The organism is Chromobacterium amazonense, assembly GCF_001855565.1.
Lineage (GTDB): Bacteria > Pseudomonadota > Gammaproteobacteria > Burkholderiales > Chromobacteriaceae > Chromobacterium > Chromobacterium amazonense.
Window position 1 is genome coordinate 1 of record NZ_MKCR01000028.1, and the last position, 57,671, is coordinate 57,671.

Sequence of the window (57,671 nt, forward strand, 5' to 3'; positions counted from 1 at the left end):
TCCGACATCGGCTACGAGGCGATGGTGGATGCGAGACAAGTGGCGGACAAGCTGCGCGGGCGCAACCCCTTGCTCAGCGATGAACGCGCGCAATGGCTGGCGGCGGAACTGACCGACCGACGAGAACGGCGTCATCTATCGCGCCGATCCGCGCCAAAAGATGGTCAATCCGGTTTTGTACCGGCTGGAGGAAGCGATGGCCTGCTGGCGCCGCATCACCGCGCCTGTGCTGTGGGTCATGGGCGAACATCCGTTTGAGCATCCCGCGGTCAAAGGCGTCATGTCCACGCTGGACGAGCGCCGCGCCTGTTTCGCCCGGCTGAGCGAAACGACCATACCGGGCGCCGGCCATATGATCCAATGGGAAAAGCCGGAAGAGCTGGCGCAGGCGGTGGAAAGCTTCATGCTGGCTACCCTATGAGCGCGGCGCGCGATGGGCCAGGCGAGAGGCCCTTAGTTCGGCGGATTTGAAGCCGTTTGTTCTGCGTCAGCCCTTTCTCAGTCACATGCCTAAAGCAGCTGCTACACTGCTTGAGTAGCCTCTACTCTCCCGCTTTCGATCATGCCCCATGAACTGAACGAAGAGCAGCGCGAGAAGCTGTGATCTGCTCCCCTCAGCTCCTACCAATCAAAAGTAGAGAGAAGTCTGTCACTTGAAGGAAAATGACGGATATGAAGAAGAGCAGATACACCGAAGAGCAGATCATCGGCTTTCTCAAGCAGGCCGAACTCGGCATGGCCATCAAGGAGGTCTGCCGCCAGGGAGGCTTCTCTGAAGCCACCTTCTACAAATGGCGAAGCAAATACGGCGGCATGAACGTCGCGGAATTGCAGCGCGCTCGCGATCTGGAAGCCGAGAATGCCCGGCTCAAGAAGCTGCTGGCCGAAGCCCACCTCGATATCGAAGCTCTCAAGGTCGCCTTCGGGATAAAGCGCTAGCCCCGCAAGCCAAGCGGCAGGCCATCCGCATCATGCTAAGCAGCGGACTGGCATTGTCGGAACGCCGCGCTTGCCGGCTTGTGGGGCTTTCTCGAGACGCCTGGCGACATCCGCCGCAAACCGATGCATTCACGCATCGGCTGACCGCCCGCATCATCGATATCGCCCACACGCGCCGCCGCTTTGGCTATCGGCGAGTGTATGACCTGTTGCGCGCAGAGTTTCCGGGCATCAACCACAAGCGGGTGTACCGCTTGTATCGCGAACAAGGTCTGGCGGTTAGACGACGTAACCGTCGGCGTAAGCTGACCGGCGTGCGCACGCCGCTGCAAGCCGCTACACAGTGGAATGAGGTGTGGAGCATGGATTTTGTCAGCGACCAGTTAGCCAGTGGTCGGCGCTTGAAATGCCTGACGGTCGCCGATGACTTCAGCCACGAAGCGGTGCAGATTGCGGTGGATTTCTCGATGTCCGGTCAATACGTCACGCGGATGTTGGATCAGGCGGCGCAATTTCGCGGCTATCCGTCAGCGATCCGGACGGACAATGGCCGGAGTTCACCAGTCGGGCATTCATGGGCTGGGCGCAAAGCCGCGGCATCCGCCACATCCTGATTCAACCAGGCCGGCCGATGCAGAATGGTTACATCGAAAGCTTCAATGCCAGACTCCGCGACGAATGCCTGAACGAGCATGTCTTTGATTCGCTGGCGGAGGCCAGGCAGATCATCTCCGCGTGGCGGGACGATTACAATCAAGTCCGTCCCCATGGATCGATTGGCCGGATACCGCCAGCGGAATTTGCGGCACGCCATCGCCAGGCACAATTAGCAAGCCAAAGATCAGCAGGTTCCACCACCATGCAAACCTAGGACTTCTCTCCTGATTGCTGGTATGGCTAGCGGGGGCAGATCACTTCTCCGGCACACGCCCCAGACAGCCAAATCGGCTGATGAGGGCATGTTCGAGCGCAGATTCAGCCGTCTTCGACTTGCCGCTGCGCGACAGGTGCCAGCCCAGCAACTCCCGGGTGCAGCAGTCAATCACCAAGGCCAGATGGCTCCAGCCATCCTTTCCCGTCCAGATACGGCACAGATCGGTGGCCCAGCGTTCATTCGGTCGCTGTGCCACCGAAGGCAATGCCTGGACACGTGGGCGGAAGCCAACCGGGCGTTTCTTCACCTGCCAGTCCTTGAGCTGGAAGATGCGTTGCACGGTATTCTTGTTAAAGCCCAGAAGGCTTGCGACTGTGCGATAGCCGAATGAGGGGTTCTCTTCGATCATCGCCTTGATCGGCTCCACCAAGTGCTGCTGGAGTTTGGGCTCCGCCTTCTGCGTGCGGTAATACACCGTGCGCCGGGGGATATCAAACCAGCGGCACAACTTGCTGACCGAGACCCGGATGCCGTCTTCAGCCAGTCCCTGCCGAACGAACTCGATTACTTGTCGTCCTCGCCCAACAGGGACTGTAATTTTTTTCTGGCGCGTAGCTCCAGCATGGCTTCGCCGTAGGCTTCCTGGAGATCCTTGATCTGTTTCTCGTACTGCTCGCGAATCTCCATCGGCTTGGCCCGCAGCGCATTTTCCATGCCGCGCTTGGCCTCATCGACCCACTCCTCGACTTCGGATGGTGACAGATCGAAGGCGCGAGAAGCCTCGGCGACCGTGGTCTTGCCTTGAATGATTTCCATCACCAGAGCGGCTTTGCGCTTGGCGGTCCAACGCTTGATTTCGTCTTCCATGGTCATACTCATCACATGCTCCTGTGTGAATTATGACCTGAGCAGAGAGTCAGTGGGTCATTACAGATGAAAGCTCTCACGACTTGAAGCGGCGGTCGAGCTCCGCCTGCGCGAAAAATGCGCTGGCCAGCCGCAGGATCTCGTTGGCTTTCTTCAGTTCGCGCACTTCGCGCTCGAGTGCTTTGACGCGGGCAGCTTCGGTGCCCGCCGGGCCATCGCCCTGGCCGGCATTGCGCTCTTGCTGGCGTATCCAGCGGCGCAGCGTTTCGGCGGTGCAGCCGATCTTGGCGGCAATAGAAACAATCGCGGCCCACTGCGATTCGTACTGATCCTTGGCGTCAAAGACCATGCGCACAGCGCGCTCGCGGACTTCTGGGGAAAACTTGGTGGATTTGCTCATGGCTCCATTCTCTCAAGTGAGGGAGCCTCCGCGAAACCCGGGGCGCTTCATTGCTTGGTTTGAGGGACACAGAAAGGCCATCTAGGCGCTATGCTGGTATCCGGAAATCGCGCCAAGCTCACTTTTTCAGTTATCTGAAACGACCACTCAACGGTGGTCGTTCCTTTATTAAATACTCAAATACCCCAACACCCCCTCCGCCGCTTGTCGCCCTTCAAACACCGCCCGTACCACCAGGTCCGCTCCCCGCACCATATCTCCGCCAGCGAAGACTTTGGGATTGCTGGTCTGGTATTTGTGCACGCCGTGCGCGGCGGCTAGGGTGCGGCCGTTGGCGGCGGTGGCGATGCCTTGTTTCTCCGCCCATAATGCCGCTTCCGCCTGAAACCCGAACGCCACAATCACATGCTCGCACTCTACGATTTCTTCGCTGCCCGGCACAATCTCCGCATTTCGCCGCCCCCTAGCATCCGGCTCGCCAAGTCGCGTTTCCGCAAGTTTAACCGCCAGCGTTCCGCCAATCATCGGTTCGACTGACACCGGCTGCCGGTTCCATTGGAATTCGACGCCTTCTTCGCGCGCATTGGCGACTTCACGCTTTGAACCGGGCATATTAGCCTCGTCGCGGCGGTAGGCGCAGATCACCCGCTTGGCCCCTTGCCGGATAGCGGTGCGATTGCAGTCCATCGCGGTGTCTCCGCCACCAAGCACAAGCACTCGCTTGCCCTTCATCGAGATCGGAACCTCGCCTTCGGGCAAGGTTCCCATAGACTGACGCACGTTGTTGATCAGATAGGGCAACGCCTGCAGCACGCCCTTGCTGTCTTCGCCCGGGAAGCCTCCCCACATGGCATTGTACGCGCCCATACCCATAAACACGGCATCGTGCTTACTCATAAGCTTGTCAAAGCTGATGTCCTTGCCGACCTCAGTATTCAGCACAAACTCCACACCCATGCCTTCCAGTATTTCTCTGCGACGGCGAACGATGTCTTTCTCCAGCTTGAACTCCGGAATGCCGAAGGTCAGCAGTCCACCGATTTCTTCGTAGCGGTCATACACTACAGCCTTGACCCCATTGCGCACCAGCACGTCCGCACAGGCTAGGCCTGCCGGACCCGCGCCGATGATCCCCACGGTCTTGTCCGTCCAAAGTACCTTTGACATATCCGGCCGCCAGCCGGCCTTGAAGGCCTCGTCGGTGATGTACTTCTCGATGCTGCCGATGGAAACGGCGCCAAAGCCGCCCTGGTTGAGGGTACAGGCGCCTTCGCAGAGCCGGTCTTGCGGACAGACGCGGCCGCAGATTTCCGGCAGGCTATTGGTTTGATGAGAAAGTTCAGCCGCTTCGAACAGACGGCCCTCCTCTACCAGCTTCAGCCAATCGGGGATGTAGTTATGCACCGGGCACTCCCACTCGCAGTACGGATTCCCGCAGGACAGGCAGCGGCCGGCTTGATCGACGGCGTCCACCGCATGCAAGGGCTGGTAGATTTCCTTGAATTCGATTTTGCGAACGCTGGCTTCAACTTTGTCGCCCGGGTTGCGCGACAGCTTCATGAACTGGAATACATCGGACATTGTTTCTCTCCCGCGAGGGAGGGCGACGCCTCGCGCCGCCCTAATAGATGGTTTGCAAGCAGCGCTTAGTCTTTGAGCAGGCTTTCCAGCTTGGCGGCCTTGGGCTTCACCAACCAGAAGTAGTCGACGTAGTCGTCGAAGTTCTGCAGCATGGCGCGGCCGGTTTCGGAGCCGGTCAACTCCACGTGCTTGGCGATTTTTTCCAATAGATAGGCGCGGTACATGCCCATCGCTTCGCCATTGATCAGGTGGATGTCGATCAGCTCGTTGTTATAGCGGTAGGCGAATTTCTCGATCGGGTCATAGACGAAGGCGAAGCCGCCAGTCATGCCCGCGCCGAAGTTATAGCCGGTTTCGCCGAGCACAATGACGGCACCGCCGGTCATGTATTCGCAGCAGTGGTCGCCCGCGCCCTCGATCACCGCCAGCGCGCCGGAGTTGCGCACGCCGAAGCGCTCGCCGGCGATGCCGGCGGCAAACAGCTGGCCGCCGGTCGCGCCGTACAGGCAGGTATTGCCGATGATGATGGACTCGCCCGCCGGGTAGCCGGCATCCTTGGGTGGATAGATGGTGACGCGGCCGCCAGCCATGCCCTTGCCGACGTAGTCGTTGGCGTCGCCTTCCAGTTCCAGATGCAGGCCGGCCGCGTTCCACACGCCGAAGCTCTGGCCGGCGCTGCCGGTGAACTTGACCTTCAGGCAGCCAAACGGCAAACCGGCCGCGCCATGGACGCGGGCGATCTCGCCGGACAGGCGCGCGCCGATGGAGCGATGGGTGTTTTCGATTGGATAAGCCAGCTCCAGCATCTGCTTGTTGTGGATGGCCGGCAGCGCGTCTTGCAGGATCTGCTCGGCCAGCTCGCCCTTGTCGAAAGACGGATTGCTTTCGGCTATGCAGTAACGCGGCTCGCTATCCGGCACCGTGCCCAGCGACAGCAGCGGGGACAGATCGAGACGCCCCTGGCGCTCGCTCTCGCCTTCCAGCACTTGCAGCAGGTCCATGCGGCCGATCAGCTCTTCCATGGAGCGCACGCCCAGCTTGGCCATCCACTCGCGGGTTTCGCGGGCGATGAACAGGAAGTAGTTGACCACCATGTCCGGCAGGCCGGTGAAGTACTTGGAACGCAGCTTGATTTCCTGCGTCGCCACGCCGGTGGCGCAGTTGTTCAAATGGCAGATGCGCAGGTATTTGCAGCCCAGCGCCACCATCGGTCCGGTGCCGAAGCCGAAGCTCTCCGCGCCCAAGATGGCCGCCTTGACTACGTCGAGGCCGGTTTTCAGGCCGCCGTCGGTCTGCACCCGCACCCGGCCGCGCAGGCCGTTGGCGCGCAGCACCTGTTGCGCCTCGGATAGGCCCAGCTCCCACGGCGAGCCGGCGTATTTGACCGAGGTCAGCGGCGAGGCGCCGGTGCCGCCGTCGTAGCCGGAGATGGTGATCAAGTCGGCATAAGCCTTGGCCACGCCGGCGGCGACGGTGCCGACGCCCGGTTCGGCCACCAGCTTCACCGACACCAGCGCCGACGGGTTCACCTGCTTCAAATCGAAGATCAGCTGCGCCAGGTCTTCGATGGAGTAGATGTCATGGTGCGGCGGCGGCGAGATCAGGCTGACGCCTTCCTTGGCGTGGCGCAGCCGCGCGATCAGGCCGGACACCTTGTCGCCTGGCAGTTGGCCGCCCTCGCCCGGCTTGGCGCCCTGGGCCACCTTGATCTGCAGCACTTCGGCGTTGACCAAGTAATGCGGCGTGACGCCGAAGCGGCCGGACGCCACCTGCTTGATCTTGGACATTTTTTCGGTGCCGTAGCGCGCCGGATCCTCGCCGCCCTCGCCGGAATTGGAGCGGCCGCCCAGACGGTTCATGGCGATGGCCAGCGCCTCGTGCGCTTCCGGGCTCAACGCGCCCAACGACATGCCGGCCGAGTCGAAACGCTTGACGATGGCTTCCACCGGCTCCACCTCGTCCAGCGGAATCGGCTCGCCAGCCAGCCTCAGCTGCATCAGGTCGCGCAGCATCGCCACCGGGCGGGTATTCACCGTTTCGGCGTATCGCAGGTAAACCTCGTAATCTCCGTTCTGCACCGCCTTTTGCAACAGCTGCACCACGTCCGGGTTGTAGGCGTGGTACTCCTCGCCGTGCACATACTTGAGCAGGCCGCCATGATTGATCGGCCGCATCGGATTGAAGGCCAGCTTGGCCAGCTGCTTCTGATCGGATTCGAAATCGTCGAAATTGGCGCCGGACACCCGCGACACCGTGCCCTTCAGGCACAGATCCACCACTTCCTCATGGATGCCGACCGCCTCGAACAGCTGCGCGCCGCGATACGAAGCGATCGTGGAGATGCCCATCTTGGACAGCACCTTGAGCAGGCCCTTGTTGATGCCTTTGCGGTAATGCTGCAACGCTTCGTTGGCCTTCAACGGCACGTCGCCGTTGTTCACCAGTTCGATGATGGTCTGGTAGGCCAGGTATGGGTAGACCGCGGTGGCGCCGTAGCCCAGCACGCATGCCATCTGGTGGGCGTCGCGCACCGCGGCGGTCTCCACCACGATATTGGTCTTGCAGCGCAGGCCGGCGTCGATCAGCGCGTGGTGCACCGCGCCGGTGGCGAACAGCGCGTGGATGGGCAGGCGTTGGCCGGTGGCGTGGCGGTCGGACAGCACCACCACCACCGTGCCTTCTTGCACCGCTTCCACCACATGCCGGGTCAGACAGGAAATCGCTTCGCGCAGCGTGGTTTCGGCCGGGTCGTAACACAGGTCGAAATTGGTGGCCTTCAGATACGGCTCCGGCCGAGTGGTGACGCGGGTGAACTTCTCGTGACTCAGCACCGGGCTGCGCACTTCCAGCCGCTTGGCGTGTTCGGCGCTCTCCTCAAACATATTGCGCTCGGGGCCGAACACGGTGTTCAAGGACATCACCACCGCTTCGCGGATCGGGTCGATAGGCGGGTTGGTCACCTGAGCGAACTGCTGGCGCAGGTAATCAAACGGCGAACGCACTTTTTGACTCAGCACCGCCATCGGCGTATCGTCGCCCATCGAGCCGACGGCTTCCTGGCCATCGGCCGCCAGCACGCGCAGGATTTGGTCGCGCTCCTCGCGGCTGAGATTGAACATCTTCTGCAGCCGCGTCAGTTCATCCTTGGACAGCGGCTCCACGCCGGCATCATCCTCGATCGACAGCTCCAGATACTTGGCGCTGTCCTTGATCCACTGCCGATACGGCTTGGCGCTTTTCAACATCGCGTCGATGTCTTCCGGCATCAGCAGCTCGCCGCTCATCAGGTCGGCGCCGAACAGCTGGCCCGGCTTGACACGGCCCTTCTTCACCACGTCCTGCGCGCGGTAGTCCCAGACGCCGACTTCCGACGCGATGGTCAGGATGTTGTCGCGGGTCAGCACCCAGCGCGCCGGGCGCAGGCCGTTGCGGTCCAGCATGCAGGCAGCGTAGCGGCCGTCGGTCAGCACGATGCCGGCCGGGCCATCCCACGGCTCCATGTGCATGGAGTTGAATTCGTAGAAGGCGCGCAGGTCCTTGTCGGTGCTGTCCACGTTCTGCCAGGCCGGCGGCACCAAGAGACGCAGCGCGCGGAACAGCGGAATGCCGCCCATCAGCAGCCCTTCCAGCATATTGTCCAGGCTCATCGAGTCCGAACCGTCGGTCTGGACGATGGGGCGGACCGCGTCCATATCCAGGTGCGGCGAGGCCATGATGCGCTCGCGCGCGCGCGCCCAGTTGCGGTTGCCTTGCACCGTGTTGATCTCACCGTTGTGGGCGAGGAAGCGGAAAGGCTGGGCCAGCTTCCATTGCGGCCAGGTATTGGTGGAGAAGCGCTGGTGGAATACCGCTAGGCTGGACTCGAAGCGCGGATCGGCCAGGTCCAGGAAAAAGCGCGGCAGGTTCTCGGGCGTCACCAGGCCTTTATAGGAGATGGTGTGCGGCGACAGCGTGGGCAGATAGAAACAGGAGTCGTCCTCGCGGTTGGCTTTTTCCGCCAAGCGGCGCCCCATGTAAAGCCGGCGCTGGAAGGCCAGCTCGTCCATGCCGAACGGACAGTTCACGAATACCTGCGAGATGGCAGGCAAGGAAGCCAAGGCGGTTTCGCCGCAAGCCGCCGTATCGACCGGCACGGTGCGGAAACCGGCGACTTCCAGCTGCTGCGCCTCCAGATGTTCGCGCAGGCGCGCGAGGCTGCGCGCGCCTATCGCCCGATCAGAGTGGTGAAACACCAGACCGGCGGCGTACACTGACTTCAGCGCGATGCCGGCCTCCGCCGCCACCTCGCGCAGAAAACCGTCCGGTTTCTTGAACAAAAGGCCGCAGCCGTCGCCTGACTTGCCGTCCGCCGCCACCGCGCCGCGGTGCGTCAGCTTGGCCAGCGAGGAGATGGCGGTGGCTACCAGCCAGTGGCTGGGCTTGTCGTCCAGCTGGGCGATCAGGCCAAAGCCGCAGCTGTCCTGTTCGAATTCCGGTTTATACAATGTGCCCTGCAATCGACGCTGTCGGTCCATTTCTCTGCCCATTTATACTTTGTAGTGATGTGTTCGATTCTACGGGCAAGATCGCGCCTGCCGCAAGCCGGTTTACCGCGCCGCAACAATCATTTGATTTCAATCAGTTGATGCACAATGTCTTGTTTTTGATATGTAATTCCACTACTTGAATCATGCGCATTTTTTGATTTTTTGAGACAAAAATTTTCAAAAAAACGACAGCCTTTCACAGCATGAAGCAGATACAAACTAGCAATTTGCGCAATATTTTGTATTTTGTCAGACAACATTCAAAATAATCATGAATCGAGACGATCAGTCGCAACAAACCCTGCAATTCGTCCGCCAGCTGGCGGAACAGGCATTGTCGCGCTCAGCCGGCGCGCCTCTGACGGCAGGAAATCAGGTGGAATTGCTGTACGACAGCGCGCAAAACTTCCCAGCCTGGGAAAATGCCCTCGCCGCCAGCCAGGATTCAATCTTTATTGAAATGTATATTTTCGCCAATGACCAATTTGGCGTGAAAATCCGCGACATCCTCATCAATAAAGCCAAATCTGGCATCCAGGTTTGTCTGCTATATGATTGGCTCGGCAGTTGGCGGGCCCATCTATTCCGCTTTTTCACACCCTTGATCCTGGCCGGCGCCGAAGTGCGCGCCTATCATCCGCCCAGCCTGGGCGACGGACTCAGCATGCTCGGCCGCAACCATCGCAAGATGATCATCGTCGACCGACGGGAGCTGTTTGTGGCCGGCCTGTGCATCAGCGCCAGCTGGCAAGGCAAGCCGGAGAAGGGTCTGGCGCCGTGGCGCGACACCGGACTCGCGCTGCGCGGCCCCTTGCTGGCGCAGGCCTTGGCCGCCTTTGCCGACAGCTGGGCCAGCTGCGGCTCGCCGCTGGAAGCGCGCTGGCTGCAAGCGGCCCAAACCGAGCCTTGCGGCGAAACGGCGGCGCGGCTGATCGCCACCACGCCCTCAACCGCCAGGATGATGCGGCTGGACCTGCTGGTGGCCAGTTTCGCCCGCCATACGCTATGGCTGACCGACGCCTACTTCATGGCCACCAGCTTGTATCTGTCCGCGCTCAAACAGGCGGCGCTGGATGGCGTGGATGTGCGGCTGCTGGTGCCGCGTTCCAGCGACATCCGCTGGATAGGCACCGTCTCGCGCACTCAGTACCGGCCGTTGCTGGAGGCTGGCGTACGGGTGTTCGAATGGGACGGCCCGATGATCCACGCCAAGACGGCCGTCGCCGACGGACGCTGGGCGCGCATCGGCTCCACCAACCTGAATTTGTCCAGCTGGCTGGTCAACCGTGAGCTGGACATCGCGCTGGAAGACGCCACCCTGGCGGCGCAACTGGCAGAACGTTTCCTGCAGGACCTGGAGCACGCCACCGAAATCGTGCTCAAACCGACGCGCAAGCGCGCGGTGCCTACACCGGTACGACAAGAAAGACGCCACCGCGGCTCGCCCAAGGAGATGGCGCTAAGCAGCGCCAGCGCCGCCGCGCGCCAAGCCGCCCGGCTTGGCGACATGCTGGGCGCCGTGGTGCACGGCAGCCGCAGCGTGGAAAGCAGCGAAGCGCCGGCCTTTCTCAGCATAGGCGTCGCGCTGTGCCTATTGGCCTTGGCCGTGGGCTATTTTCCCTGGCTGGTGGCCGCGCCGCTGGCCTTGCTGTTGGCCAGCGCCGGCCTGTCCATCGTCGCCCGCTCCCTCAGCCTGTACCGAGCCAAACGGAGAAAAAAACAACAGTTGCGCCAGGCATTGCCGGCCCCGCGGCAAGACGAAACGCCGCCGCCCGACATCCAATAAAAACATGCGCTTAGCCGCCTTGGCGCCACACTGCGCCAACCATGCCCAACCTGGGTCTGGCGCGCATGGCGTTTTTTTTGCCGCGCGTGCCGCATCGCAGCACAAGCTGCAAGACAAAAGGTCTACAATGCGCGCTTTCTTGGGATGTTCTCCAGGCCGGCTGACGTGAAGCGACTACGGTCGCCAAGTACGGACCGCGGCGCAAAGCGACCCGTTTTATTCGCGCCTCAAGGCCAGCCTCCAGGGCGGCGGCGAAGACTTTTTCTTCTGCCCGTGCGTACAGATCTGCGCCCCACGCGCACCGAGCGACATTGCGGCGCGGCACTACGGCGATCTGCCGGCCCCGCCGCCATGTCCGAGTTAACAGCAACAAGGACTCAGGTATGCGTTTTCATTTCCCCATCGTGATCATCGACGAGGATTTCCGCTCGGAAAACACCAGCGGTTCCGGCATCCGCGAACTGGCCGCCGCCATGGAGGCGGAAGGCATGAGCGTGATCGGCTACACCAGCTACGGCGATCTGACCTCCTTCGCCCAGCAGCAAAGCCGCGCCGCCGGCTTCATCCTCTCGATAGACGACGAGGAATTCCAGACCGAGGATTCGGCGCAGCAGGCGCTGGGCAATCTATACGGCTTTGTCGCCGAGATCCGCCGCCGCAACCCGGACATCCCGGTCTATCTATACGGCGAAACCCGCACCGCGCGCCACATCCCGAATGACATCCTGCGCGAGCTGCACGGTTTCATCCACATGCACGAGGACACGCCGGAGTTCGTCGCCCGCCACATCATCCGCGAGGCCAAGAGCTATCTGGACAATCTGGCGCCGCCGTTCTTCCGCGCGCTGGTGGACTACGCCTACGACGGCTCCTATTCCTGGCACTGTCCCGGCCACTCCGGCGGCGTGGCCTTCTTGAAAAGCCCGGTGGGCCAGATGTTCCACCAGTTCTTCGGCGAGAACATGCTGCGCGCCGACGTGTGCAATGCGGTGGACGAGCTGGGCCAGCTGCTGGACCACACCGGGCCGGTGGCGGCCTCGGAGCGCAACGCCGCGCGCATCTTCAACGCCGACCACCTGTTCTTCGTCACCAACGGCACCTCCACCTCGAACAAGATCGTCTGGCACAGCTGCGTCGCCGCCGGCGACATCGTTCTGGTGGACCGCAACTGCCACAAGTCCAACCTGCACGCCATCATCATGACCGGCGCCATCCCGGTGTTCCTGATGCCGACGCGCAACCACTACGGCATCATCGGCCCGATTCCGAAGTCCGAATTCCAGCCGGACGCCATCAAGAAGAAGATCCTGGCCAATCCGTTCGCCCGCGAAGCGCTGGAGAAGCACCCGAACCGCAAGCCGCGCATCCTGACGCTGACCCAGTCCACCTACGACGGCATCCTGTACAACGTCGAGGAGATCAAGGGCCTGCTTGACGGCGAAGTGGATACGCTGCACTTCGATGAAGCCTGGCTGCCGCACGCCAGCTTCCACGACTTCTACCGCGATTTCCACGCCATAGGCGAGGGCCGGCCGCGCTGCGAGGACAGCCTGGTGTTCTCCACCCAGTCCACCCACAAGCTCTTGGCCGGCATCAGCCAGGCCTCGCAAATCCTGGTGCAAGACCCTCAGAACCGCCAGCTCGACACCGCCTGGTTCAACGAGGCTTACCTGATGCACACCTCGACCAGCCCGCAATACTCGATCATCGCCAGCTGCGACGTAGCGGCGGCCATGATGGAGCAGCCGGGCGGCCAGTCGCTGGTGGAAGAATCGTTGGTGGAGGCGATGGAATTCCGCCGCGCCATGCGCAAGGTGGACGAGGAGTATGGCCGAGACTGGTGGTTCAGCGTATGGGGCCCGGACGACCTGTCAGACGACGGCATCTGCGACCAGACCGACTGGACGCTTCGCCCGGACGAGCGCTGGCACGGTTTCGCCGGCATCGAAGAAGGCTTCAACATGCTGGACCCGATCAAGGCCACCGTGCTGACGCCGGGCCTGGACGTGGACGGCAGCTTCGAAGAAATGGGCATTCCGGCCGCCATCGTCACCAAGTACCTGACCGAACACGGCGTGGTGGTGGAAAAAACCGGCTTGTACAGCTTCTTCATCATGTTCACCATCGGCATCACCAAGGGCCGCTGGAACACGCTGATCTCGCTGCTGCAGCAGTTCAAGGACGATTTCGACAAGAACCAGCCGATGTGGCGCGTGATGCCGGACTTCGTCGCTAAATACCCGCAGTACGAGCGGGTGGGCCTGCGCGAGCTGTGCCAGCGCATCCATAGCCTGTACAGCAAACACGACGTGGCGCGGCTGACCACCGACATCTACCTGTCCGACATGGAGCCGGCGATGCGTCCGGCCGACGCTTTCGCCAAGATGGCGCACCGCGAGATCGAGCGCGTGCCGGTGGACCAGCTGGAAGGCCGCGTCACCGCGGTGTTGCTGACGCCGTACCCGCCGGGCATCCCGCTGCTGATTCCGGGCGAACGCTTCAACAAGACCATCGTCGACTACCTGCGCTTCGCCCAGGCCTTCAACCGCGAGTTGCCGGGCTTCGAAACCGATGTCCACGGCCTGGTGGCGGTGGAGATGCAGGACCGCAAGGTCTATTGCGTGGACTGCGTCAAGCAGTAAGCGCGGCCATGACAAAGGCGGGAGCGAGCTCCCGCCTTTTCCATTTGCCAAACCTTTGCCCAGTGCAAAACGCTATAGCTTGGTCGCCAGCCGGTTGCGCCCGGCCTCCTTGGCCCGATACAAGGCATCGTCCGCCCGCCCCAGGGCCTGCGCGGTATCATCGCCGGCGCGCAGCAGAGTCAGGCCGGCGGAGCAGGTATAGGCAAAGTCAGCCGGCTCCAATAGCGGCCGCGACTCCGCCACCGAGGCCAGGATCGCCGTCACCATCAGCTCCGCCTCGCGCAATGTCCGATCCGGCATCAACAGCAGGAATTCCTCGCCGCCCAGCCGTCCCAAGCCATCCTTGGGCTCGAGCAGCGGCTGCACCCTCCGCACGAAATCGCGCAGCACCGTGTCGCCCGCCAGGTGGCCGTAACGGTCGTTGATCCGTTTGAAATGGTCCAGGTCCAGTATTCCCACCACGCAAGCGGGAGACTCCGCCGCCCGTGGCTGGCGCAACAGCCGCTCCAGCTGACCCATGATGTGGGCGCGATTGCTGATGCCGGTCAACGGGTCAGTCAACGCCGCCCGTTGCGCCGCATCGCGCGCGATCCGCAGCTCGCGCTCGTCCGCCCGCAAGCTGGAAATATCGGAGCAGACGCACAGCAGCCAGCCGTCTGCCTGCAGCGTTTCCGTCACCCAGATCCAGCGGCCGTCGGTCAAATCGGCCTCGAAAGTGCGGAACGGCTGCTTGCCGCGCCGCGAGCGGGCGGAAGCGATCCAGGCATCGATGTCGTCGGTGCGGATACGGCTGCCATGCCCGCGCTCATAGCCGCGGCGCATCAATTGCTCCCAACTGATCCGCTCGTCCGGCCCCACGCCAAACGTGCCGCAGAAGGCGGCATTGGCGTAACACAGCAGATCGCGCGGATTGAACAGCGCGATCAGCAACTCGCTGTCCTGCTCCAAAGACAGCAAACGACTGGCAATCTCCGTATCGCCACCGACATCGGCCATGGTTTACCGCTCCTGAAAGTTTGCCGGACAGCAAGCCTGCCTCGCCGGAAGCAGTCCCTGCCCTAACCATAGCCGAAACGCCGGCGGGCGCTCATTGCCGCGAAGCCGCCAGCAAACGCACAGCCAAGCCGCCGAACACGGTAGCCAGCAAATACTGCGGCCAACGCCCGGTGCCGCCGCCGGACAAAACCGTGCCCATGCGGCTGCTGGCGACGATCACCAGGGCATTGACGCCGAAAGCCACCCCATTCAGCAGCGTGGCCAGCAACATGATCTGCAACGCCACCGGGCCGGCCTGCGGCTCGATGAACTGCGGAAACAGCGCCAGCACAAACAAGGCCATCTTGGGATTGAGCAGATTGGTGGTCAGCCCCTGCAGCGCGATGCGGCGCAAGGATTGGCTTGCCGCGGCGGCCGACGAAGCGCGCAGCACGCCGTCGCTGCGCAACGTGGTCCAAGCCAGATACAGCAGATAGACGGCCCCGGCGATGCGCACCGCGTCATAAGCCATCGGCACCAGCACGAACAATTGAGCCAGTCCCAGCGCCGCCAGCAGCGCATGGCAGTAAGTCCCAACCTGGATGCCGAACAGCGTGGCGAAGCCGGCGCGCAGCCCCTGGCTCGCGCTGCGGCTGGCGATCAACAGCATGTCCGGGCCAGGCGTGGCGGCCAGCGCGAGGCAGGCCAGGGAGAACAGCAGCAGGGTAGACAAGGCAGGCATCGGTCATCACCGTCAATTAAGCAAGCCTGCATCGTAACACCCTCGCCGCAAACGCCATACCGTCAGCATGAGGGCTACCAGCCATTCTCCAGCACGATATGGCCCGGCGCGTTCTGCCGCGTCATGCGGTAGCCCATCTTCATCAGTTGGCGATGCGTGTCTTCCACCATCTTGGGGTTGCCGCACAGCATGAAACGGCTGTGCTCCGGCGACATCTCGATGCCGGCGCGCGCCGCCAGCTCGCCGCTCTCCAGCAAGACCGGGATGCGCTGATTCAGCATGCCGGCCGGCGCGGCGCGCGTCACCACCGGCAGATACTGCAATTTATGGCCATGTTCCTGCCACAGCGGATGGGATCGCAGCGCGGCGATTTCCTGCTGGAATGACAGCTCCGCCGCCTCGCGCACGCAGTGCGCCAGCACGATGCGCTCGAAACGCCGCCAAACCTCCGGCTGCTGCAAAATGGACAAGTAGGGCGCGATGCCCGTGCCGGTGGCCAACAACCATAGATCTCGCCCATCCGGCAGCCTGTCCGCCTGAAAGAACCCCATCGCCCGCTTGTCCAGCATCACCTGATCGCCCGGCTGCAGCATGGCCAAGCGCGAGCTGAATTGCCCATCCGGCACCACGATGGAGTAAAAATCCAGACACTCGTCGTATTCGGCCGAACACATGGAATAGGCGCGCCACACCTGGCCGCCGCCCTCCAGCGGCAGACCCAGCCGGGCAAACTGGCCGGCGCTGAAACGGAACGACTCAGGACGCGTCAGCCGGAAGCTGATCAGCTTGTCGGTCCAAAGCCGCATTTCAGTGATGGTTTCGGTGGTGTACTTTTGTTGAATCTCGGCTTCCAGGGCGGCATTCATCGCGAAATCCTATTGTTGAGCAATTTACTCAACAATTATGTACCTGAGCCGCCATCCTTGCCAAGCCAGGCATTCTATTGCGGATGCCCTGCACGAAAGGCCAGGCACGCAAGGCTTCCTGCGGCATGAACAACCTCTAGCTCTCTCCGCTAAAAAACCTCATTCTATTCAGCGATCCGTTCATCACGAAAAGGACCGACCCATGACCATCGCCCTGGCCCTGCATGGCGGCGCCGGCACGCTGCGCCGCCAAGACATGAGCGCCGAGCAGGAAAAAGCTTACCGCAAAGGTTTGGAAAAGGCGCTGGATGCCGGCCATGCGGTGCTGCTTGCCGGCGGCAGCGCGCTGGACGCGGTATGCGCCTGCGTCTGCGCGCTGGAAGACGATCCGCTATTCAACGCCGGCTGCGGCTCGGTTTACAACCTGGACGGCAAGCAGGAAATGGAAGCCGCGGTGATGGACGGTAGCCTCCAGGATGCCGGCAGCGTCACCGGACTCTCCCAAGTGCAGAATCCGGTGCTGCTGGCCCGCGCAGTGATGGAACGCACACCGCATGTGACGCTGGGCTTTACGGCGGCCGAGGACTTCGCCCGCCGCATCGGCCAGCCTATGCAGCCGCCAGCCTACTTCCATACCGAGAAGCGCTGGCAGGCTCTGCAGCTGGAAATGGAAAGGCTGGCGCAAGGCGGCGGCGACGAAGACATCCCGGAAGACCGCAAGCACGGCACAGTCGGCGCCGTGGCGTTGGATGAACAAGGACGACTGGCGGCAGCCACCTCCACCGGCGGGCGCACCGCCAAATGGCCGGGCCGCATCGGCGACACGCCGATGATCGGCGCCGGCACCTGGGCCGACAGCCATTGCGCCGTGTCCGGCACCGGCCATGGCGAATACTTTGTCCGCGCGGCGGTGGGCCACGAGATCTCCGCCCGCATCCGCCACCTAGATGAAACGCTGGCAAGCGCCTGCGATGCCGTCGTGCACGGCCAATTACTGAAGATGGGCGGCAGCGGCGGCGTGGTCGCGGTGGACCGTTGGGGCCGGGTGGCCTTGCCCTTCAATTGCGAAGGCATGTACCGCGCGGCGATCGACGGCGAAGGCCGGCGCCTGATCGCCATCTACAGCGACGAAGACTAAAACAAGGTGGCCTGCTAACGGTAAGCCGCCTGCCACTCCACCTGCAGCTGCGCCATCAGTTCGGCTACCGGCAATTCCCGCGCCTCGGCCACGCCCTCCCCGGCCCATAGCGACATCAAGTCGCTGCGGCCAGCCTGGGCCGCGGCGGCGCGCAGGGGGCCGGTCAAGGCATTCATGACGGGATAGGCAGGCAGCTGTTCCTGGCAGCGCGCCATGGCCTCGATGTAACGGTTGGACAGGCCGCGCGCATAGCGGCCGGAAAAGGCGCGGGTCAAGCAGGTGTCGCCGGCCTTGGCCTGCGCCAAGGCCTGCTTCCAGGTGGCCGAGATGCCGGACTCGGGGCAGCGCAGAAAGGCGGTGCCCAGCTGGCAGGCCTGGGCGCCGTGCCGCATCGCCGCGGCGATCTCGCGCCCGTTCATGATGCCGCCGGCGGCGATGACCGGCAGCGGCAGATTCTGCGCCAGCTCGTACACCAAGGACAGCATGGGCCGCAGCGACTGCGTCTGCTCGCCGATGAACGTGCCGCGATGGCCGCCGGCCTCTCGCCCCTGGGCGCACACCGCGTCGGCGCCCGCCTCGGTCCAGGCCAAGCCTTCGGCCAGATTGGTCGCGGTGCCGATCACCAGGATGTTTTCTGCCTTCAGCGCGCGCACCTGCTCCGGCGTCAGGATGCCGAACGTAAAGCTGGCCACAGCCGGGCGCGCCTCCAGCAACGCCAGCCATTGCGCCTCGAACGGCTGGCAGAAGCGCTCAGGCGCCGTCGGCGCGGCCAGGCCCAGTTCGGCATGCCACGGCCGCAACGAGCCAAGCGCCGCCTCCAGCTCCGCCACGCCCGGCTCAGGATCGTTCTGTATGAACAGATTGATGCCGAACGGCTGGCATGTGCGTGCCCGGATGCGCGCCGCCTCCTGTCGGATCTGCTCCGGCGACAGCATTGAGGCGGCCAGAAACCCCAGCCCGCCGGCCTCGCAGACGGCGGACACCAGCTGCGGCGTCGTCGCGCCGCCGGCCATCGGCGCCTGTATCACCGGCAATTTCAGCTGCAATCGTTGCCACAAGACTGGTGGCATGCTGTTCTCCTTAAAGGCAACCGCAGCCAGCGCCGCGCTTACTCGCCCAGCGCCTGCTCCAGATCGGCCAGAATGTCTTCGATGTCTTCGATGCCGATAGACAAGCGCAAGCCGCCTTCTACGATGCCCAATTCCGCCTTGCGCTCGGCCGGCATGCTGCCATGCGACATGGTGTAGCTGTGATTGATCAGCGACTCCACCCCGCCCAGCGACTCCGCCAGCGCGAACAGCCGCAAACGCTGCGCGAAGCGGTTCGCCGCTTCGCGGCTGTCATCGCGCAGCTTGATGCTGATAATCCCGCCGTAACGCTTCATCTGCCGCTGGGCCAGCTCATGGTCCGGATGCGTCGGCAAGCCCGGGTAAAACACCTTGGCCACCGCGGCGTGGCGGCTCAGGAAATCCGCCACCCGCTCGGCGTTGTCGCAATGCCGCTCCATGCGCAAAGCCAGTGTCTTGATGCCGCGCAGCGTCAGAAAGCAATCCTGCGGCCCCGGCACCGCCCCGGCGGCGTTCTGCACGAAACGAATATCCTGATAAAGCTTGTCGTCGCTGACCGCCACCAAGCCCAACAGCACATCGGAGTGGCCGCCCAGATATTTGGTGGCGGAATGGACCACGATATCGGCGCCCAGCGCCAGCGGGCGCTGCAGATACGGCGTGGCAAACGTATTATCCACCGCCACCTTTACACTATGACGATGCGCTATTGCGGACAATGCTGTGATATCGACCAGGCCCAACAGCGGATTGGTAGGCGACTCCAGCCACAGCAGCCGGGTAGCCGGCGTGATGGCGGATTCCAGCTGATGGGGATTGGATAGATCGACGAAGCGCACTTTGATGCCGGCCGGCACCATCACTTGGGTCAGCAAGCGATAAGCGCCGCCATACAGGTCCGCCAGCGCGATCACTTCGTCGCCGGGCTTGAGGCAGGCGCGCAGCACCGCGTCTATCGCCGCCATGCCGCTGGAAAAAGCCAGGCCATAACGGGCCTCCTCCAGGCTGGCCAGGCAATCCTCCAGCGCGCTGCGCGTAGGATTGCCGCTGCGAGCATAGACGTAGGGCATCGCCTCGCCGACATGGTCGTAGGCGAATACGGAAGTCTGGTACAGCGGCGGCATTACCGAACGGTTATGTCCGGCATTGTCGTAACCGACATGGATGGCGCGCGTGGAAAATTTCACAAAAACTCCTCAAAATCATTAACTTGCACGAATCGTCGAACAATCCCACCGAAACCAACGGCAAATCATGCATTTGCCATGCCCATTGCATCGACAGCCGGCAATTTCAACGCAATTGCGAGCAAATATCGGCAACTTGAGCTGATCTACGCCAACTCAGCGCGGATTTTTACTTTACATCGACACGCTTTAGGACTATTTTGCACCGTTTCGCATCAAAACTATCGTTTGCATGAAGCTAGAACGCGTTTTTGACATACTGTCCCACCAGCTCGGAAACTACCCGCGCACCGACTGCCTGGCGGCCAAAGCCGGCAAGACGTGGCGGCAGCTGTCCACCAACGAAGTACGGGACACCGTCAACCGCGTCAGCCTGGGCTTGCTGGAACTGGGCATAGGCCGCGGCGACAAGGTGGCGATCGCAGCCGACAACAGCATCGAATGGGTGCTGACCGATATCGCGCTGCAACAGATCGGCGCCGTCAGCGTCCCGCTGTACCCCACCATCACCCTGGATGATGCACGCTATATCCTGACGCATGCAGAGGTCAAGCTGGCCTTCGCCGGCAGTGCTGCATTGCAACGAAAACTGTACGAGGCGTTGGGCAAGCTGTCCTGCCCGATCTACGGCCTGGCTGACATCGATGGCGTGCCGTCGTGGCGCGAGATCGCCGAATTGGCGCGCCCCGAGCGGATGGCGGAACTGGACGCGCTGCGCGACGCTGTCCGCGCCGACGATGTCTACACCATCATTTATACCTCCGGCACCACCGGCCGTTCCAAAGGCGTCATGCTGACCCACCGCAACGTGCTGAGCACCGTGGTGGCCACCGCCGCCTTCACCGGCCTGCCGCAGGGCCGCTGCCGCGCCTTGAGCTTCCTGCCGCTGTCGCACATCTTCGAGCGCGCCGGCGTGTTCTACTACCTGTACAGCGGCACCGGCGTCTATTTCAGCAGCGTGGAGTGCCTATCGTCAGCGCTGGCCGACATCAAGCCGCATACCTTCAGCGCCGTGCCGCGCGTGCTGGAGAAAGTGCATGAAAAACTGGTGGGCAAGGCCCGCGATCTGACCGGCGCCAAACGCCGCATCTATCAATGGGCGCTGGCGCGCGCCGAAGCCTTCGAGCCGAATCGCCGCGCCTCGCCGCTGCAAGCCCTCCAGCACGCGCTGGCCGACAAACTGGTTTACAGCAAATGGCGCGCCGCAATGGGCGGCGAGCTGTTGTCGATCAATGTCGGCTCCGCCGCGCTGCAGCCGCGCCTGGCGCGGATGTTCTGGGCGGCTGGGATCGCGGTGGCCGAAGGCTACGGCATGACCGAAAGCTCGCCGGTGATTTCCGCCAATCCGTTCACCGCCAAGGGCGTGCGCATTGGCAGCGTCGGTCTCCCTTTGCCCGGCGTGGAAGTGCGCCTGGCCGATGACGGCGAAATCCTCGTCCGCGGCGACAATGTGATGACCGGCTACTACAAGGAACCGGAGCAGACCGCCGAGGCGCTGCGCGACGGCTGGCTGCACACCGGCGACATCGGCGTGCTGGAAAACGGCTACCTGCGCATCACCGACCGCAAGAAGGAAATGTTCAAAACCAGCAACGGCAAGTACATTGCCCCCCAGGCGCTGGAGAACAAACTGAAGGAGTCGGCCTTCATCGACCAGATCATGGTGGTGGGAGACGGACAGAAATACGCCGCCGCGCTGATCGTGCCTTTGTACGAGAAGTTGAAGGAATGGTGCGCCGAGCACGGCATCGCCTACACCAACGACAGCGAGATGAGCCGTCATCCCAAAGTCGTGGAGCTGATAGACCGCGAGATCAAGCGCTTCAACCGCTGCTTTGGCAGTTGGGAGCACATCAAGAAGTTCTCGCTGCTGGACAAGCCCTGGTGCGTGGACGCCGGCGAACTGGCGCCGACCTTGAAGCTGCGGCGCAAGGTCATCGCCGAGCGCTGCCGCGCCATGATAGACGGCATGTACGGCATGCCGGAACCGGCCTAAAGCAAAGCCCCGAATCTCGGGGCTTTTTTCTTGATGCATCACGGCCTCAGCGCTGGTGCGCCAAATTGAGCCGGTTCTCCACGTGGCGCTGCAAGCGCTCGAACAGCGCGCTCAGCGCCCAGTAAAGGGCCGCGGCGGCCAGATAAAGCGGCAGCGGCTGAAAGGTTTGGGCAATGACTTCCTTGGTAGCCAGCATCAGTTCAGTCACGGTGATCACCGACACCAGCGAAGTATCCTTGATCAACGAGATCAGGCTATTGGACAAGCTGGGCACGGACAAGCGCAGCGCCTGCGGCGCGATGATGTGGCGCATGGTCTGCCACCAGGTGAAGCCTAGCGAAAACGCCGCCTCCCACTGGCCCTTGGCCACCCCTGCGATGCCGCCGCGCAGACTTTCCGACAGATAGGCTGCGACGTTCAGCGTCAGCGCCAGCACGCCGGCCGGCACCGGGTCCAGCTCCAGGCCCACGCCGGGCAGGCCATAGTAGATGACGAAAATCTGCACCAGGAGCGGCGTGCCGCGCATCGCGCTGACGTAAAACGCGGCCAGCTGCGACAAGACCGGCAGCCTGGCCACCCGCACCATCGCCACCGCCAAGCCCAACGCCAGGCCCAGTACCATCGCCACCAGCGCGAACAGCAACGTATGCGCCGCCCCCTGCAGCAACACCGGCAGCGCCGCCTCGAACAGAGCCATCCAATCGCTCATGCCATCCCTTCCATAAAAGCGACGCCCCCGCTGCGCAGGGGCGTCTCATCCATCCTGATCCCGCTACGGAACTACTGCTTGGCCACCGTCGGCACCTTAGAAACATCGATGCCGAACCATTTCAGCGAGATTTTCTTGAACGTGCCATCGGCCTTCATGCCGCTCAGCGCCTGATCGATCGCCGCCTTGAATTGCGGATTGCCCTTGGCGAACGGAATCGCCATCGTCGCCACCACCCCCACCGGGGCGCCGGCCTTCAGCGGCAGTCTGGCCTGCTTGATGGCGAACGGAATCAACAGGCTGTCGTTCAACGCAGCGTCCAAACGCCCGGTCGCCAAATCCTGCAGGTATTCCGGCGCGCCCGGGTAAGTCTTGACCTGCACGCCCGCCACAGCCTTGGCCATATCCGCATAGTTGCTGCCCTGGCCGACGCCGAGTCTCTTGCCATTCAGATCGGCCAGGCTCTTGAAAGCGCGTGTCTCGTTCTTGCGCACGATCAGCTGCGCGCTGGAATAGGTGTAAGGCTGACTGAAATCGAACACGGCCTTGCGTTGCGGCGTCAGTCCCACCTGGTTGACCACGATGTCGAATTTTCCGCTCTGCAGGCCCGCCAACAGCCCGCTCCACTCCGCCGTGGCGAATTCCGGCTTGACCTGCATGCGCCGGGCGATCTCGCTGGCGATTTCAACGTCGAAGCCGGTCAACTGCTGCTTGGCGTCCTTGAAATTGAACGGCGGATACGTCCCCTCCAATGCGATTTTCAGTGTGCCGCGTTGTTTGACGGCATCCAGCAGATCGGCCGCCATCGCGGCAGGCATGGCGAGCAGGACAAGTAAAGCAGCAACAGGCAGTCGAATATTCATATAATAGTTTATTATTTAGAATTCAAAAATTATTAGCATGGAGAATATCAGGCTTTGCTGAGATACTGCAAGCTCGCGGCTTTATAAAAAAACCCACTGCATGCAGTGGGTTTTCTAAAATCCAGAGGCTCAGCCCTAAGCAAGCTCAGCTTGCCGCTGACGCCGCCATTGCAGAATCAGGCAAAGGCAGCTAGTTAGAATCAAGCCCGCCAAGGCGCTCAGCACAACCATCAAGCTGCGCTTGGGTCCCGCCTTTTCCAGAGGCGTGACCGCAGGCAAGACCACCTGCACATCCTGCGCCGCCTGCAACTCCGCCACTCGAACCTGTTTTTGCAACTCATCGGCCAAAGCGCGGTTGAAGTAGAAATCGCGCAGCAATTTCAACTGCTCGCCCGGCAGCTTATACAGGCTGGAGTTGCCTTTTTCCAGCTCAGCCCGCAATTGCAGCAGATTGCCCATCAGACCGTCTTTTTCGCCCAGCGCGTATTGCGCATCGAGCGAGGCGAAACCGATCAGGATTTGCTCAGCGTTGCCATCCAGACTGAGCCGATTGCGCAAGCCCATTTTCTCAATGACGACGGCATCATTGTCCAGCTCCTTGCGCGCGATGTCCAGCCTGCCGCGCAACACGAACAAACGCTTGCTTTGCTCGGTGGCATGGCTATCCAGAATCTGCTGCCGCACCATGGCAGCCAACGCGCCGGCAATGCCTGCCGCCAGCTCCGGATCCTGATCCCGCACGCTCAACTCCAATAAACCTTCCTTGGTAGCCGACGCTTTTATCCGATTCAGCAATTCAAGCTTGGCTTCCCTATTGCCCTCAACTCGATAGCGCTTTTGCAGATCGAAACGATCCATGAGGCCATCCAGCGTCGCCCCGCTCTGCGCAATGGCCATGCCGCCTTGCGCGCCGACCGGCGCCGGAATCGACAACAGCGTTTTGCTCTCGTATTGATTCGGCATCCGCAAGGCGATCACAGCCGCAATCAAGGCAAAAACCAACATCCCGCTCAACATCCAGCGATGCCAGACACAGACAAACGCCCAAATCTGGGCCAGATCCAATTCGTCTTCACGATCTTGCAAAATATTTTCCCCAAGCGAATCCGATCGTTTTCAAGCAACTATCCTACTTTAGCTGAACCTTTATATTGCTATCTGATACTACTTTGATAGTAAAACAGACCCACCTCGTTTGGCTGGCAGGATTTGCAAAATAGCCGCATTTCCATGCGGCTATTTCCAATTAAATCTTACAACGATGTTTAGACATTGAACAGGAAGTTCATCACATCGCCATCCTGCACGACGTATTCCTTGCCTTCCGCCCGCATCTTGCCGGCCTCTTTGGCCTTGGCTTCGCCGCCGTATGCGATGAAGTCTGCGTAGGCGATGGTCTGAGCGCGGATGAAGCCGCGTTCGAAGTCGGTGTGGATCACGCCAGCGGCCTGCGGCGCCGTATCGCCGATGTGGATGGTCCAGGCGCGCACTTCTTTGACGCCGGCGGTGAAGTAGGTTTGCAAGCCTAGGAGCTTGTAACCGGCGCGGATCAATCTGTCCAGGCCTGGTTCTTCCAGGCCCAGGGTTTCCAGGAATTCAGCCTTGTCGGCATCTTCGAGTTCCGCGATTTCAGATTCGATCGCCGCACATAGCGCCACCACCGGCGCGCCTTCTTTGGCCGCGTATTCTTCCACTTTGGCCAGCAGCGGGTTATTGCTGAAACCGTCTTCCGCCACGTTGGCCACATACATGGCTGGCTTGATGGTCAGCAGGCACAGCGGCTTGATCAGCGCCTTCTCTTCATCGGACAGGCCCAGTGAACGCGCCGGCTTGCCTTCGTTCAGGTGCGGCACCAGCTTGTCCAGCACCGCGATCAGCGCGCGGGCATCCTTGTCGCCAGACTTGGCTTTCTTGCCCTCGCGCGCGATGGCTTTCTCCACGGCGGACAGGTCGGCCAGCGCCAGCTCGGTCAGAATGGTCTCGATGTCGGCGATCGGGTCCACCTTGCCGGCGACGTGCACGATATTGTCGTCGTCAAAGCAACGCACCACGTTGACGATGGCGTCGGTCTCGCGAATGTTGGCCAGGAACTGGTTGCCCAGGCCTTCGCCCTTGGAGGCCCCCGCCACCAGGCCGGCGATGTCGACGAACTCGACGATGGCCGGCTGGATTTTCTGCGGATTGATGATCTTGGCCAGTTCGGCCAGACGATGATCCGGCACTTCTACGATGCCGACATTAGGCTCGATGGTGCAGAACGGGTAGTTGGCGGCTTCAATGCCGGCCTTGGTCAGCGCGTTGAACAGGGTGGACTTGCCGACATTGGGCAAGCCGACGATACCGCATTTCAGACTCATGGCTGTCTTCCTAGAATTTCTATTTCAATCCATTATGGCGGCGGCCCAACGAACCGCCAGCCCGCAATCACTTCGCTTCGGTGTGCAGCGCCTTCATCGCCTCGGCCATCTTTCCGGCGATGGCGCGCGGCAGCTCGCGCAAGGCGGCCAGGATGGCCTCGTCCAGCGCCTGCTGCTCCTCGGCGCGCGGCTTCTTCAACACGAAGTTGGCCACTTCTTTCTTGTCGCCGGGGTGGCCGATGCCGAGCCGCAAACGCCAAAAAGCCGGCGAGCTCAGCCGCGCCGCGATGTCCTTCAAACCGTTGTGGCCGCCATGGCCGCCGCCCAGTTTGAAGCGGGCGACGCCAGGCGCAAGATCCAGCTCATCGTGGACCACCAGAATCTGGTCCGGCAGTATCTTGTAGAAATGCGCCAGCGCCAGCACGGCTTGGCCGGACAGATTCATATACGTCATCGGCTTCAGCAGCCAGACGTCCTGACCTTCGATCTGCACTCTGGCGACGTCGCCATGGAATTTGCCTTCGTTGCGCCAGTTGCCTTTGAACTGCCAGCACAGCTCGTCCAGCAGCCAGAAGCCGGCGTTGTGGCGCGTCTTTTCGTATTCGGGGCCTGGGTTGCCCAGGCCAACAATAAGGCGGATGCCGGACATGTCGTCATTCCAAATTAAAAAGCCCGCTGCCCGCCACATGGGCGCACAACGGGCTCTTCACCGTTACCGCCAGGCGGCACGGCAGCAGGGATTACACACGAGCGAAGTCGATGTGCAGCACTTGCTGTTTGTACGGGTGCATTTGGAACGCGGCAACCTTAACCTGTTCCTTCTGGCCGTCGATCACCAGATCCAGCACGGAGGTGTGGAAATCTTCGCGCTTGACAGCGTGGTAGATGGTGTTGTGGTCCAGTTCCAGGGAAACGGCTTCCTTGCCAGCGCCGTATACCACGGCGGGCAGTTTGCCAGCGTGACGCAGGCGGCGGCTCGCACCCGTACCCAGATCAGCACGCTTGGCAGCAATCAGTTCGTAAGACATGTCAAAACTCCAGTTTCAGATTAAAAGCACCCGGCCCGCCGCGACCAGCGGGCCCGATGTTTACGGCAGGCAAGCGCCCGTCGCAACCAGTTCCTCATTGAAGAGGTAAGACACCGATTCTTCGTTGTTGATGCGGCGCAGCGTCTCGGCCAGCAGGCCGGCGATGGAAGCCACCCGGATATTCGGGCAGGCCTTGGCCGCAGCGGTCAACGGGATGGTGTCGGTCACCACCACCATATCGATGTCGGAATTCTTGATGCGATCCACCGCCTGACCGGAGAAGATCGGGTGGGTCGCATAGGCCAGCACGCGCTCGGCGCCGCGTTCTTTCAACGCGCTGGCGGCCTTGCAAAGCGTGTTGGCGGTGTCGATCATGTCGTCGACGATCAGACAGGTGCGGCCGGAGACGTCGCCTATGATGTTCATCACTTCGGCCACATTGGCCTTCGGGCGGCGCTTGTCGATGATCGCCAAATCGGTGTTAAGGGCCTTGGCCACCGCGCGGGCGCGGACCACGCCGCCAACGTCCGGGCTGACTACGATCAGGTCGTCGAAGCGCTGGGCGCGGATGTCCTTCAGCAACACCGGGGTGGCGTAAACATTGTCCACCGGGATGTCGAAGAAGCCTTGAATCTGGTCGGCATGCAAGTCGACGGTGAGCACGCGGTCGATGCCGGCGCTGGTCAGCATATTGGCCACCAGCTTGGCCGAGATCGGCACGCGGGCGGAACGCGGACGGCGATCCTGCCGGGCGTAGCCGAAATACGGAATAGCCGCGGTGATCCGGCCGGCGGAAGCGCGCTTGAGCGCGTCGGCCATCGTCAGGATTTCCATCAGATTGTCGTTGGTCGGGGCGCAGGTGGATTGCAGAATGAAAACGTCGCGGCCGCGCACGTTCTCCAGCAATTCCACCGCCACCTCGCCGTCGCTGAACTTGCCGACATCGGCGCGTCCCAACGAGATATCCAAATGTTTGACTACGTTCTGAGCAAGTTCCGGATTAGCCGTACCGGTAAATACCATCAAACTGTCGTATGCCGCCATGATTCGCTTTGCCTTAGCTGGATAAAGAAAAAGCGTGTAAGGCATTCTTACACGCTTTTTTCATGCTCTCTCTTATTTGGAGAAAGTCCTGGCTGGGGAGGTAGGGATCGAACCTACGAATGCCGGAATCAAAATCCGGTGCCTTACCACTTGGCGACTCCCCAGTAACCTTATTCAGCGCTGTCGAACAGGGGATGGACATCAAGTCCTTCAGCAACAAATCCCTGATATTTTTCCGACAACACTCGGTAAACTTTATCGGCTTCGTCTTTCGACTGAAACTCCAAGAACACGCATGATCCGGAGCCGGTCATCAGCGGCGAACCATATTTTTTCAGTTCGCTCAGTACTTCATTCACCGCTGGAAACATCTTCGTCACAACGCTTTGCAGATCATTTCTGCGTTGCTGCGTTGTTTCGAGGCTTCGCATTATGCCGAGGCGACCAAGGCCTGTCAACATGCCCTGCGAAAAATTTCGGAATATCGCGGCGGTGGGCACATGGACCTGTGGGTGAATTACCAAATACCAGGCCGGCTTCAAAGAAACCGGCTCCAGGACCTCTCCGACGCCGGTCGCCAGCGCGCTGCGGCCGAAGATGAAAACCGGCACGTCGGCGCCCAATCGCAAGCCGAGCTGCTGCAGCCGCTCGCGCGGCCAATTCAAGCGCCACAGCCGATTCAGAGCGATCAATACCGTGGCGGCGTCGGAGCTGCCGCCGCCCAGGCCGCCGCCCATGGGCGTGCGTTTTTCCAGCTTGATGCTGGCGCCCAGGGCGCAACCGCTTTCTTGCTGCAGCAATCTGGCCGCGCGCACCGTCAGGTCCTGCTCAGGCGGCACGCCGTCGGTCGGCGTCAACAGCTCGATCTCGCCATCGTCGCGCACCGCCAGATACAAGGTGTCGCCAAAATCGATGAAACGGAACACCGTTTCCAACAGGTGGTAGCCATCGGGCCGCTTGCCCACCACATGCAATAGCAAATTGAGCTTGGCGGGCGCCGGGAAGGAATGAAACGCTTGCTGCATATCGGTCTTGAATCTGTATCTGAATTGGTATCTTGCGGATGGACAACAGGACCGCTCACTGCCAGCTCTGCACCACCACTTTGACGGTCAGGCCATCGCGCTGCATTTCCACCCGCTTGGGGTGCTGGCTGTCGACATCGGCGTCGCGCACGAATTGGATGCGCCAGCCCTGCTGCTCCAGGCTGCCGTCGTCGTCTAGACGGCTGGGCAAGTTCGGCGCCGGCAGGCCGCGTATCCACCATGCCAGATTGGACAGCGGCAGCGGCCAGCCCATCACTTGCCGGGTCAGGCTTTCCACGTCCTCGGCCTGCCAACGCTTGCCGTCCGCCAACAGGACCACGCCATCGCCGTCGCGCAACACCTTGGCCACGGTATTGCCCAGCGGGGAGTTGATCGCCACCTCGTCGCGCGGCGGCTGATGCCGCCAGTCGAAATTGGCGACATGGCCCTTGCCGTCCAGATTGGCCGACAGCCGGCCGCTGACGCTGAACGGCGCATCGATGGCGGCGGATGCTGACGGCGCGGCGCGGAACGGCGCTTCGCGGCTGGCGCAGGCGGTCAGCAGCATGGCCAACAGCGCGCACACCAGCCATTTCATCGCTTGGCTCCCAGCCGCCGCATGGTCTCGGTGATCACTTCATGATCCGGGTGCGCCGCCAGTTCCTTCTCCCACAGCTGCAGCGCCTCGTCGCGCCGGCCCTGGCGCCACAGCACCTCGCCCAAGTGGGCAGCCACTTCGGGATCGGGCATGGACTGGTAAGCTTTTTCCAGATACTTGCGCGCGGCATCCAGCTTGCCCTGCTTGTACAGCACCCAACCCATGCTGTCCTGGATCACGGCATTGTCCGGCTCCGCCTTCAGGGCCTTGTCGATATAGCCATAGGCCTCATGGTAGCGGGTGGTGCGATTGGCCAGCGTGTAACCCAGCGCGTTCAAGGCCTGAGTATCGCTGGGCTTCTCCTTGAGGATCAGACGCAGGTCGCGCTCGGCGTTGCCGGCATTGCCCAGCATGTCCGACACCAGCGAACGCTCGTACAGCAGTTCGATGGAACGCGGTTGGCGGCGCAGCGCCTGGGTCAACAGCTCATACGCGCGTTGCGGCTGCTTGGCCTCGCGGGCCAGTTGCGACTGCAACAGCACCACCGACACTTTTTCCTGATCGGTGCTGCCCAGCAGGCTCAAACGGCCCAAGGCTTCGTCGAGCTGGCCCTCTCCAGCCTCCAGCAGCGCCAGCCGAGACTGCGCCGGCAGATACTGCTGGCCAGGCCCGACCTGGCGATACCAGTTGGCGGCGCGCGCCGCGTCGTGGTCGTCCTCTGCGATCTGGCCCAGGGTGAAGCGGACAAAATCCGGCTCGGGATGGCGCTGAGCCAGCGCGCGCTCCAGGCGATCCGACGCGGTTTTCAGATCGCGCATCTGATAGGCCAGCAACCCCGTGGCGTACAGCAAGTCCGGATTGTCCGGATAATCTTTCAATAGCGCTTCAAACGCGGCTCGCGCCTCGACAAAGCGCTTGGCGCCGACCAGCAGCCGCGGATAAGCCATCCGCAGCTCCAGGGTGGCCTGCGGCCGGCGCGCCAGTTCGCGCTGCAAAAACGCTGCCGCCTGATTCATATCCTGCCGCCGCAAACGGTCCACCTGCCAGGCGACCGGCAAATCCCACTGCGGGGCGATCTGGGCCAGGCGGTCGAACTCCCGGTCCACCGCGGCCTTGTCGCCGTTATCCGCCGCCGCGGCCAGCACGGCGAAGCGCGCTTCCGGCAGATTGGGATACTGGGCGGCCAGCTCGCTGACCATCTGATAGGCGCGGGCCGAGCCGCCGTCCGGCCGCGCGCTCAACCTGGCCAATTGCACGAAGACGGCCGGCGCGCGCGCGGGTTCGCGCCGCAGCAGCTCCTCGGCCAGCGGTTTGCTCTCGGCCAGATCGCCGCTGCGCATCAGCGTGACGAACAACTGCTCGCGGGCCGGCAGAGAATCGGGATCGAGTTCTATCCACAAGCGCAAGGCCGCGGCCGCCTCTTTCAACTGGCCGGACAGCAGGCAGAACTCGGCAGCGCGCTGCGCCAGCCTGGGGTCGCGCGTCTGGCGGGCAAGATCGAGATAAGTCAGGCCGGCCGAACCGGCGGCGCCGCGCTGGGCGGCGATCTCTCCGGCCAATACGCCATAAAAGATTTCCGGCGTCAGCTCCACCTTGGGCAGCGCGGCATCCGCCGACTTGGCGGCGTCATCCAGGCTGGCGTTGTCATCGCCGGCGGCATTCTGCTGCACTGGAGGCACCAACGGCGCGGTTGGCTTGACGCTGGCGCATGCCGCCAGCAGCAGCGCCAGCAGCAATGGAAGGGTTCGTTTCAGCGGTTTCATTCGCATGGAGTCTAAGGTGCCTGCTCAAAGCCTGTTGAACGCGTAGAATAGCATGTCCGGTTTTTATGTTTGCACCATTTACCAATTCGCATTGAAGACCATGCCCGAACTGCCAGAAGTCGAAACCACCCGCCGCGGCGTCGAGCCGCACCTGACCGGCCGCACCTTGCGCGGCGCCGTCGTGCGCAATCCCTCGCTGCGCTGGCCGGTGCCGCCCGACCTTGCCGAGCGCCTCGCCGGCGAGACCGTGCTGGCGGTGCGCAGGCGCGCCAAATACCTGCTGCTGGAATGCCAAAGCGGCACCTTGCTGATTCACCTGGGCATGTCCGGCAGCCTGCGGGTGATGGCGTCCGGCGCGCCGGCGCAAAAGCACGACCACGTGGACCTGTTGCTCGACGGCCAATTGCTGCGCTATCGCGATCCGCGGCGCTTCGGCGCCATGCTGTGGCATGTCGGGCCGATCGAGCTGCATCCTCTATTGAAAGACCTGGGGCCGGAGCCCCTGTCGGACGCCTTCGACGGCGCCGCGCTGTTCGAGGCCATCCGGCGTCGCAGCAGCGCCATCAAGCTGGCCATCATGGACAATCACGTGGTGGTCGGCGTCGGCAATATCTACGCCAATGAGTCACTGTTTTACGCCGGCATCGCCCCGACGCGTCCCGCCAACTCGCTCACGCGCGCCGAATGCGACCTGCTGGCGGCAGAAATCCGCGCCGTGCTGCGGCGGGCAATCGATGCCGGCGGCAGCACCTTGCGCGATTTCGTCGACAGCGAGGGCAAGCCCGGCTACTTCCAGCAAAGCTATATGGTGTACGACCGCCAGGAGGCGCCGTGCCGCCGTTGCGGCGCCCCCATCCGTCATATCCGCCAGGGACAGCGCAGCTCTTACTATTGCCCGCTGTGCCAGCCGTGATAGAGTGGCGGCCTGTCATCATTCAGACTCGAAATCTTAAAAAAACCTTGAAGTCATCCGCTACCACCTCAGTCGCCACTCGCTGCGGCCGCGTTTTGCGCCTGCTTGGCCACCTGGCCGTAGGCGTGTTCATCATCGCGACCCGCTATTCCCGGCTGGCGCAGGCCGAACGCGCGGTCGTCACTCGCCGCTGGGCGCAGCACGCGCTGAAGATACTCGGCGTCAGCATCAAGGTTCAGGGCATCAATCCCGGTTTTTACCCGCCCAATACGCTGCTGGTGGCCAATCATGTGTCCTGGCTGGACATCATCGCGCTGAACAGCTGCACCGTATCGCGCTTTGTCGCCAAACGGGAGATTCGCGATTGGCCGCTGATCGGCTGGCTGGCCTATGCCGCCGGCACGCTGTTCATTGATCGCGGCAACCGCCGCGACGCCAGCCGCGTCAATCAGATTCTGGCCGAGGCGATGCAGAACGGCGGCTGCATGGCCGTATTCCCGGAAGCCACCACCTCGGACGGCAGCGGCCTGCTGCCGTTCAAAGCGTCCTTGTTCGAGGCGGCCCTGTTGGCGGGCGGCACGGTGCAGCCGGTCTCGCTGCGCTACCAGCGCCCGGATGGCAGCCTGCTGCTGGAGGCGGCCTATATCGATGAGATTTCCCTGCTGCAAAGCATGGGAAAGGTATTGTCCGTCCCCGAAATCGAGATCGAAATCTGCTACGGCAAGCCGCTGAAGGCCGGCGATACCGGCCTGGACAACCGCTTTCTGCTGGCCGAGGCCGCCCGCGGCGAGGTGGCGCGCGGCTTGCGCCTGACGCTGGAGAGCCCTGCCGCATCGGCTTGCCAGGCCACCAGCGAAACCGGCGCCTGAGCCAGCCCTATTTACCCGCCGCCAGCGCGACTTCCCGGTACGCCTCGCACGGCAGGGAAAACAGCTGGCGGTCGTCCAGCCGCAGCGCGGACAGGCTGCCTCCCCACAGGCAGCCGGAGTCTATCGCCAGAATATCCTCGTCCAGATGCAGGCCCAGCGCCGACCAGTGGCCGCACACAATCGGCGTGCCGCCATGGCGGCGGCCCGGCGCCTCGAACCACGGCACCAGATTGGCCGGCGCGCCGTCCAACTCGCCCTTGTAGCTCAGATCGATCTCGCCGTCGCGGGTCAGGAAGCGCATGCGGGTCATCACATTGACGATGATGCGCAGCCTGTCCACGCCTTTCAGATCGTCGCTCCAGCGCGTCGGCTTGTTGCCGTACAGACGGCCCAGGAATTCCCGATATCGATTGCTGGCCAGACCGAACTCCACCTCCTCGGCCAAGCGCAGCGCCTTGGAAATGGTCCACTCCGGCAGCAAGCCCGCGTGCACCATGGCGTAGCCATGCCCCTCCAGCATAAGCGGCTGGCAGCGCAGCCAGTCCAGCAATACCTTGCCATCAGCGGCGTTCAGAATATCCTCGATGGTGTCGTCCCGATGCAGCTTGCCGAAACCCTCCGACACCGCCAGCAGATGCAGGTCATGATTGCCCAGCACCATCTCCACATGATCCTGATGGCGGAATACCCAGCGCAGCACGTCCAGCGACTGCGGGCCGCGATTGACCAGATCGCCGGTCAACCACAAGGTGTCTTTGCCAGGATTGAAATCGATCAAGCGCAGCAACTTCTGGAAAGGAGCGAAGCAACCCTGGATATCGCCGATTGCATAGATGGCCATTATTATTTCCTTGTGAAGCGGATCGAGGACGATCCCATCCGCGTTTAAGCCATGATACCCCATGCTACAATGCACGGCCTCGATTACCGAATTGCTACGCCCGCCCGGGCCATACCGCCATGTCCGCACCCCTGCTCAACCCGCCGCAACGCGCGGCCATTCATTACCTAGACGGCCCCTTGCTGGTGCTGGCGGGCGCGGGCTCCGGCAAGACCCGGGTCATCACCTACAAGATCGCGCATCTGGTGCGCGAGGGCGGCATCCCGGCGCGGCACATCGCCGCCATCACCTTCACAAACAAGGCCGCGCGCGAGATGCTGGAGCGCGTGGGCAAGCTGATGACCTCGGCCGAGATCCGCGGCATCACCGTCTCCACCTTCCACTCGCTGGGGATGCACATCCTCAGGCAGGAAGCGCCACATCTCGGTTATAAACCGCAATTCTCCATTCTGGATTCCTACGATGCCGGCAAGATCATCGCCGACATCCTGAACACCACATCCAAGGACGAGATCCGCAAGGTCCAGAGCCAGATCTCGCTATGGAAAAACGACCTGAAAACGCCGGACGACATGCTGCTGGCGGCCCAGGATCAGTGGGAAAGCGTCTGCGCCCAAACCTATCTCGCCTATCAGGACACGCTGACGGCCTATCAGGCGATGGACTTCGACGATCTGATCCGCCTGCCGGTGCAGCTGTTCCGCGAACATCCCGAGGTGCTGCTGAAATGGCAGGGCAAGCTGCGCTACCTGCTGATAGACGAATACCAGGACACCAACACCTGCCAGTACCAGCTGGTGAAGCTGCTGACCGGCGTCCGCGGCCTGTTCACCGCGGTGGGCGACGACGACCAGTCCATCTACGCCTGGCGCGGCGCCAATATGGAAAACCTGCGCCTGCTGCAGCAGGACTTTCCCGCATTGAAGGTGATCAAGCTGGAGCAGAACTACCGCTCCACCGCCCGCATCCTGCGCGCCGCCAACAGCGTGATCTCCAACAACCCCAAGCTGTTCGAGAAGCAGCTGTGGAGCGAGCTGGGCCTGGGCGAGCCGATACACGTGGTGCAATGCAAGGACGAGGAGCACGAGGCCGAAACCGTGGTGCAGCGGCTGCTGGCGCACAAGTTCGAATTCCGGACGGAGTTCAAGGACTACGCGATTCTCTACCGCGGCAACTACCAGGCGCGCATCTTCGAGCAGGCGCTGCGCAATCAGCGCATCCCGTACCAGATGGCCGGCGGCCAGAGCTTCTTCGACAAGCCTGAGATCAAGGATCTGCTGGCTTACATGCGGCTGATCGCCAACCCGGACGACGACCCGGCCTTCATTCGCGCCATCACCACGCCCAAGCGCGGCGTCGGGGCCGGCACGCTGGAAAAACTGGGCGCCTGGTCCGGCCAATACGGCAAGAGCCTGTTCGCCGCCGCCCATGACGCAGGCCTGCGGGTGCAGATTCAAGCCGCACAGCTGGCTCCGCTGGAACAGTTTTGCGACTTCATCAGCCAGCTCCAATACCGCGCCACCCGCGAGGAAGCCGGCAAGCTCGCGCTGGAACTGCTGCAGGCCATCGGTTACGAGGCATGGCTGTACGATGGCGAGGACAGTCCGAAGATTGCCGAGACCAAGTGGAAGAACCTGCTGGAGATGGTGGCCTGGCTGGCGCGCAAGGGCAGCGACGATGGCAAGAACCTGATCGAACTGACCCAGACCATCGCCTTGATCACCATGCTGGAAGGCCGCGACGAAGGCGAGGTGGACGCGGTAAGAATGTCCACCCTGCACGCTTCCAAGGGCCTGGAATACCCTCATGTGTTCCTGGTCGGCTGCGAGGAAGGCATCCTGCCGCATAGCGAGTCGGTAGAGAACGGCATGGTGGAGGAGGAGCGGCGACTGATGTACGTCGGCATCACGCGCGCCCAGCGCAGCCTGACGCTGAGCTATTGCGTGAAGCGCCGCCGCGCAGGCGAATGGCAATTCATCGAGCCGTCGCGCTTCATCAGCGAGATAGACGGCGACGACTTGCGCCATTTCGGCAAACCCGGCGCGGAACCGCTGGTCAGCAAGACGGAAGGCAAGTCGCGGCTGGCCAATTTGACGGCCATGCTGGCCGGCAAGGACAAGTCCGGCGATCCGCCGCAGAATTGAGCGGGCAAGAAAAATGGCGCCGCGAGGCGCCATAAAGAAGAATGAGGAACATCTCTGGGTGAAGCGAGGCTGGGGAACCTCACCTGACTTGCAAGCTTGACTGGCCTACCCGTCAATCAGATGTGCCCATGATGCCTGAAGTGGCATGTGCTGCCACCTGTCCTTTCTATCCGGTCACATCTATTGACTTTTTGACGCAACGCAATAAACATAAAAAACGCCCCAAGCTTGAACCATGGGGCGTTTTTATTACTGCTATCAATTATTTTGAATTATTGACCATATACTCAACTGCGGCGCGGAATTCCGCATCGCTGCCGGTATAGCCGCCTTTAGGCGGCATGGCGTTCAAACCCTTGGTGGCGATCTTCACCACTTCATCCAGGCCCGGTTTCAGGCGCTCGGCCCAAGCTGCCTTATCGCCGAATTTAGGCGCGTTGGCTACGCCGGCCGCATGGCAGGCCACGCATACGCTTTCATAGATCTTCTTGCCCACCACGGCGGGATCGGCCGCAGCCGCCGCGCCGGCTGCGCCGCCCACCGGCGGCTCGGTGAACTTGGCGCCGCCGGCATTGCCCATATAGGCCACCGCGCGCTTCACTTCATCGTCGGTCAAGTCCGGCGAACCACCCTTGGCCGGCATCGCGTTGAAACCGTGCAAAGCATGGTTCACCAGCGTATCCCAACCCTTGGCGATGCGCGGCGCCCACGCGCCAGCGTCGCCGAACTTGGGCGAGCCCGCCAATCCCGTGCCGTGACAGGAAATGCAAAGACCCTTGTAGACTTGCTCGCCGGTGCGCATGCCCGGCGGCGCGTCGCTGGCCTTGGACTCGCCCACCGGCTTCAGGCGGGCCGCGACGGCTTCCTTGGTCATCACCTCGGCATCCACATTGAATCCACTGGTGGCCAGCTTGGCCAGAAGCCAAATCGCCACGACAAGAAAGACAACGACGCTGACCAGAACCTTTACGATCTGACCGGGGGCCATTCCGTTCTCATTACTCATCCCAAGCCTCGCCTGAAAAAAATGACATTTAAAACCCGTCGATTATAAAGTATGCAGGTGCGCAAGGCAAAAAACCATACTCTGGACTCGGATTAGTTTTCTATTGTAGAATGCATTCCTTGAGTGCAATCGCACAAAGCACCCGTAGCTCAGTTGGATAGAGTGTCAGTTTCCGAAGCTGAAGGTCACAGGTTCGATCCCTGTCGGGTGCGCCAAAGAAATCAAGGGCTTGCGGCTTAAGCTGCGAGCCTTTTTTGTTTTTTATCCCGCTATTTTTCTGAATTACCGTAAAGCGAACGGGACTATAAAAAACATGCCATCCGGCAACCGCCGCCTCAATCCCGCAACACCCCACCGCCCAGCCGAGTATTTTTTTACGCGTCAAATTTGATATAGATCATTTCAGCGCCGAATTTCACCGGATGCGATGCCATCGTTCTGCCTCAGCCAAACAAGCCTTGCCGCATGGCCAGCAACAACGGAACCAGTGACAGGCTATCGGGAATCTCATTGCGCGCGATCATTTCCATCACCTCGCCCCCATCAAACCAGTCCGTTTCCAGCACCTCATTGCCGTCGATCTGCTCGCAGCGACGCTCCGTCCGCTCTGCCAGGAAAATCTCGAACAGCTGATTGCTGCTGCCATATGTCGGATAAAAGGCGATCAATGGCCGCAACGCCAGCGCGGCGTGGCCGGTCTCCTCCAGCAACTCGCGCCCCGCGGCCGCGAGCGACGTCTCGCCGACATCGACGCCGCCAGCTGGAATCGCCCAGACTTCGCGATCGATCAATACCCGGTACTGGCGCACCAGCAGCGCTTTGCCGGCATTCAAAGCCAAGACGCCCACTGCGGAGCGGTCATACTGAGCGGAGAAATAGCGAATCAAGTTGCCATCCGGCAAGCGGATCTGGCGCCGCCATACCTGAAACCAGGGATTCGCATGCTCCACGCTGACATCCAGCACCTCCCAAGCCGCATTGGCCATCGCGTCGTCCTTTACGCATGAAAAAAACCCCTGCCCACGGGCAGGGGTTGGCTCGATCATCCCATCAAGGACACGCTGTCGTTTTCGTCGTCATCTTCCTCGCCGAGGAAGCCGCCGCTCTGATGGGCCCACAATCTGGCATACAAGCCGCCATGCGACAGCAATTGCTGGTGGGTGCCCTGCTCCACCACCTGGCCGCGGTCCAGCACGATCAACCGATCCATCGCCGCGATGGTGGACAGGCGGTGCGCGATAGCCACCACGGTCTTGCCCTCCATCAGACGGTACAGACTGCTCTGGATCGCCGCTTCCACCTCGGAGTCCAACGCGCTGGTCGCCTCGTCCAGCAGCAGTATAGGCGCGTCCTTCAGCATCACGCGCGCGATGGCGATGCGCTGGCGCTGGCCGCCGGACAATTTGACGCCGCGCTCGCCGACGTGGGCATCATAGCCGGTGCGGCCCTTCGGGTCGCTCAGGGTGCGGATGAATTCGTCCGCCTCCGCCTTGCGCGCGGCCGCGATCATGTCCTCGTCGCCGGCATCCGGCCGGCCATACAGCAGGTTATCCCGCACCGAGCGGTGCAGCAGCGAGGTATCCTGCGTCACCATGCCTACCTTGGCGCGCAGGCTATCCTGCGTGACGCCGGCGATGTCCTGGCCATCGATCAGGATGCGGCCGCCGTCCAGGTCATAGAAGCGCAGCAGCAGGTTGACGATGGTGGACTTGCCGGCGCCGGAGCGGCCGACCAGGCCGATTTTCTCGCCGGGACGGATGGTCAGGTTCAGATTGGCAATCACCGACTTGGCGCCGCCATAGGAGAAATCCACGTTCTCGAAACGGATCTCCCCGCGCGGCACCTCCAGCTTGGCCGCGTCCGGCTTGTCCAGCACCGTGACGCGGCGCGACAGCGTCGTGATGCCGTCCTGCACCGTGCCGATGTTTTCAAACAGGCTGGACATTTCCCACATGATCCAGTGCGAAATGCCGTTCAGGCGCAGCGCCATCGCAATCGCCGCCGCCACCGCGCCGTAGCTGACTTCGCCGCGGCTCCACAGCCACAGCGCCGATCCAGCGGTCAATCCAACCAGCAGCATGCTGGTGAATTGATTGACGATCTCGAAGCCGCTGACCAAGCGCATCTGGCGATACGCCGTGGCCAGAAACTCCTGCATCGCGCCCTTGGCGAAGCGCGCCTCGCGCTGGCCATGCGAAAACAATTTGACGGTGGCGATATTGGTATAGGCGTCGGTGATGCGGCCGGTCATCAGGCTGCGCGCGTCAGCCTGCTGGGTGGCGGCCTTGCCCAGGCGCGGCACGAAGAACCATAGCGTGGCGACGTACAGCGCGAGCCAAGCCAGGAAGGGCAGCAACAGATAGAGGTCGAAATGCCCCAACACCGCGATCATGGTGACAAAGTAAATCACCACAAACACCATGATGTCGGTGAGGATCAGCACCGTGTCGCGCACCGCCAGGGAGGTTTGCATCACCTTGGCCGAGACCCGGCCGGCGAATTCATCCTGATAAAAGCTCAGGCTCTGGCCCAACAAGTGGCGGTGGAAATTCCAGCGCAAGCGCATCGGAAAATTGGAAAACAGGCCCTGGTATTTGCACATCGCCTGCAAGGCAACCAACGCGACGCTGCCCAGCAGGATGCCGCCGAGCAAGAACAGATGGCCGCGTTCACGCTGCCACAATTGATCCGCCGGCGTCTTGGCCAGCCAATCCACCACCGAGCCCATCATCGAAAACAGCAGCGCTTCGAAGGCGCCGATGCAGGCAGTCAGCAGCGTCATGCACAGGATCAGACCGCGCAGGCCTTTGGTGCAGAACCAGATAAAGGAAAAAAAGCCCTGGGGAGGTTGGGCAGGGGGCGTGTCCGGATACGGGGACACTCGGCGTTCAAACCAGCCAAACATAAAGATCGCTCCGCTCTCCGCCGCCGGGGAGGCGCGCGGACAATGGGTTTAAGGGAGCGATGACGGTATCGTATCCTGCGGCAAGATGCAACGGGAAAGTTGTAAGAATGCAGTCCGCGCGGAACTACTCGATCCACTCCTGTTTGATGTAGACCTCTTCCAGCTTTTCGGTCTTGCGCGTCTTCACGTCCACGCGATGCACTTCCGCGCGCACATTGCCCCTATACACACGCAGCATCAGCTCCGCGGCTTGACGCGCCTGCTCCTGAGTCGGATGCAACGGCCCCTTGTCGTCGATGCCGAAGTGCGGCGAAATCAATTTCAACCGGTACATTTTTATTATCTCTGTCGAAATGACATTTAATGAATTTTTATACGAACTGGATTTCTTTCCGGCAATATTAACATGAGTTTAGCTGAATGCTCACCCCAATCGGCAATCAATCTGCTTCCTGTGCACATCAACATGTGCCGCCGACAAAACAGCATAAAACCACAATATTCCAATATTTAAACACTGAACATAAAATGATGAAAATTCATAGCATCTCGACTGATCGAAAAAAGAAACCCGGCGTTGCCGGTAATGCCGTTCACTTAAGAGAAAAGCACCGTCTCTATGCATGGGAAACGGTGCTTTTTTTGTGGATTCCTGTGCTCTCAAGGCCAGAAAAGTCGCCCGAAAATCCTTAAGGAAGGTCTGAACAACCTGCCACGCAAACAGAAATGCAATTTCTCGCGGGGCTTCGGTTGCATTTCACCCACCAATTCCAGATCGCCCGCCATGAGGATGACCGGGTGCTTCCGGTCATCCGGCCTTTTAACTCGCCGCCAGCAAGGCCTTTCGCGCCAGCCAGATGTTGGCCAGCCCAAACAGCGTCATCAGTTGCGCGGTGTTCTTCTTCAAACCGCGGTAGCGTGTTTTCAGGTAGCCAAACTGCTGCTTGATGACCCGAAACGGATGCTCCACTTTGGCCCGAATCTTGGCTTTGACCATTTCGCCCAGCTGGATCTGCCGGTCGTCGGCTGAATCGGTCAGCGCTTTGCGCTGGCCGGGCCTCATCGCAATCCACCAACGCACCGCTCGCGATTGGTGTTCGGCTCGCTTGTGCACGCCAGCAAAGCCGGCGTCGCCAAACACATCGATTTCCTCGCCGTGCAACAACTGATCGACCATCGTGACATCCGCCACATTGGCGGGGGTGCCGGCCACGTGATGCACCAAGCCGGACTGGGCGTCGACGCCGATATGGGCCTTCATGCCGAAGTACCACTGATTGCCCTTCTTGGTTTGATGCATGTCCGGATCGCGCTCGCCCTGAGCGTTTTTGGTGGAGCTGGGCGCGTGGATCAGGGTGGCATCGACGATGGTGCCTTGCTTCAACATCAGCCCTTTGTCGCAGAGATGCTGGTGGATGGCGGTAAACAGAGCGTGGGTCAGCTGGTGCTTTTCCAGCAGATGGCGGAAGTTCAGCAGGGTGGTTTCGTCCGGGACGGCGTCCAGGGAGAGGCCGGCGAACTGGCGCATGGAGGCGATCTCGTACAGGCTTTCTTCCATGGCGGGATCGGACAGGCTGTACCAGTGCTGCAGGCAGTAGACGCGCAGCATGGCGGACAACGGGTAGGGGCGGCGACCGTTGCCAGGCTTGGGATACACTGGATCGATGACGGCTTCGAGCTGCGCCCAAGGCATGACCTGATCCATCTCTGTCAGAAAGATTTCGCGGCGGGTGCGCTTCTTCTTAGCGGCGAGTTCGAGATCGGTGAAGGTCATCTGCTGTCGCATGCTGGCGTCCTGGATCTGACTGAGGGGGAGTCAGTTTACGGGAAGATTGGAGACTTGTTCAGACCTTCCTTAAGTGAGCGGCATTACGGCGTTGCCGGGCTTTTTCATTCGCGCACGCGCGATGCGATAAGCTGGACTCAGGCCAGCACCGCCTCATCCTGGCCCAGGGCATGCCGAATACGCGCCAGCGCGTCGGCCACCGCCGGATTGGCTTGCTGCCAATAGCCCAAGCGGCATAGGCAATCCATGCTGACCAGGGCGGCATCGATCATGAAGCGCTCGGCCACCAGCAGCTGCTCCACCTCCGCCAGCGGCAGCAGCAAGTGCTCCGCCACCTCGCCGTCCTGACAACAGGGCGACTGCCCCTGCGGCAGCCACAAATCGTAGGCGTACAGCCATTCGCGATGCAGGCCGCGCTGCACCGGGCGCTGCGCCAGCAGCAGAGAAGATGGCTTGAGTCCCTGCAGCGACTCGCGCGCGACGCCGGCCTCTTCCCAGCCCTCGCGCTCCAACGCCAGCTCCAGCGTCTCGCCGGCCGCCACGCCGCCGCCAACCAGATTGTCCATCCGGTTCGGGTCCACGGCCTTATGTGGGCTGCGCCGGCCGACCCACATCCGAACCTCTCCGTCCGCCATGCGGCACAAGCCGTTGATATGAACCGCGCGGCTGGTCAAACCCAGCGGCCGGAAGGCGGCGCGCTCCAGTTCGAAAAAGGGCGTGCCGTCCTGGCGGAAGGCGGTGAAGTTTTCGTTGCGCCAGCCGTTCAGCCAGCCGGCCTGCTGCCAGCGCCGCGCCGCCAAGGCCAGCGCATGGCTGATGCTGCGGTAGCTGCCGTCCAGCCGGCAACTGACGCCAAGGTAGTTTTCTTCGAACAGGGCTGACTCATGCTGCAGCAAGCGCGCCTTCCATTGCGCGTTGACGCAACCCATGCGTTCGGCGCCGACGAATAGCGGCGTGAACTGCTGGGAATCGAATCGGCTGATCTTATCCAGATAGCCCAGAACGGCATCCACCTGCATGAACACTCTCCCCCTGCATTTTTTCGGGAAGGCTGCATCTTAGGATGTCTGCCGGCGCTTGACTATTCTTCCTCGCACTATGACGAGAAGTGTTGCATTCCATCCATTGGGCTCAGCGCAAACGGTCGGCCAAGCCGGAATCGCGCCGCGGCGCGGAGGCCGCGCCAGCCAGCCAGACCGCCTCGCTGCCCGCGACGGCAAAGCGGGAACGCGCCCGGGTGATGGCGGTATACAACAGCGCCCGGTTCAACAATGGTCCCACCTGCTCCGGCAACTGCAGCCACACTTCGTCGTACTCCGAACCCTGGCTTTTGTGAACCGTCATCGCGAACACCGTTTCATGCGCCGGCAGGCGCGCCGGGGCAAAGGCCCGCCAGCCGCCATCATCCGCCGGGAACAGCACGCGCAGGCCTGCTTCGTCCTGCAACGCGAAGCCGATGTCGCCGTTGAACAGCCCGAGTCCGTAATCGTTCTCGCTGATCATCACCGGCCGCCCCGGATACCAGTCGCGGCCAGGCTGTTTGAGGCCATCGCGCTCCAGCTTGCGCTCGATGCGCTGATTGCATTCGGCCACCTGGCGCCGTTCCGCCGCCAGCAGCATGAAGGCGGAGAAGGCGCTTTGCACCCGCTCCGGCGACGCGCCTGCCGCCACGGCGCGCCAATAGCCCTCGCGTTTGGCCAGCAAAACCGCATCCTCCACCGTATCCCGCAACGCCACGTCCGCCCAGGCCGAATCGCGCAGCACATCCAGCGCCGCCGCGCCGTCGCCGGCGTTGACCCGGCGGGCCAGTTCGCCGATGCCTGACGCCGCGCCGAAGCGATGGCTGCGCGTCAGCAAGGCGACGCAGTCGGTCAAGGCGCCGGCCTCGCCGCCGCTTTCCAGTTCGGCGCCGCATACCCGCCGCAGCCATTGCCGGGTGGAGTCGCGATAGCCTATGCGCGCGCACAGCTCGCCCAGCACCGCGCCTGCCTCCACCGACGACAGCTGGTCGCGATCCCCCAGCAGGATCAGCCGGGCCTGCGAAGGCAGCGCCTCCACCGTGCGCGCCATCAACGCCAGGTCTATCATGGACGCCTCGTCCACCACCAGCAGATCCAGCGGCAGCGGGTTGCCGCCATGATGGCGCGGCTGCTCCGCGCCGGGACGCAAGCCCAGCAGACGGTGCAGCGTCTCCGCCTTGGCCGGCAGCTGCCGCCTCACCTCCTCGTCCACGTCCAGCTTGTCCCGCGCCGCGCGCACCGACTCGGACAGCCGCGCCGCCGCCTTGCCGGTCGGCGCCGCCATCGCCATCACCAGCGGCCGCGGCGACAAGGCCGCCAGCAAGGCCAGCAACCGCACCACGGTGGTGGTCTTGCCGGTGCCCGGCCCGCCGGAAATCACCATCAGACGCTGCCGCGCCGCCAGTGCCGCCGCCAGCTTCTGCCGATCCGGCTGGCCATCGCCGGCATCGGGAAACAGCCGCGTCAGCAAATCCGACAGCCAGGCCTCGTCCGGCAGCGGCAAAGGCTCGGCCAAACGGATCAGCGCCGCCGCCAAGCGGTCTTCATCATGCCAATGGCGGGCAAAATACAACCGTCCCGCATCGTCCAGGATCAGCGGCGCATACGCGCCGGGCGCGCCGACCAGCGGGCTGGCCCGCAAGGCCTTCAGCTCCGCCCGATGCGCCAGCGGCAGACAGACATGGCCGGCCTGATTGGCGTGGCTCAACTCGCCGATCAAGGCCAGCAGGGTGTCGTCTACATCGGGCAACAGCCGCGAGAACAAGGCGGCCAGTTGCTCAGGCAACTGGGGTGACAATGATTTCATCATAAGTCCGGAGATGGCCATATCGCCGCCATCAGGGGGCGATTGGACCGCGCAGGATGAATAAAGGCTTGAGTTTGCCCTGGTTGTTGAGCGTCTGGATGGCCTGATTGAATCTCGGCAGCAGCTCGCGATACTGCGGATGCAGGCGCAGCATCACCGGCAGGCTGCCTGCCGACTCGGACAACTGGCAAAGGCTGCCCTCGGCCCGTCGGTTCCAGTACAAGGCGCGGCCTCTCTCCAGCGCCGCGGCTTGCACCTGGCCCTGCCGCAGCTTGTCGAGCAGTTCGTCCTCGTTGCTCGATACGTCGCGCTTCAGCCGTTGGGCCTGGAATGCAGGCTCCAGCAAGGGGTATTGCTGCCCGGCCAGCGTGCCTACCGTCCAGCCCTTCATATCCGCCAGCGCAGTCTGAACATGCCCTTTGCCGGGCGGCAGGCACAGCTGGTACTCCACCTCGCCTATCGGCATGGTATAGAAGCCCGCCACCGGCGACAGCGCGCGCCAGGACGGGTTGACGCCGACCTCCACGTCCAGCCTGCCGATCACAAACAGTTGCTCCAAACGCTGCGTCGGGTAGTAGTCGAGCTGAAAGCGGATGCCGCTCTGCCGCGCGATCAACGCCACAGCCTCGCGGTAAGCCTGCTGCAACTCGCCATCCCCTGCCTGGCGCAGCGGTTCGCTGGTGTCGCTCGCCACGCCGGCGCGCAGGATGACCTGCGCCCATGCCGGCTGGCTTAACAGACCCATCAGGCACAACCAGAGCACTCTACTCACTCAACCTTGCCTCCAATGCTTCGCAGATGGTGGTCAGAATCTTGATCCGGGCGAAATACTTGTTATTGGCCTCCACCAGAGTCCACGGCACCTTGCTGGTGCTGGTGCGGTCCACCATGTCGCTGACGGCCTGGCGGTACAGATCCCATTTATCGCGGTTGCGCCAATCCTCGTCGGTGATCTTGAAGCGCTTGAAGCCGGTTTCCTCGCGCCCCTTGAACCGGGCCAGCTGCTCGTCCTTGCTGATCGCCAGCCAGAACTTCAGCACGATGGCGCCGTTTTCGGTCAACTGGTGCTCAAAATCGTTGATTTCATAGTAGGCGCGCATCCAGTCGGCTTCCGCGGCGAATCCTTCTACCCGCTCCACCAGCACCCGCCCGTACCAACTGCGGTCGAAAATGGTGACGCGCCCCTTGCCGGGTACATGGCGCCAGAAACGCCATAACCATGGCTTCAGCTTTTCCTCCTCGGTCGGTGCCGCCACCGGCACCACCCGGTAACGCCGCGCATCCAGCGCCTGGGTGATGCGGCGGATGCTGCCGCCCTTTCCCGCCGCGTCGTTGCCCTCGAACGCCAACACCAGCGAATGGCGTGCGAAGCGCGGATCGCGCGTCAGCTTGCTGAGCCGGCCCTGCAGCTGATCCAGCTTTTTCTGATACGTGTCCTTGTCCAGCTTCTGGTCCAGCACCAGGGTGTCCAGCACCAGCTTGTTGTCTATCGGCGCCAGCAGCGGCGGGGCTTCGGTATGGTCCGTGGTCAGCACGGTCTGGCCGATGCGCTTGCGGATCGCCTCGAGTATGGTGTTGGCGACCGTCAGGCTGCGGTAATTGGCGTCCTCGCCGTCGATGATGATCCACGGCGCATAGGCGGTATTGGTCAGGCGCAGCATGTGCTCGCCGTATTTGCGGATCTTGTCGTAGCGCTCATAGTGCTCCCAGTCCGTTTTGGTGACGCGCCAGCTGGTGGCCGGGTCCTGCTCCAGTTGCTTGAGCCGCTGCTTCTGCTTGTCGCGGCTCAGATGGAACCAGAACTTCAGCACCACCGCCCGGTCCAGCGTCAGCATCCGCTCGAAGCGCAGGATGTCGAAGATCTGCCGGTCGAACGCGTCGCGGTCGCTCCGGTTGAATACCCGGTCAAACAAGGTATCGGAGTAATACGAGCCGAAGAACATGCCGATGCGGCCATTGGCCGGCAGCTCGCTCCAGTAGCGCCACATCCAGGGCCGGGCGCGCGCCTCGTCGTTAGGGCTGTCAAACGCCACCGTGTGGATCAGCCGCGGGTCCAGCCACTCGTTGATCAGGTTCATCGTCTCGCCGCGGCCGGCGCCGTCGAAACCGTGAATCAGGATCAGGACCGGGACATTGGCTTGTTCTTTCAGGTCGTACTGCACGTCGAGCAATGCCTCTCGCAGCGAGGGCATCATCTTGCGAAACGTCTCTTTGTCTATGCGGTGGCCGATTTCGGCAGATTCAAACATGAAGTTCCATCCTTATCCACTTGCTTAGCTTAGTTGCAGTCCACGGTAGTCATCACTGCGTATAACTACCGATCTCCCTTCAGCAGGCCATCCAGCGCGTCGAGCAGGGCGATGGACGGCGAGTCGGCCCACACGCCGCAACCGGCCGGTCCCATGCCGCGCAGGAACAGGTAGCGCACGCCGCCGAAGCGGCCGTCCCAATCCGCGCCGCGCGCGGCGAAGTAGCGCCGCAGCGCCACCAAATAAATCAGGTACTGCAGATAGTATTGTTCGCGCGCCACCGCCTGCAGCAGATTGTCGACGCGATAATCGTCGTAATCGTTCCCCAGATGGTTGGATTTGTAGTCCACCAGGTAGTAGCGGCCATCGATCTCGCACACCAGATCGACAAAACCCTTCAAAAACCCTTGCACCGTGGCGAAATCCAGCGCGCCGGCGGCCGCCCGCAACGGCTCGGCCAACCCATGCTCGGGCTTTTGCAAGACCGCGATCAGCGCCTTCACATCCAGTCGCGTCACCGGCAGCGTGAATTCCAGCTCGATTAGCCGCTTGCCATCCGGGACGTCGCGCAACCTTGCGCCGGGATCGATCTGCGCGTTCAGCGTGCCCAGGATCAGATCGCAGCCGGCATCCAGCCACTCCTGACCGAAGCCATGCCGCGCCAGCGCCTGTTCCGTCGCCGCGCGGATATCCGGCTCCGCCGCGCCGAAGCTGATCTGCTCGAAAATCTCATGCAGGCAGACGCCGGCCTTGGCGCCGCGCGGGAAATGGAAACGGTCCCACTGCGGCTCTGCGGCCGGCTCGGCCTCTCCCGGCCGGGCCGAACGGTCGTAATCCGGCTCCTCGGCCAGATGGCTGCCGGCGTCGTGCGTCAGCGAGGTAAAGCTGGCGATCTTCCATGGCGAGTACAGTTTGCGCTCGAACGGCCGCGCGGCATAGCGGCGCGCGGCGGCGTCCAGGCTGTTCAGCGCCTGCCGGCCTTCATCGACGAGCCAGCGCGCCGCCGCGCCGCGGCCATCCAGAAACTCCCGCAGCTGCGCCTCCACCTGGGCGCCGTCCAGCGCCTGCGATTCCAACTCGGCCAGGCTGCGCGCGCCCGGCGCATGCAGCAGCCACGACAACGCGGCGGTTTCCAGCTCGCGCACCCAGCCCCAGGCCAGGTATTGCCGATACTGGGCGCGCGTCAACGCCACGTACAACAGGCGCAGCTTCTCCGCCAGCATCTCGCTGCGCGCAGCCTGCTTGACGCCGTCGTCGGCCGCCACCTCCGGCGCCAGCCAGGGCTGGCCGGCATCGTGATAGCTCCAGAAGCTGGCGCCGCGCCGCTCCAGCGCGCCGTTCCATAAAAACGGACAGAACACCACCGGGTACTGCAGACCCTTGGAGGTGTGAACGGTGACGATCTTCACCAGCGCCGCGTCGCTCTCCAGCCGCAACACCGCGTCCTCGCCGCGCGGCGGATCGGCCACCCGGCCGGCGAACCAGGCCAACAACGGTGCCATGCCCTGCCGGCTTTCGCTCTCCTGCTGGATCAGCTCGGCCAGATGGCCCAGGTTGGTCAGCCGGCGCTCGCCGTCCGGCAGCGGCAATAGCCGCTCCGCCACCCGCTCGCGGCTGAAATAATGCCGCCAGGCCGCCATGAAGCCGCGCTCGCGCCACAGCTGATGATCCGCGCCGTTCTTGAGCAGCTGCAGTTCCCAGCGCGACTCATCCTCCAGCTCGGCCTTGATCTCGGCGGCATCGAGGCCGGCCAGCTCGGTGGCCAGCGCACGGCGCAGACGGCCCTCGTGCGCCGGCTCCGCCCAGGCCGACAACAGGGCGAGCAGCTCTGCCGCCTCGCGGCTGGCGAACACGCTCTCCTGAGTCAGCGCGACGCTGGCCACGCCGCGCTCGCGCAGCTCGGCGCGCACCCGGTCGCCCTGGCTGTGGGTGGCCACTAGCACCGCGATGTCGCCGCCGGCCAGGGGCCGCTGCGTCTCGCCCTGGACGATGGCGGCGCGGTCGTCCCGCGCCAGGGACAGCAAGCGCGCGATCTCATTGGCGCACGCCTCGGCAGCCGCCGCTTCCGCCGCCTCCTTGCTCAAGGCCTTGTCGCCGGCCTGCAGCCACTGCGCGTTGAAAGCCGCGCGGTCGTCGTCCACGTCCAGATAAGCGCCCGAGGACGGCTGCGCCGCCACCGGCTGATAGGCGATGCCATCCAGCAAGAAAGGCAGCTCGCGGCCGAACAGCGCGTTGACGGTTTCGACCAGCGGCGCGTCGGAGCGGCGGTTGGTATCCAGCGTGTACTGGCGCTCGGCGTCGTGGCGGGCGGAGAGATAGGCGAAGATGTCCGCGCCGCGGAAGCTGTAGATCGCCTGCTTGGGGTCGCCCACCAGAAACACCGGCCGCGCCTGCTCGACGAAACAACGGCGGAAGATGCGGTATTGGGTGGGGTCGGTATCCTGGAACTCGTCGATCAGCGCCACGGCAAAGCCGCTGGCCACTTGGGCCGCCAGCAAAGCGCCGGTTTCCGGATGGTCCAGCGCGGCGCCCAGATCGGTCAGCAAGTCATCGAAGCTGCGGCTCCGCTCCGCGCCGCGCCGCCGCGCCAATTCCTCGTTGGCCCAGGCGATCAGCTCCAGCTTCAGGCCGGCCAGCGAGTTGGCGACCTGCTCCATATACAAACCCCAAGCCGCCAGCCAGGCCTCGACTTGGTCGAACAGCGGATGGGCCGGCGGCTCGCAGGCCTTTTTCATGCCCTTGGCCAGCGCTTCCGGCAGCAGCTTTTCCAGCAGCTTGCGGCTGTCGCTGTCCAGCTCCGGCAAACTGTCCGGCAGCGCCAGCCAGCCGCGCAAGGTCTCGGCTATGCGCTGCATGGTATCGGAGCGGTAAATATTGGCCTTGAAGCCTGGGTGGGCGAGGAAAAGCGCCAAACCCTCCTCCACTCGCGCCGGGTCGGCCGCTAGCGCTTGCCAGCGTTCCTCCGCCAACCGTCGCGCCGTGTCCAGACGGGCCGAGTCCGGCGCGCGCAGCTTCAGGTAGGGCTTGGACAGATACGGGCGGATTTCCGCCAGCCAGGCATCCGGCGTGGCGCCCTGCTCCACCAGCACCTGGGCCAGCAGCGGTTCGGCGATGATGCGGCGGCGCCAGAAATCGTCGACGATTTCCGCCAGCCGCGCCGCGTCGTCTTCCACCAATTCAGCCTGGAAGGTCTGGCCGCTTTCGAAAGCGGCGTCGGTCAGCACGCGCTGGCAGAACCCGTGGATGGTGTAGATGGCGGCGGCGTCGAAGCCGGTGACGGCGGCGATCAAACGCTGCCGCGCCTGCTCGCGCGCCGGCCCCGCGGGAAAACGCGCCGCCAGCGCCTGCAAGAAGCCATCGCCTTCGGCCTTGCCTTCCAGCACGGCCAGCATCTCTGCCAGCCGCTTGCGCAGCCGCTCGCGCAGCTCCGCGGTGGCGGCCTTGGTGTAGGTCACCACCAGCAGTTGGTCCACGGTGGGCGGCGGCGCGCCATCGCGCTCCTCCAGCAGCAGCCGGGCGAACAAGGCGGCGATGGTCCAGGTCTTGCCGGTGCCGGCCGAGGCCTCGATCAGATTGACGCCCGCCAAGGGGCAATGCAGCGCGTCCAGCGCCTGCGGCGCGTTCATGCCTCGCCTCCCTGCAGTCGTTCGGCCAGCGGCAGCAACAGCGTCTGAGCCAATTGGGCGAACAGCGGGTCGTCCAGCGGCGACTGGTGGCGGAAGGCCAGCGCGATGGCCGGCTCGTCTTTCTGCGCCATGCCGTCGCCCAGGATGAAATTCGGCTCCCATTTTTGCCAGGCGGCGGACAAGGCTTTCTCCTGATTCTCCGGGTTCTTGGCCAGCGCTTCGGCATAGGCCCAGCTGGTGCGGCCAAAGAATGGCAAAGGCTGGGCTTGGCCCTGCCGCCAGCGCGCCAGCCATGGGGTCAGCAATCCAGCGGCATCGATTTCGTCGTGCAGCAGCGTGCTGCCGGCGTCGTCGTAGCAGGCGCTGTGGCAGGCGATGCCGGCCGGCCGTGCCGCGCACAGGATCAGATGGCTGAGCCACAGCTCGATGCGCTGCGCGGCGTTCAGTTTGCCGACGATGAAACTCAGCCGCCCCTCCGGCCGCAAGCCGTACAGCTCGCCCACCAGCGTGAAACCGGCAATTTCCAGATGCACCGGCTGCGGCGGCAGCGTCTCGCTGGCCAGCGCGCGCGGCAAGCGGCCGGCCAGGCGCACGCTGGCGCGGCCCTCTTCCTGCAGCCAGGCCTGGCCGAGCTCGCCGCAGGGCAATAGCCCGGCGGCGGCCACCCGCTGGCGCACCGGGACGGACGGCTTGCGGTGCAGCATGGCCTCCACCAGTTGGCGGCGCAGCGTCTGGCTGGCGTCGCGCTCCATCGCAAACGGCTCGCGCGCCGGTTGCGCCTCGTCGCCGCGCCCAACGCGTATCGCCAGCTGATCCGCCAACCAAGCGCGGGCCGGGTTTTGCCAGAAGCGGATGAAATCATGCAAATTGACCAGCGTCGCCGCCGGCTGATCCGGCATCGCCGCGACAAAGGGCCTGGGTTCGGCCGGCGGCGCGGCCAGCGCGGCGGCGAAGGCCAGCTCGAAGCTGGCCTGGCGGGCATCGGCGCCATCGAAGGCTTGCGGCGCGAACGGCTGCAGCGGATGGCGCAAAGTGAGCTTGGCCGCCATGTCCTCGCCGCACATCGCGGACAGGGTATCGAACAGCTCGGACAGCAAGGGCGACGGCGGCAACGGTTCGCCGCTGCGCGCCGACTGACCGACATAGGACAGATACAAGCGGCTGCGCGCCGACAGAATGGCCTCCAGAAACAGATAGCGGTCGTCGAAGCGGCGCGAACGGTCGCCGCGCCGCGGATGGCGCGCCACCAGATCGAAGCTGACCGGCCGCTCGTCGCGCGGATAGGCGCCGTCGTTCATGCCGATCAGGCACAGCACCTGGAATGGGATGGAGCGCATCGGCACCATGGCGCAGAAGGTCACGCCGCCGGACAGGAAGCCTTGCGCGGACGACAAGGACAGCTGGCGCAGCAGCCAGTCGCGGACCACCGCCAACGCCACCGGCTGCTCGAAACCGGCCAGCTCGGCGTCTTCGGCCAACTCGGCGAAGGCGGCGCGCAACAGTTCCAACGCGGCTTCGTCATCGCCGTCCGCCGCAAACAGCGCGTCGCAGGCCCAATGGAAGCGCTGCGCCCATTGCTGCGGCGCGGCGGGAACGGACCACTCGCGCGCCAGCGCATCCAGCGCGTCGTAGAAATTGGCGAAACGCGCCAGCGTTTCGCCCAGCTGGCCCTGGGCCGCGATATAAGGCAGCAGGCCCGCGAACAGGCCGGCTTCGTCGCCGGCCAGGGCCGGCGGCAGCACGGTGCCCAGCAGCAGGCGGTCCAGCCCCCAGCGCCAGGTGTACATCGGCTCGGCCGGCAGGCCCAGCGCCGCCTTGTGCGCCGCGTCGCGCCCCCAGCGGATGCCGGCCTCACGCACCCAGTCCTGGATGAAGCCGAGATCGGCGTCGGCCAGATCGAAGCGCGCCAGCAAGGCCGGGCAATCCAGCAGCGCCAGCACCGCGTCGGCGGCGAAGCGCGAATCCGCCAGCTTCAACACCGCGGCGAAGGTGGACAATAATGGCTGCTCGCGCTCGACGCGGCGGTCGGCGATGCTGTACGGAATGTTGGGCGCGTCGTCGCGGCGGCCGAACACCGCGTCGATATACGGCGCATAGGCGTTGATGTCCGGCGTCAGCACCGCCACGTCGGCCGGGCTGAGCGCGGGATCGTCGGCGAACATCGCCAGCAGCCGGTCTTTCAGCACTTCCAGCTCGCGCATCGGCCCGTGGCAGGCGTGGGCCTCCACCGAGCCATCGGCCGGATCGAACGGCTGCGGGTCTTGTGCAGGATCGTTCAGCTGCAGGATGTCGCGTTGCAGCCGGGCGAGCAGGCTAGCGCCCTTGGGCGCGGCGAACAAGGGCCGCGCGTCCAGCTCAGCGTCCTCGGCGATGAGTTCGAAGAAATCGCGCCCCTGCTTGCCCAGGGACGCCAGCAGCGGATGGCCCTCCGTGGCGAATAGGTCGCCGGCCTGCCTCAGCTTCAGCTTGCGCCGGGCGTCGACGATGTCGCCCCAGTAAGCTTCGCATGGATTCAGCGTGAACAGGCAGACATCGGTCAGCTCGGACAAGCGCTTGACCAGGGCCAGATACATCGGCGCCAGGCTGGCGATGCCGAACAGCGTCACCCGCGGCGGCAGGTGCTCGGCCTTCAGCTCGGCGAAGAACTGGTCCAGCATGCGCACGCGGTGGCGGCCCGGGTCGCTCTCGGCCAGCCGCCGCCATAAAGCCGCTTGCCAGGCTTCATCCTCGCCCAGGCCCAACAGCTCGCCGGCCTCCCAGGCGCGTATCCAGTCCGGACGGAACACCAGGTATTGGTCGAAGATGTCGGCGATTTTGCCGGCCAATTCAAAGGCCGCGCGCTCGCCGCCTTCTAGATAATGCCGCACCGGCCCGAACGGCTCGCCCTGCAGCGTCGGCAACAGCGCCAGCAAGCGCCAGGCCAGCACTTCCGGCACGAAAGCGGATTTCTTCGGCAGCTCCGGCATGACTTTTTGCATCAGCCGCCAGGCGAAGGCAGCCGGCAGCACAAAGTCGATATTGGCGGCGATGCCGGCCTGGCGCGCCAGGTCCAGGGTGATCCAGCGCCCCATGCCGCGGCTTTGCACGATGACCGTTTCAGCGGCGAACGGATCCGCCAGCGGCATGGCCTGGGTCATGCCGCGGAATAGTTCGCCCAGTTGCTCAAGGCGATTCGATTGATAGAGGAACAGCATGGGATTGGCGCGCGTCCGGATGCGGATATGGCCGGATTGTAGCACTGCGCCAGCCATCGCAAGGCCGGCGCCGCGCGCCGCAGGGATTGATATTGATCAACACCAATCCATACCAATGACATACCATATGCGCAATGAATGAATCCGCTCCATTCCTCGCTCTGCGCACGCGCCATGCATGGCGCGCTACAAAACGCCGCGCTCGCCATGTACCATGGCCGGCATCGGCGCGCAGCGCCTTACTCGTCCTTATCCGCCATGTATCCGTATCTGATCGTCAAGCATGCCCATATGGGCTTCGCCATCCTGTCCATCCTGCTGTTCGCCGCGCGCGGCGCGCTGGTGATGGGGGGCCGCGGCCATCTGCTGCAAAGCAAGCCGCTGCGCATCGCGCCGCATGTCATCGACACGCTGCTGCTGGGCTGCGCCATTGCGCTGTTGGCGATGGGCGGCTGGCCCATCCTGCACAGCCCGTGGCTGCTGGCCAAGATCATAGGCCTCGTCGCCTATGTCGCGCTCGGCACCATCGCGCTGCGCGGCGCCACGCCAAAGAGCCGGCGCCTGGCCTTCTTCGCCGCCTTGGCGGTGGTCGCCTACATCCTGCTGGTGGCCAAGACCAAGATGGTGCTGCCGCTGCTGTAAATCCGCCGGCGATCTTGACTGTACGGTTTCAAACTTCTAGTAAACAGATAGGGACGGCGGCAACGCCGTCCCTATCTCATCGCGCCGACGCGCATGTTCCCGCCCCGCCCCAAGCCATTGATGTCGGAGCCTGTGGCCAGATGACCCATTCCCCATGCTTGCCGAAACAGACTCGCGGCTTCTCGCTGATCGAGCTGTTGATCGTGCTGACCCTGTTCGCGCTGATTCTCGGTTTCGCCATCCCCAGCTACCAGGGCTATATGCAGCGCAGCCGCCGCAGCGACGCGCTGGACGCGCTGCATCAGCTGCAGCAGGCGCAGCTTCGCTATCGCGGCTTCAACCAGGACTACGCCGACGCCATTGAGAAGCTGAAAACGCCGTTTGCCGGCGGCATCAGCGCCCAGGGTTATTACCGGCTGGAAACCGGCGTGCCAAGCAAAGCGGATGCCGCCTCCAGTTACTTTATCCGCGCCATCGCGGTTGCCGGCGGCGCGCAATCCGCCGACGCAGAATGCCAGACCATCACGCTGACCCAGCGGCAGCACACCGTCACGCTGGAGCCCTTGCCCTGCTGGGGCCGTCGATGAAATCCCGTTGTCGCGGCGTCACCCTGATCGAGCTGCTCGTCACGCTGACGCTGCTCGCGGTCTTGCTGTCGCTGGCGCTGCCGGCCGTGGGCCCGTGGATCGCCCGCCAACAATTGCAGGGCGCGCAGGACGATATCCACCAAAGCCTGGAACTGGCGCGCAAGCTTGCCACCACCCGCCAGAAGCTGGTGTGGGTGGAATTCAGCCAGCAGAAGGACGGCTGGCTGATGCGGGTGTCCGAACAAAAAATCGCCAGTGGCTGCGACGCCAGCCGCGACTTGCGCTGCATAAGCAGCGCACAGCATGCCGGCATCGCCCTGAGCGCGCCGGGCGAAGCCCTGCCGCTGCAGCTGGCGTTTTCGCCGCTGCGCGGCATGCCGCAAGACGCCGACGGCCCGCTGCAGCACGAAATCAAGCTGCAGCTGCGGCGCGCGTCCTGCCAGCCGGCAGAGTTGCAGCTGCTGTCCACCGGGCTGATCCAAAACGGGGCCGTGCGGTGTCCATGAAAGCGATGCGCGGCGTCAGCCTGCTGGAGCTGCTGGTGGGCATGACCATAGGCCTGCTGCTGCTTTTGGCGATGTCCAGCCTGCTGGTCAACCTGCTGGGCGGCCAAGCGCATGACCGCCGCCAAGTCCAATTGGGCGCGATGCTGGACGCCTCGCTGTCGCTGATGGCGATGGAGCTGCGGCGCGCCGGCTACTGGAACGGCAACGGCGATGCGCAGAACAATCCCTACCGCCAGCTGTTCATCGAACAGGGCGGCCGCTGTTTGCGTTACGCCTACGACGCGCCGCCGCCGCAAAAGAATGACGGCAAGCGCTTCTTCGCCTTCCGCCTGCATGGCAGCGGCCGCATCCAGCGCCTGACGACCGATCAGAAAGGCTGGAGTTGCAACGCGGCAGACGCGCTGTGGGATGATCTGAGCAAGACCGATATCGGCGTCATCGACTCGCTGCGATTCTCCGCCGATGGCACCCATGCCATTGCCCTGGACGTGGCGGCGCATGCAGCCGGCAGCGCCGGCGAGGAGAAGCTGGACATCCACACCAGCGTCACGCTCCGCAATCAGCCGGCGGTGAGCGTCCAATGAGCAGCCAGGCAAAACAAGGCGGCCTGGCCACGCTATTCATGGCATTGACGCTGCTGGCGCTGGCCAGCCTGGTGCTGCTCGCCGGTTCGCGCCAACTGGTGCTGGCGCATGCCAATGCGCAAAACCAGCAGCGCTACCACCAGGCACTCAATTATGCGGAACAGGGCCTGGCGGAAGGGCAGGCTGCGCTGGCCAGGGGCGAATCCTTTGCCACGCGCAAAGACAAGGATGGCCATTACGAAGTGGTGAACACGCCCGGTCTTCCAAGCGGCCTCGTCAAGCTGGTCAGCACAGGCTTTTACGATGGCCACGCGGTACGGGTGCAGCGGGTTTTCCAGCAAAGCGAGGGCGGCGGCGAAGACACGCGCGACGCGCTCAATATTGTCGGCGACCTTAACATGGGCGGCGACTTCAAAGTGCTCAGCGACACGCCGGTCAACATTACCGTGGATGGCAAGGTGAATATCGGCGGCAGCGTGCTCAATATCGACACCTTGCAGAGCACAGGCAGCATTACCATCACCGGCGACCAGACCCTCAACACGGTCTACGCCAACGGCGACATCAGCCTGAGCAACGGCCGCTACCAAACGGTAAAGGCGGGCGGAAATCTTATGCTGACGGGCAGCGCCCAGGTGGACAAACTGGCCAGGGTCAATGGCAAGGCCGAATTTCTGAACACGCCGGGCGACATGGCGGTCGCCCAGGCAGAGATCAAAGGTGATGTGACGGTCAACATTGGCGGCGCCCGTTTCGGCACGCTGGAAACAGAGGGCAAAGCCGATATTCTGATGTTTGACCGAATGCAATCAGCACGCGCGCTTGGCCATCTGAACGTACAAGGCGCCGGTCAGCTAGATGTCGGGATCACCCGCAGCACTTACAGCTCTAGCATCCCTCGAAACATTAGCATTAATCCCATGCTGCCGATTCAACTGCCAGCCGTTCCCAAAATAGTGCCGCGCAAACCGCGCATCGACGCCAATGATTTCCGTCTCGAGGCGCACTACCGCTTCGAGCGCGATGCGCAAGGCATCCTGGTGACGGTCCGCCAGGTCAAAGGCATCCCGGACGGCCCTTACCGGCTGGGCAAGGCCGCGGACAGCCAGCAACCCAACCATCTTTGCCGCGAGCTGGATGGCGTCGGCCGCTGCCTGGGCGGCCGCCCCAGCTACCTGATCTGCAAAGGCCACGATCCCAACACCAATGATTGCTTCGAGGCCAGCGCCCCCGGCCGCTGGAAAATCAACGGCACCACCATGGCTCCCGGCGCGCTGTGGTTCGACGGCGATCTGGAAATCGGCAACGGCAGGTATCACAACACCTTCCTCGCCACCGGCAATATCGCCACCAGCGGCAACCATGTCAGCTACGCCCTCAACTACCCTTACCCAAGCAAAGTCGATATTTGCCACGACGCCGACTTTCCCGACACCTACCCGCTGGACTACTGCCCTGGCGGCGTGTTCCAGAGCCGGCCTCTGGGCAATGTGGCGCTGCTGGCCGGCAGCTATCACGGCGTCACATACCATGGCGGCAATATCATGCTGGGCGCGTCCAGCCAGATATACGGAAACGTGTGGGCGGGCAATCTGCTGCAAACGGACGGCAGCACCGCCATACACGGCTACGTCGCCGCGGCCAGGCAAGGCTCAGACGGAGGCCAGCATCAATGGGGCGCCAGCACCACCATAGACCTGCGCAGCCTGCCCGAAAGCTTCAAACCCGGGGTCGATCCCGGCCAGGGCGGCAACAACGGCGGGAAAAAAGCACTGACGGCGCTGCCCTACAGCTGGATGGACAGCGGAGTCGGCTCATGAGACGCCAAACCGGATTCACCCTGCTGGAAATGATGATCAGCCTGCTGGTGCTGGCGGTTGGCGTGCTCGGCCTGCTGCGGCTGCAAACCGAGCTGCTGCACAGCCAGATGGCCGCCAACGACTACAACACCGCCACCAATCTGGCCCAGGCCGTGCTGGAGCAGCGGCATAACGGCGCGCTCATCGACTGCGCCCAAGCC

At 63.0% G+C, this 57,671-nt stretch carries 47 protein-coding genes, 2 tRNA genes and 2 pseudogenes (1 of these 51 running past the window's edge); 17 read left to right on the forward strand and 34 right to left on the reverse strand.

What is annotated here, in order from left to right; genetic code table 11:
* Positions 1 to 160: 160 nt before the first annotated feature.
* The gene (locus BI343_RS13220; RefSeq protein WP_071110041.1) at positions 161 to 421 is read left to right on the forward strand and encodes an alpha/beta fold hydrolase; all 261 of its coding nucleotides are present in this window, start codon (positions 161 to 163) and stop codon (positions 419 to 421) included.
* A 251-nt stretch (positions 422 to 672) separates the two neighbouring features.
* Positions 673 to 1,810, forward strand: a pseudogene (locus BI343_RS19725) (IS3 family transposase).
* 40 nt (positions 1,811 to 1,850) lie between these two features.
* Here the strand turns inward: BI343_RS19725 and BI343_RS13235 are convergent.
* From BI343_RS13235 to BI343_RS19730, 6 genes and pseudogenes are all read right to left on the reverse strand, one after another.
* Positions 1,851 to 2,321 (reverse strand): DDE-type integrase/transposase/recombinase, encoded by a 471-nt coding sequence (locus BI343_RS13235; protein ID WP_211269389.1) that lies wholly within the window; start codon positions 2,319 to 2,321, stop codon positions 1,851 to 1,853.
* Between the two features lie 56 nt (positions 2,322 to 2,377).
* Positions 2,378 to 2,692, reverse strand: coding sequence for a DUF1153 domain-containing protein (locus BI343_RS13240; RefSeq protein ID WP_071108984.1), 315 nt, complete (start codon positions 2,690 to 2,692; stop codon positions 2,378 to 2,380).
* A 53-nt stretch (positions 2,693 to 2,745) separates the two neighbouring features.
* Positions 2,746 to 3,080 (reverse strand): annotated as a pseudogene (locus BI343_RS13245) (transposase); the annotation flags it as partial.
* A 168-nt stretch (positions 3,081 to 3,248) separates the two neighbouring features.
* Positions 3,249 to 4,661, reverse strand: coding sequence for an FAD-dependent oxidoreductase (locus tag BI343_RS13250; RefSeq protein WP_071108986.1), 1,413 nt, complete (start codon positions 4,659 to 4,661; stop codon positions 3,249 to 3,251).
* A 65-nt stretch (positions 4,662 to 4,726) separates the two neighbouring features.
* Positions 4,727 to 9,175, reverse strand: a complete 4,449-nt coding sequence (gltB, locus tag BI343_RS13255; RefSeq protein WP_071110079.1) for a glutamate synthase large subunit — start codon at positions 9,173 to 9,175, stop codon at positions 4,727 to 4,729.
* An 89-nt stretch (positions 9,176 to 9,264) separates the two neighbouring features.
* Positions 9,265 to 9,447, reverse strand: a complete 183-nt coding sequence (locus tag BI343_RS19730; RefSeq protein ID WP_139165729.1) for a hypothetical protein — start codon at positions 9,445 to 9,447, stop codon at positions 9,265 to 9,267.
* Positions 9,448 to 9,458: 11 nt separating this feature from the next.
* Between BI343_RS19730 and BI343_RS13260 the strand changes: the two genes are divergently transcribed.
* A complete protein-coding gene (locus tag BI343_RS13260) occupies positions 9,459 to 10,973 on the forward strand; it encodes a phospholipase D-like domain-containing protein (RefSeq protein ID WP_071110042.1) in 1,515 nt (504 codons plus the stop codon).
* Between the two features lie 383 nt (positions 10,974 to 11,356).
* Entirely contained in the window at positions 11,357 to 13,615 is a 2,259-nt protein-coding gene (locus BI343_RS13265; protein ID WP_071110043.1) for an arginine/lysine/ornithine decarboxylase, read from the forward strand.
* A gap of 72 nt (positions 13,616 to 13,687) precedes the next feature.
* Here the strand turns inward: BI343_RS13265 and BI343_RS13270 are convergent, their stop codons facing one another.
* The 3 genes from BI343_RS13270 to BI343_RS13280 all read right to left on the reverse strand — a co-directional run bounded on the left by BI343_RS13270 (position 13,688) and on the right by BI343_RS13280 (position 16,198).
* The gene (locus tag BI343_RS13270) at positions 13,688 to 14,611 is read right to left on the reverse strand and encodes a GGDEF domain-containing protein (RefSeq protein ID WP_071110044.1); all 924 of its coding nucleotides are present in this window, start codon (positions 14,609 to 14,611) and stop codon (positions 13,688 to 13,690) included.
* Positions 14,612 to 14,702: 91 nt separating this feature from the next.
* Positions 14,703 to 15,332 carry a LysE family translocator gene (locus tag BI343_RS13275; protein WP_071110045.1) on the reverse strand — a complete coding sequence of 210 codons (630 nt, stop codon included), beginning with the start codon at positions 15,330 to 15,332 and terminating at the stop codon, positions 14,703 to 14,705.
* 74 nt (positions 15,333 to 15,406) lie between these two features.
* On the reverse strand, positions 15,407 to 16,198 hold the full coding sequence (locus BI343_RS13280; protein ID WP_071110046.1) for a ferredoxin--NADP reductase: 792 nt from the start codon (positions 16,196 to 16,198) through the stop codon (positions 15,407 to 15,409).
* Positions 16,199 to 16,400: 202 nt separating this feature from the next.
* Here BI343_RS13280 and BI343_RS13285 point away from each other — a divergent pair, with 202 nt between their 5' ends.
* The gene (locus BI343_RS13285) at positions 16,401 to 17,336 is read left to right on the forward strand and encodes an isoaspartyl peptidase/L-asparaginase family protein (protein WP_071110047.1); all 936 of its coding nucleotides are present in this window, start codon (positions 16,401 to 16,403) and stop codon (positions 17,334 to 17,336) included.
* Between the two features lie 14 nt (positions 17,337 to 17,350).
* On the opposite strand, the gene BI343_RS13290 is transcribed toward BI343_RS13285, so the two are convergent.
* A complete protein-coding gene (locus tag BI343_RS13290; protein ID WP_071110048.1) occupies positions 17,351 to 18,406 on the reverse strand; it encodes an NAD(P)H-dependent flavin oxidoreductase in 1,056 nt (351 codons plus the stop codon).
* A gap of 38 nt (positions 18,407 to 18,444) precedes the next feature.
* On the reverse strand, positions 18,445 to 19,590 hold the full coding sequence (locus BI343_RS13295; RefSeq protein ID WP_071110049.1) for a trans-sulfuration enzyme family protein: 1,146 nt from the start codon (positions 19,588 to 19,590) through the stop codon (positions 18,445 to 18,447).
* A gap of 232 nt (positions 19,591 to 19,822) precedes the next feature.
* Here BI343_RS13295 and BI343_RS13300 point away from each other — a divergent pair, with 232 nt between their 5' ends.
* Positions 19,823 to 21,586 carry an AMP-dependent synthetase/ligase gene (locus BI343_RS13300; protein WP_071110050.1) on the forward strand — a complete coding sequence of 588 codons (1,764 nt, stop codon included), beginning with the start codon at positions 19,823 to 19,825 and terminating at the stop codon, positions 21,584 to 21,586.
* A 46-nt stretch (positions 21,587 to 21,632) separates the two neighbouring features.
* Here the strand turns inward: BI343_RS13300 and BI343_RS13305 are convergent, their stop codons facing one another.
* The 11 genes from BI343_RS13305 to BI343_RS13355 form a co-directional block, all read right to left on the reverse strand.
* Positions 21,633 to 22,295, reverse strand: a complete 663-nt coding sequence (locus BI343_RS13305; protein ID WP_071110051.1) for an amino acid ABC transporter permease — start codon at positions 22,293 to 22,295, stop codon at positions 21,633 to 21,635.
* Between the two features lie 71 nt (positions 22,296 to 22,366).
* Entirely contained in the window at positions 22,367 to 23,113 is a 747-nt protein-coding gene (locus tag BI343_RS13310; protein WP_244886646.1) for a transporter substrate-binding domain-containing protein, read from the reverse strand.
* Between the two features lie 180 nt (positions 23,114 to 23,293).
* Positions 23,294 to 24,163: a GNVR domain-containing protein gene (locus BI343_RS13315; protein ID WP_139165730.1), complete on the reverse strand. Its 870-nt coding sequence runs from the start codon at positions 24,161 to 24,163 to the stop codon at positions 23,294 to 23,296.
* A gap of 260 nt (positions 24,164 to 24,423) precedes the next feature.
* Positions 24,424 to 25,515: a redox-regulated ATPase YchF gene (gene ychF / locus BI343_RS13320; protein WP_071110053.1), complete on the reverse strand. Its 1,092-nt coding sequence runs from the start codon at positions 25,513 to 25,515 to the stop codon at positions 24,424 to 24,426.
* A gap of 67 nt (positions 25,516 to 25,582) precedes the next feature.
* Entirely contained in the window at positions 25,583 to 26,164 is a 582-nt protein-coding gene (pth, locus tag BI343_RS13325) for an aminoacyl-tRNA hydrolase (protein WP_071110054.1), read from the reverse strand.
* Positions 26,165 to 26,255: 91 nt separating this feature from the next.
* A complete protein-coding gene (gene rplY, locus BI343_RS13330) occupies positions 26,256 to 26,543 on the reverse strand; it encodes a 50S ribosomal protein L25 (protein WP_043623104.1) in 288 nt (95 codons plus the stop codon).
* 60 nt (positions 26,544 to 26,603) lie between these two features.
* Positions 26,604 to 27,587, reverse strand: coding sequence for a ribose-phosphate pyrophosphokinase (locus BI343_RS13335; RefSeq protein ID WP_021478224.1), 984 nt, complete (start codon positions 27,585 to 27,587; stop codon positions 26,604 to 26,606).
* An 89-nt stretch (positions 27,588 to 27,676) separates the two neighbouring features.
* Positions 27,677 to 27,751, reverse strand: a tRNA-Gln gene (locus tag BI343_RS13340).
* 6 nt (positions 27,752 to 27,757) lie between these two features.
* On the reverse strand, positions 27,758 to 28,612 hold the full coding sequence (gene ispE, locus BI343_RS13345; protein ID WP_071110055.1) for a 4-(cytidine 5'-diphospho)-2-C-methyl-D-erythritol kinase: 855 nt from the start codon (positions 28,610 to 28,612) through the stop codon (positions 27,758 to 27,760).
* 55 nt (positions 28,613 to 28,667) lie between these two features.
* Positions 28,668 to 29,210 carry a lipoprotein insertase outer membrane protein LolB gene (lolB, locus tag BI343_RS13350; RefSeq protein WP_043623110.1) on the reverse strand — a complete coding sequence of 181 codons (543 nt, stop codon included), beginning with the start codon at positions 29,208 to 29,210 and terminating at the stop codon, positions 28,668 to 28,670.
* Positions 29,207 to 30,973, reverse strand: a complete 1,767-nt coding sequence (locus tag BI343_RS13355) for a tetratricopeptide repeat protein (RefSeq protein ID WP_244886647.1) — start codon at positions 30,971 to 30,973, stop codon at positions 29,207 to 29,209. The genes lolB and BI343_RS13355 overlap by 4 nt, the downstream gene beginning before the upstream one ends.
* Positions 30,974 to 31,073: 100 nt before the next feature.
* Between BI343_RS13355 and mutM the strand changes: the two genes are divergently transcribed.
* Both mutM and BI343_RS13365 read left to right on the forward strand, forming a co-directional pair.
* A complete protein-coding gene (gene mutM, locus BI343_RS13360) occupies positions 31,074 to 31,886 on the forward strand; it encodes a bifunctional DNA-formamidopyrimidine glycosylase/DNA-(apurinic or apyrimidinic site) lyase (RefSeq protein WP_071110081.1) in 813 nt (270 codons plus the stop codon).
* A 47-nt stretch (positions 31,887 to 31,933) separates the two neighbouring features.
* Positions 31,934 to 32,755 (forward strand): lysophospholipid acyltransferase family protein, encoded by an 822-nt coding sequence (locus tag BI343_RS13365; RefSeq protein WP_071110057.1) that lies wholly within the window; start codon positions 31,934 to 31,936, stop codon positions 32,753 to 32,755.
* Between the two features lie 7 nt (positions 32,756 to 32,762).
* On the opposite strand, the gene BI343_RS13370 is transcribed toward BI343_RS13365, so the two are convergent.
* A complete protein-coding gene (locus tag BI343_RS13370) occupies positions 32,763 to 33,596 on the reverse strand; it encodes a symmetrical bis(5'-nucleosyl)-tetraphosphatase (RefSeq protein ID WP_043623116.1) in 834 nt (277 codons plus the stop codon).
* A 119-nt stretch (positions 33,597 to 33,715) separates the two neighbouring features.
* Here BI343_RS13370 and BI343_RS13375 point away from each other — a divergent pair, with 119 nt between their 5' ends.
* Positions 33,716 to 35,740: a UvrD-helicase domain-containing protein gene (locus BI343_RS13375; protein ID WP_071110058.1), complete on the forward strand. Its 2,025-nt coding sequence runs from the start codon at positions 33,716 to 33,718 to the stop codon at positions 35,738 to 35,740.
* Positions 35,741 to 36,002: 262 nt separating this feature from the next.
* Here BI343_RS13375 and BI343_RS13380 read toward each other — a convergent pair whose 3' ends face one another.
* The gene (locus BI343_RS13380; RefSeq protein WP_071110059.1) at positions 36,003 to 36,746 is read right to left on the reverse strand and encodes a c-type cytochrome; all 744 of its coding nucleotides are present in this window, start codon (positions 36,744 to 36,746) and stop codon (positions 36,003 to 36,005) included.
* Between the two features lie 138 nt (positions 36,747 to 36,884).
* On the opposite strand from BI343_RS13380, the gene BI343_RS13385 reads away from it, so the two are divergent.
* A tRNA-Arg gene (locus tag BI343_RS13385) sits at positions 36,885 to 36,961 on the forward strand.
* A gap of 228 nt (positions 36,962 to 37,189) precedes the next feature.
* Here BI343_RS13385 and BI343_RS13390 read toward each other — a convergent pair.
* The 3 genes from BI343_RS13390 to BI343_RS13400 form a co-directional block, all read right to left on the reverse strand.
* Positions 37,190 to 37,732: an NUDIX hydrolase gene (locus tag BI343_RS13390; protein ID WP_071110060.1), complete on the reverse strand. Its 543-nt coding sequence runs from the start codon at positions 37,730 to 37,732 to the stop codon at positions 37,190 to 37,192.
* A 56-nt stretch (positions 37,733 to 37,788) separates the two neighbouring features.
* On the reverse strand, positions 37,789 to 39,651 hold the full coding sequence (locus BI343_RS13395; protein WP_071110061.1) for an ABC transporter ATP-binding protein: 1,863 nt from the start codon (positions 39,649 to 39,651) through the stop codon (positions 37,789 to 37,791).
* 124 nt (positions 39,652 to 39,775) lie between these two features.
* On the reverse strand, positions 39,776 to 39,985 hold the full coding sequence (locus BI343_RS13400; protein WP_043623136.1) for a hypothetical protein: 210 nt from the start codon (positions 39,983 to 39,985) through the stop codon (positions 39,776 to 39,778).
* An 86-nt stretch (positions 39,986 to 40,071) separates the two neighbouring features.
* Here BI343_RS13400 and BI343_RS19735 point away from each other — a divergent pair, with 86 nt between their 5' ends.
* The gene (locus BI343_RS19735) at positions 40,072 to 40,344 is read left to right on the forward strand and encodes a hypothetical protein (RefSeq protein ID WP_139165731.1); all 273 of its coding nucleotides are present in this window, start codon (positions 40,072 to 40,074) and stop codon (positions 40,342 to 40,344) included.
* Positions 40,345 to 40,471: 127 nt separating this feature from the next.
* On the opposite strand, the gene BI343_RS13405 is transcribed toward BI343_RS19735, so the two are convergent.
* From BI343_RS13405 to recC, 7 genes are all read right to left on the reverse strand, one after another.
* Complete coding sequence (locus BI343_RS13405; protein ID WP_083340712.1) at positions 40,472 to 41,437, reverse strand: IS5 family transposase; 966 nt, start codon at positions 41,435 to 41,437, stop codon at positions 40,472 to 40,474.
* A 137-nt stretch (positions 41,438 to 41,574) separates the two neighbouring features.
* Complete coding sequence (locus tag BI343_RS13410; protein WP_071110062.1) at positions 41,575 to 42,456, reverse strand: NUDIX hydrolase; 882 nt, start codon at positions 42,454 to 42,456, stop codon at positions 41,575 to 41,577.
* A gap of 112 nt (positions 42,457 to 42,568) precedes the next feature.
* Complete coding sequence (gene recD, locus BI343_RS13415; RefSeq protein ID WP_139165732.1) at positions 42,569 to 44,263, reverse strand: exodeoxyribonuclease V subunit alpha; 1,695 nt, start codon at positions 44,261 to 44,263, stop codon at positions 42,569 to 42,571.
* 31 nt (positions 44,264 to 44,294) lie between these two features.
* The gene (locus tag BI343_RS13420; protein ID WP_139165733.1) at positions 44,295 to 45,035 is read right to left on the reverse strand and encodes a substrate-binding periplasmic protein; all 741 of its coding nucleotides are present in this window, start codon (positions 45,033 to 45,035) and stop codon (positions 44,295 to 44,297) included.
* Positions 45,028 to 46,512: a polyphosphate:AMP phosphotransferase gene (gene pap, locus BI343_RS13425; protein WP_071110064.1), complete on the reverse strand. Its 1,485-nt coding sequence runs from the start codon at positions 46,510 to 46,512 to the stop codon at positions 45,028 to 45,030. The genes BI343_RS13420 and pap overlap by 8 nt, the downstream gene beginning before the upstream one ends.
* A 65-nt stretch (positions 46,513 to 46,577) precedes the next feature.
* Positions 46,578 to 50,138 (reverse strand): exodeoxyribonuclease V subunit beta, encoded by a 3,561-nt coding sequence (gene recB / locus BI343_RS13430; protein WP_071110065.1) that lies wholly within the window; start codon positions 50,136 to 50,138, stop codon positions 46,578 to 46,580.
* Positions 50,135 to 53,377 (reverse strand): exodeoxyribonuclease V subunit gamma, encoded by a 3,243-nt coding sequence (gene recC / locus BI343_RS13435; RefSeq protein WP_244886649.1) that lies wholly within the window; start codon positions 53,375 to 53,377, stop codon positions 50,135 to 50,137. Before recC ends, recB begins: the two co-directional genes overlap by 4 nt.
* Positions 53,378 to 53,470: 93 nt before the next feature.
* Here recC and BI343_RS13440 point away from each other — a divergent pair, with 93 nt between their 5' ends.
* The 6 genes from BI343_RS13440 to BI343_RS13465 form a co-directional block, all read left to right on the forward strand.
* Positions 53,471 to 53,974 carry a SirB2 family protein gene (locus tag BI343_RS13440; protein WP_244886650.1) on the forward strand — a complete coding sequence of 168 codons (504 nt, stop codon included), beginning with the start codon at positions 53,471 to 53,473 and terminating at the stop codon, positions 53,972 to 53,974.
* Between the two features lie 140 nt (positions 53,975 to 54,114).
* Complete coding sequence (locus tag BI343_RS13445; protein ID WP_071110066.1) at positions 54,115 to 54,561, forward strand: type IV pilin protein; 447 nt, start codon at positions 54,115 to 54,117, stop codon at positions 54,559 to 54,561.
* On the forward strand, positions 54,558 to 55,067 hold the full coding sequence (locus BI343_RS13450) for a GspH/FimT family pseudopilin (protein WP_071110067.1): 510 nt from the start codon (positions 54,558 to 54,560) through the stop codon (positions 55,065 to 55,067). The genes BI343_RS13445 and BI343_RS13450 overlap by 4 nt, the downstream gene beginning before the upstream one ends.
* Positions 55,064 to 55,651 carry a hypothetical protein gene (locus BI343_RS13455; protein ID WP_139165734.1) on the forward strand — a complete coding sequence of 196 codons (588 nt, stop codon included), beginning with the start codon at positions 55,064 to 55,066 and terminating at the stop codon, positions 55,649 to 55,651. The genes BI343_RS13450 and BI343_RS13455 overlap by 4 nt, the downstream gene beginning before the upstream one ends.
* Positions 55,648 to 57,471, forward strand: coding sequence for a hypothetical protein (locus BI343_RS20040; RefSeq protein ID WP_071110069.1), 1,824 nt, complete (start codon positions 55,648 to 55,650; stop codon positions 57,469 to 57,471). The genes BI343_RS13455 and BI343_RS20040 overlap by 4 nt, the downstream gene beginning before the upstream one ends.
* Positions 57,468 to 57,671 carry the 5' portion of a type IV pilus modification PilV family protein gene (locus tag BI343_RS13465; RefSeq protein ID WP_071110070.1) on the forward strand. Its footprint extends 174 nt past the window's final position, so the window shows 204 of its 378 coding nt (coding positions 1-204); its start codon is at positions 57,468 to 57,470; its stop codon lies beyond the right edge, outside the window. Before BI343_RS20040 ends, BI343_RS13465 begins: the two co-directional genes overlap by 4 nt.

Coding starts and splice junctions, on each gene's coding strand:
- BI343_RS13440 (WP_244886650.1), top strand. CDS start 53,471: ATGAATCCGCTCCATTCCTCGCTCTGCGCACGCGCCATGCATGGCGCG.
- pap (WP_071110064.1), bottom strand. CDS start 46,512: ATGTTTGAATCTGCCGAAATCGGCCACCGCATAGACAAAGAGACGTTT.
- BI343_RS13375 (WP_071110058.1), top strand. CDS start 33,716: ATGTCCGCACCCCTGCTCAACCCGCCGCAACGCGCGGCCATTCATTAC.
- BI343_RS13400 (WP_043623136.1), bottom strand. CDS start 39,985: ATGTACCGGTTGAAATTGATTTCGCCGCACTTCGGCATCGACGACAAG.
- BI343_RS13410 (WP_071110062.1), bottom strand. CDS start 42,456: ATGCAGGTGGATGCCGTTCTGGGCTATCTGGATAAGATCAGCCGATTC.
- ychF (WP_071110053.1), bottom strand. CDS start 25,515: ATGAGTCTGAAATGCGGTATCGTCGGCTTGCCCAATGTCGGCAAGTCC.
- BI343_RS13280 (WP_071110046.1), bottom strand. CDS start 16,198: ATGAATGCCGCCCTGGAAGCCGAGATTCAACAAAAGTACACCACCGAA.
- BI343_RS13290 (WP_071110048.1), bottom strand. CDS start 18,406: ATGCCACCAGTCTTGTGGCAACGATTGCAGCTGAAATTGCCGGTGATA.
- BI343_RS13455 (WP_139165734.1), top strand. CDS start 55,064: ATGAAAGCGATGCGCGGCGTCAGCCTGCTGGAGCTGCTGGTGGGCATG.
- BI343_RS13305 (WP_071110051.1), bottom strand. CDS start 22,295: ATGAGCGATTGGATGGCTCTGTTCGAGGCGGCGCTGCCGGTGTTGCTG.
- BI343_RS19730 (WP_139165729.1), bottom strand. CDS start 9,447: ATGTTGTCTGACAAAATACAAAATATTGCGCAAATTGCTAGTTTGTAT.
- BI343_RS13250 (WP_071108986.1), bottom strand. CDS start 4,661: ATGTCCGATGTATTCCAGTTCATGAAGCTGTCGCGCAACCCGGGCGAC.
- gltB (WP_071110079.1), bottom strand. CDS start 9,175: ATGGACCGACAGCGTCGATTGCAGGGCACATTGTATAAACCGGAATTC.
- recD (WP_139165732.1), bottom strand. CDS start 44,263: ATGAAATCATTGTCACCCCAGTTGCCTGAGCAACTGGCCGCCTTGTTC.
- BI343_RS13335 (WP_021478224.1), bottom strand. CDS start 27,587: ATGGCGGCATACGACAGTTTGATGGTATTTACCGGTACGGCTAATCCG.
- rplY (WP_043623104.1), bottom strand. CDS start 26,543: ATGTCTTACGAACTGATTGCTGCCAAGCGTGCTGATCTGGGTACGGGT.
- BI343_RS13405 (WP_083340712.1), bottom strand. CDS start 41,437: ATGCGACAGCAGATGACCTTCACCGATCTCGAACTCGCCGCTAAGAAG.
- BI343_RS13395 (WP_071110061.1), bottom strand. CDS start 39,651: ATGTTTGGCTGGTTTGAACGCCGAGTGTCCCCGTATCCGGACACGCCC.
- BI343_RS13260 (WP_071110042.1), top strand. CDS start 9,459: ATGAATCGAGACGATCAGTCGCAACAAACCCTGCAATTCGTCCGCCAG.
- BI343_RS13265 (WP_071110043.1), top strand. CDS start 11,357: ATGCGTTTTCATTTCCCCATCGTGATCATCGACGAGGATTTCCGCTCG.
- BI343_RS13445 (WP_071110066.1), top strand. CDS start 54,115: ATGACCCATTCCCCATGCTTGCCGAAACAGACTCGCGGCTTCTCGCTG.
- BI343_RS13285 (WP_071110047.1), top strand. CDS start 16,401: ATGACCATCGCCCTGGCCCTGCATGGCGGCGCCGGCACGCTGCGCCGC.
- ispE (WP_071110055.1), bottom strand. CDS start 28,612: ATGCAGCAAGCGTTTCATTCCTTCCCGGCGCCCGCCAAGCTCAATTTG.
- BI343_RS13270 (WP_071110044.1), bottom strand. CDS start 14,611: ATGGCCGATGTCGGTGGCGATACGGAGATTGCCAGTCGTTTGCTGTCT.
- BI343_RS13275 (WP_071110045.1), bottom strand. CDS start 15,332: ATGCCTGCCTTGTCTACCCTGCTGCTGTTCTCCCTGGCCTGCCTCGCG.
- BI343_RS13370 (WP_043623116.1), bottom strand. CDS start 33,596: ATGGCCATCTATGCAATCGGCGATATCCAGGGTTGCTTCGCTCCTTTC.
- BI343_RS13315 (WP_139165730.1), bottom strand. CDS start 24,163: ATGTTGGTTTTTGCCTTGATTGCGGCTGTGATCGCCTTGCGGATGCCG.
- mutM (WP_071110081.1), top strand. CDS start 31,074: ATGCCCGAACTGCCAGAAGTCGAAACCACCCGCCGCGGCGTCGAGCCG.
- BI343_RS13220 (WP_071110041.1), top strand. CDS start 161: ATGGTCAATCCGGTTTTGTACCGGCTGGAGGAAGCGATGGCCTGCTGG.
- BI343_RS13450 (WP_071110067.1), top strand. CDS start 54,558: ATGAAATCCCGTTGTCGCGGCGTCACCCTGATCGAGCTGCTCGTCACG.
- BI343_RS19735 (WP_139165731.1), top strand. CDS start 40,072: ATGCTCACCCCAATCGGCAATCAATCTGCTTCCTGTGCACATCAACAT.
- BI343_RS13240 (WP_071108984.1), bottom strand. CDS start 2,692: ATGAGTATGACCATGGAAGACGAAATCAAGCGTTGGACCGCCAAGCGC.
- BI343_RS13300 (WP_071110050.1), top strand. CDS start 19,823: ATGAAGCTAGAACGCGTTTTTGACATACTGTCCCACCAGCTCGGAAAC.
- BI343_RS13355 (WP_244886647.1), bottom strand. CDS start 30,973: ATGAAACCGCTGAAACGAACCCTTCCATTGCTGCTGGCGCTGCTGCTG.
- lolB (WP_043623110.1), bottom strand. CDS start 29,210: ATGAAATGGCTGGTGTGCGCGCTGTTGGCCATGCTGCTGACCGCCTGC.
- pth (WP_071110054.1), bottom strand. CDS start 26,164: ATGTCCGGCATCCGCCTTATTGTTGGCCTGGGCAACCCAGGCCCCGAA.
- BI343_RS13390 (WP_071110060.1), bottom strand. CDS start 37,732: ATGGCCAATGCGGCTTGGGAGGTGCTGGATGTCAGCGTGGAGCATGCG.
- BI343_RS13310 (WP_244886646.1), bottom strand. CDS start 23,113: ATGCCTGCCGCGATGGCGGCCGATCTGCTGGATGCCGTCAAACAACGC.
- BI343_RS13380 (WP_071110059.1), bottom strand. CDS start 36,746: ATGAGTAATGAGAACGGAATGGCCCCCGGTCAGATCGTAAAGGTTCTG.
- recB (WP_071110065.1), bottom strand. CDS start 50,138: ATGAACGCGCCGCAGGCGCTGGACGCGCTGCATTGCCCCTTGGCGGGC.
- BI343_RS20040 (WP_071110069.1), top strand. CDS start 55,648: ATGAGCAGCCAGGCAAAACAAGGCGGCCTGGCCACGCTATTCATGGCA.